Genomic DNA, 57,671 nt, shown 5'->3' with positions numbered 1-57,671 from the left:
TGAGGATTCAACACCTCTAGTCATTACCCCACCTATATGGAAAGTACGCATCGTTAACTGAGTACCTGGCTCTCCAACAGATTGAGCAGCGATAACACCAACTGCTTCACCTATTGAAACAATTTTACCAGTTGCAAGGTCTCTTCCATAACACAAAGAACACACACCAGGACTTATTTCACAAGTTAAAGGCGATCTAATTTTTATAGCATCAAGACCTGCAATGTTGATTTGCTTTACTTTATCTTCATCAATTAATTCCCCTGCTTTTAATAATAACTCTTTGGTTACTGGGTTATATATATCATTTGCAGCTGTTCTACCCAGTACAACACTCTCTAGAGATGCAACTATAGTACTACCTTCAACTATAGCTCTTACAATAAGGCCATTTTTCGTTTTACAGTCATGTTTTGTAACTATGCAATTTTGAGATACATCAACCAAGCGACGAGTTAAGTATCCAGAGTTTGCAGTTTTAAGTGCAGTATCAGCTAAACCTTTACGCGCACCGTGAGTAGAATTAAAGTATTCAAATACATTTAATCCTTCGCGAAAATTAGAAATTATAGGTGTTTCTATAATTTCACCAGAAGGTTTGGTCATTAACCCTCGCATTCCTGCTAACTGCTTCATCTGGGAAGTAGAACCTCTTGCACCTGAGCTAACCATCATATATATTGAATTGTACTTACTATTTTCATCATACACAGATATCGCTTTTAACATATCATTCGCTATTATATCTGTGCACTTAGACCACTCATCTATAACTTTATTATACCTCTCACTTTTAGTGATTAGTCCGTCTTGATACTGTGCAGAAAATTTCTTAATTTCACCCCTTGTATAATCAACGTGTGTAGCTTTAGTTTCAGGTATGACCATATCGCAACGACTAAAAGAAGTACCAGAAAATGTAGCATACTCAAAGCCAAGTGTCATAAATTTATCAGAAAATACCACTGTAGCACTTTGACCGCAGCTACGATATACTAAATCAACAATACTAGTTATTTCCTTAACTGTTAATACCTGATTTATTAAATCGAAGCTTAGATTCTCATGTTTAGGAAAAATCTGCCATAATATTAAACGTCCAGGAGTTGTACAAATAGTTTTATACTGAATGTTTCCATCGCTATTGATGTGTTCCATTTTGTACTTTATATGAGAATGAATATGCAGAGTACCGTTGTTTAAGGAATGCTCAACTTCACAAAAAGCACAAAAAAGTGGTAAATCATCCTTCTTAAGTTGCTGTAAAGTTAGGTAGTATATACCAAGCACTATATCTTTACTAGGAACTATAATCGGTCTTCCATTAGAAGGACTTAAAACGTTATTAATTGACATCATCAACACTCTAGCTTCAAGTTGAGCTTCCAATGAAATTGGCACATGTACTGCCATTTGATCACCATCAAAGTCAGCGTTAAATGCTGTACAAACAAGTGGATGAAGCTGTATTGCTTTACCTTCAATAAGGACTGGCTCAAAAGCCTGAATACCAAGCCTGTGTAGCGTAGGCGCTCTATTTAGTAAAACAGGATGCTCTTTTATTACTTCTTCAAGCATATCCCAGACTTCTGGCTTTTCTGCTCTTATTAACTTACTAGCAAATTTAATAGTTGGAGCGATTCCATATATTTTAAGCCTTGAGTAAACAAAAGGCTTGAATAACTCAAGAGCCATTCTTTTCGGTAATCCACACTGATTTAGTTTTAAAGTTGGACCAACAACTATTACAGAACGTCCAGAATAATCTACCCTTTTTCCTAAAAGATTCTGACGGAAACGACCTTGCTTTCCTTTCAGCATATCGCTAATAGACTTTTTATACCCAGTAGCGCCAGCTTTATTTACCAGAGCATTACGACGACTATTATCAAAAAGAGAATCAACTGCCTCTTGTAACATTCTTTTCTCATTACGAATCATAATCTCAGGAGGATTCAAACTTAACAATTTTCTCAATCTATTATTTCTATTAATAATAGTTCTATAATGATGATTTAAATCAGAAACTGCAGGTCGACCACTTTCAAGCGATACCAAGGGACGCAAGTCAGGTGGTAAAATAGGTATAGCTGTAAGTATCATCCACTCAGGTCTGTTTCCAGACTTGATAAAATTTTCAACAATACGTAATCTCTTTATAATTTTCTTTCTTCTCATTTCAGAAGCAACAGACTCTAACTCCTGTCTTAAATTCTTCCTAATTTCATGTAAATCAAGGCGTATTAGCAATTCTCTTATAGCTTCAACACCTTGCATAGCTATAAAGCTATCGACCCCATAGCTATCTTTAGCTTCATTATAAGCTTTCTCACTAATAATTTCACCTTTTTCAAAAGAGGAAACAAGAGGATCTATTACAACATAATTATCACTATACAAAATACTTTCGATATCTCTAAGAGACATATCTAATAATGCTCCAATTCTTGAAGGAAGTGACTTCAAAAACCATATATGAGCAACAGGAGATGCAAGCTCTATATGACCCATTCTTTCTCTTCTTACTTTAGAAGATGTAACTTCTACTCCACATTTTTCGCATATACGGCCCCTATGTCTTCTTTTTTTGTACTTTCCACATAAACATTCATCATCATTGACAGGACCAAAAATTTTAGGACAAAATAATCCACCTTTCTCAACTTTGAATGTACGGTAGTTTGCAGTTGAAACATCTGTTATCTCTCCATAAGACATACGTTTAATACTTTCAGGGCTAGCAATGGAAATGCTAACCTCATTAAAAGATTGCGCGATGTTAGTATGAGATATATCTTCAATTACTATGTCATTTTGCTTCAAATCCACATTAAAACACAAGGAACGCAACTCTTTTATCATGACATTAAAGGATTCAGGAATTCCACATTCAAAGTTACTGTCACCTTTTATTACCGATTCATAAATCTTAACCCTGCCATTAATATCATCAGACTTCACAGTTAACATTTCCTGTAAAGTGTAAGCAGCACCATAGGCTTGCAATGCCCAACATTCCATTTCACCAAAACGCTGACCACCAAAATGAGACTTTCCTCCAAGAGGTTGTTGAGTAACCAAACTATAAGGTCCTACTGAACGCGCATGAATTTTACCATCTACTAAGTGATGCAACTTAAGCATGTACATGTAACCAACTGTAACTTTGCGATCAAACTTCTCACCCGAGCAACCATCATATAATACAACTTGCCCAGAGTTATCCAATCCAGCAAGTTCAAATAGCTTTACTATTTGTTCATCTTTTGGACCTTCAAATACAGGTGCAGTAACAGGAATGCCATCACGCAACTTATACGCAAATTCAATGAGGTGATTATCATTAATATCGCGAATGTTATTACAAATAGATAAATTACTGCCACAACTATAAACCTCAATCAGGAAGTGACGTAAACTACTGTGTGCATCTTTACAAGAGTTGAAATAATTCTCTACTAATGTAGTCAATTCATTATTTAATTCATCCTTATTAGGCGTATCTAAAATAGAAGCCGTTATTTCATCATCATTAATATCCTCAAATTTTTTATTATCAAGATATAATGCTGCAAATTTTTCAAAATCATCATCACTGAGAGATCTAATTGCCTCACAAAAAGCACGTTTGATTTTATTGATCTCATCAAGAATATTGCCTACTTTTTCTCCTAATTTTTTACAAGCCCAACCTACATGCGTTTCCAATATTTGACCTACATTCATTCGCGAAGGAACGCCAAGAGGGTTAAGAATAATATCAATAGGAGTACCATCTTCTAAATAAGGCATATCTTCTACTGGAACAACTCGAGAAATCACACCTTTATTTCCATGTCTACCAGCCATTTTATCCCCTGGCTGCAAACTATGTTTTACAGCAATAAAAACTTTTACTGACATCGACACACCTTGAGGCAGATCATAGCCTTCATGCAATTTTTCTACTTTTCGCTTAAAGTTTGCTATCGCATGTGATACTTTTTCATCAAAATCTTTTTTTAAGCTCTCAACTTGCTTAGAAATAGATTGGTTTTTCAATCCTATATCCCACCATCCCTCACGTTCAATAAAATTAATACTTTCTCGATCTTGAGAGCCAGAATTAATAAGAATTTTTCTTAATTCATCATAGAAATATTGATTAATAACATTGATTATATGGTCTCGTTCTTTCTCAAAGTCGTTTGCCTCTTTTTGTTTAATAAGAAACGCCCTTTCGTTTTCTTCTTCCCCTCTGCGTGTAAAGACCTGCACATCAATCACTATCCCTTCAATATCTGGAGATGTATATAAAGAGGAATCCACACAATCAAATGACTTTTCACCAAAAATTGTCATTAACAATTTTGTCTCAGGAGGCAATGAAAGAGAATGCTTAGGTGTCACTTTCCCCACCAAAATATAACCTGGACCAACTCTTGTACCAACCTTTACTATACCACTATCATCCAAGTGATAAAGATTTTCTTCATTAACACCGGGTATGGCACGAGTTATTTTTTCCGACCCTAAAGGAGTGTCATGTACAACACATTCAAATTCTTCTATATGAATAGAAGTAAATAGATCTTTTTTAACAACTTCACTAGAAATAATGATTGAGTCTTCAAAATTATAACCTTGCCAAGACATAAAAGCGACTAGCAAGTTTTGGCCAAGTGCCAATTCACCGTTATTAATAGCAGGACCATCAGCTATCACATCACCTTCCTTAACACAATCACCTACATGCACCAGTGGTTTCTGGTTAATACAAGTATTATGGTTAGAACGCTGAAATTTTCTTAGATGATAAATATCTACATCCAAGTAGTTAATTCCTCCTTTGTCAAAAGCACGTATAACTATAGAGTTACTATCTGAGCTGTCAACTATGCCACCACGTTTTGCTAAAACTACAGCACCAGAGCCAGAAGCTACGAAAGATTCCATGCCAGTAGCAACCAAAGGAGCAGTAGGCTTCAATAAAGGTACAGCTTGACGCTGCATATTTGAACCCATTAACGCTCTATTAGCATCATCATTTTCTAAAAATGGAATTAAAGAAGCAGCAACCGATATTACCTGCTTAGGAGATAAATCAATGTAACTTACTTGATTACTATTTACCATTACAAAGGTACCAGCATACCTACAGTATAACATATCATCAACAAAGCAGTTGTTCTCATCAAGCTTTGCGCTGGTATCGGCTATATAATATAAACCTTCATCTATAGCAGACAGATACTCAATTTGATCAGTAACAACCTTATTAACTACTTTCCTATAAGGACTTTCAATGAACCCATATTTATTAATACGAGCGTATATAGCTAAGCTGTTAATTAAGCCTATATTCTGCCCCTCAGGAGTTTCAATAGGACAAATTCTTCCGTAATGAGTTGGATGAACATCACGCACTTCAAATCCCGCCCTCTCTCTTGTTAAACCACCAGGACCTAACGCCGACAATCTTCTTTTATGTGTTATTTCAGATAATGGATTAGTCTGATCCATAAATTGAGATAATTGGGAAGAGTTGAAAAAATCTCTTAAGACATTGGTTAACACTTTTGGATTTATAAAATCAGATGGAGAGACTTTATCTAAACTAGAAGTAGACATAGAATCAACTACTGCCCGTCCCAATTTTAATAATCCAGTTCTAAATTGATTTTCTATAAACTCTCCAACTGAACGGACTCTTCTATTTGCTAAATGATCAATATCATCTACAGATCCTTGACCATCACGTAACAATACTATTTTTCTTATAATTTCAATAATGTCTTCATGTGTTAAAGTAGTTAAATTTTCCTCATAATTTAACCCAAGGCAAGAGTTAAGTTTTAATCTACCAATGTTAGACAAATCATAATATTCCGAACTGAAGAAAAGATTACGAAAAAACTCCTCTACTATCTTTAAAACAGGAACTTCACCAGGACGCAAAACCTTATATATTTCATATAGAGCGTTCTCATAAGACATGTTTTCATCTAAGAAAAGTGTGTTTAATATGTAAGGTCCAACAGAAACATTATCTATGTTCAACACTGATATTTTATCTATAGATAATAATTCAAGCTTTTTTATATCCTCTAATCTTATAGATTCACCAGCAGATAAGACTTTTGTAGAACTAGCACTATCTATTAAATCTTCTGCAAGAAATAAACCACATATAGAATCATAAGGAATTAGATACTCTTTCAATCCGTTATCATATAGATTTTTAGCTAATTTTGAAGTAATACGAACATTAGCTTTAAGTAACACATTGCCTTCAACATTCTTTAAATCAAAAGGAAGCCTCACTCCCTTGAATTTATCAGGGGAAAAAGGTACTCTCCAGCCACTTTTATGTTTTATATACTCTATTTTTTCATAAAATTTATTAAGTATGTCATTATTTGGTAAGCCCAAAGCCTTTAATAAAACTGATATTGGCAACTTTCTCTTTCTATCAATACGAAAATACAAATGATCTTTAACATCAAACTCAATATCAAGCCAAGAACCTCTATAAGGAATAACTCTAGCAGAATAGATTAATTTGCCAGAATTGTAAGTTTTTCCCTTATCACTATCAAAAAACACTCCAGGAGATCTATGCATTTGTGAAACGATAACTTTCTCTACGCCATTGATGATGAAAGTACCTTTATCAGTCATCATAGGCAGTTCACAAAAGCGAACCTCCTGCTCTTCAGCAGATTTTATAACAGTTGCAAGCTTAGAATGATCATCATCTTCTTTAATCTCTTGATATTTTTCAAGAGAAACACCATCCTGCATAATAACAAGACGTATAGAAGCAATAACCTGAGCAGAAAAAGTTATACCACGTTTTATACATTCAGATTCACTATACTTAAGATCATCTACCCTACAATTCAAAAATTCGATAGTAGCCCTATGCAAAGGATCAGATATTGGAAAAATTGTATGAAAGATAGCTTCAAGTCTTTCATTACTCTCATTATTAGGAGTAAAGGAATTATATGACCCCTTTTGGACTTTAACCAAATCCAACAAAGAATCTTTTAAATCAATCGACCTGGAATAAGAAACTCTAGGAACAAAAGCACTAGAAGCACACATATAAGAAGAATCAACCATTAAAATACCTTCACTAATTAAAAGAGCTATATCAACATAAAATTAATATACTAACATTTTATTCAAGCTCAACTTTAGTTGCTCCTGCTTCAATAAGTTTTTGCTTTATTTTTTCTGCTTCGTCTTTAGAAACATTAGCAGTCAAATCTTTGGGTAAAGACTCAACTAATTCTTTCGCTTCTTTTAAATTCAATGTAGAATTAACTTCTCTAATAGCTTTAATCACTCCTATTTTTTTGCTTGCATCAATCTCTTTGATTACAACTTTATATTCAGCTTTTTCTTGAGCAACAGGAGCATTAGCATTATCACTAATAGGCACCCCAGCACCAACAGCTCCACCAAGAAAAGAACCACTAGGCAACCCTATTTTTTCTTCTAGAACTTTTACAAGTTCAGAAGCTTCTAATAGATTTAAAGATAATATTTTATCAACCAAATCACTTGTTACATTATTCATACTGACCACCTTATTTAACAACAAATTTATTTTTTAGAACTATAGTAATCCAAAACTCTCATAAGCCTCATAGAAGATGAATTAATAGACAATGCTAACCGAGCAGGAATATCATAAGATATTAAACGCATAATTTTAACACGTAATTCATCCAGAGAGGGAAGCTTAGCCAATTTATTAACATCTTCCACTGTTAATAATTCATTTATATGAGCCGCACAAATCACAGACATTTTTTCTTTGTTAGCATTAATAAAATCAACTATTAACTTTGCAGCTTCTACTATAGCGCTAGAGTATATAATAGCAACAGAACCAGAAAATTTACCTGATAAATAAGAAAATTTACCAGTCCTTTCCAAAGCCAAGCAAGCTAGAGTATTTTTAACTACTAACATCCCACCCATTACAGATTTTAGACTATTCCTAAGAATTAATGAATTGCTAACATTCATAGACTTGAAATTTACCAATATTAAGAAATCATTATTTACAAACACATTCATTATGTTTTGTATAAATTCATCCTTATCTTTACGCTTCACAATTTCGCTCCCTTAAATTATATCTTCTACTTTGTTTATTTTATGAGCTTTACCCATAGTTGAATTTAAAAAAACGCTTTTAAAGTAAACTCCTTTCACAGAAGCAGGTTTATTGTCTCTAATTACTTTAAGAAAGGCTTTTAAATTTTCCAGCAAATCATCAATATCAAATTTAGTACTTCCTAATTTACCATGAATAACCCCATTTTTATCCGTCCTGAATTTTATTTGACCAGACTTAATGGTTTTAGTAGCTTCCGCAATGTTAGAAGTCACAGTACCAAATTTAGGGTTAGGCATCAACCCTTTAGCACCCAATACTTTTGCAATAGGAGTGATTTTTCCCATGAAATCAGGAGTAGTGATGCACCAATCAACATTCAACTTTCTACCTTTTTTTATCTCTTCAACTAAATCTTCTCCTCCTGTAATATCAGCACCAGCTTTTTCAGCTTCTAATAAATGTTTATCTTGAGCAAAAACAGCTACTTTAATATTCTTTCCGATACCTTTAGGCAAAACTACTGTACCACGCACTTGCTCTTCAGATTTACGTGAATCTACACCTAAATTGACTGCGATATCAACTGATTCATTAAATTTTGCTGAAGCAGACTCAACAATCTTCTCCAAACACTGCTTAAAATTATCATTATATGTACTCATTTACCTAACCTTCCACAACTTCTATACCCATAGATTTTGCAGTGCCTATAACCATCTTCACTGCTGAATCTTCATTATCCACTTTCATATCAACCATCTTACACTTTGCCACTTTAATGATAGCAGACATAGATAATTTAGCCACTAATTCTTTACCAGAATTACCAGAACCTTTACTTAATTTAGCTTCCTGCTTAAGCAAATAAGCCACAGGCGGACCGCTGACAGTAAAATCATGAGAGCGATCATCCTTTATGGAAATTCTCACTGTTACTAAATCACCTACTTTATAACTAGCGTTAGCAGCGCTAGTAGCTTTATTAAAAGCTTCACAAAATTTAGGAACAGGTATACCACGCGGGCCAAGTACTGAAGCAATTTTCGGTCCTGGAACTGCTTTTCCAGCTTCCATAAGCAAGTTAATCTTAGCAACTACATTACTCATAATTAATCCTCTATTTTCTCTACTTGAGCCAAATCAAGCTCTATTATTGTTGGCTTACCTAAGATTGATACTTCAACATTAATAATTTTTTTCTCATCATTTACCATATCTACCTTACCAGTAAAATTTTGAAAAAGACCATCATTAATTTTTACTTTTTCACCTTTCTCATAACCATAACTCAACTTTTTCGTTTCTTGAGCATTGTAAAGCGCACTACACATTGAGCGAATCTCATTATCCTCAATCACCTTTGGAACATTACCATTTTTCAAAAATCCATAAACCTTAAGAGATTTTGGTATATTATTAATAAAATTTAATACCTCATCGCATAAATTCATGTATAAAAAGACATAACCAGGAAAGGACTTCCTTCGTTTAGCATTTTTTTTAGATTTTAAATCCATCTCACTTAATTCTTCACAAGGAATAAAAACCCTATTAAAATAATTATTAATATTCAATCTCATAGAATTTTCTAATATATATTGGCGCACTTTCTCTTCATAATTAGAGGCAACTCTTAAAATGTACCACTTATATCTATTAAATTCCTTACGTTTTAAAATTACCTCATCATCTGAAATCATCTCAAAATGACCAGACTCATCACCACAAAACCCAGTCATTTGATTCAAAATATTTTTACTTTCATCACACAGATGCATACATATATATACTTCACATAACTCTTTTATATCAGATTTTACATCACATACTGTCTGATAAGGAATAAACACCTCCTTAAAGTAAACAGTATTGGTTGCCAACTCGCATATATCCTTCTCATACCCGTAATCGACTTTAATGATATACCATTTATACTTATATTCCATAAATAATTCCAAATAAAGTCTTAATTACGTAAAGAGACATAAAATCTACGAAGCAAAAGAAAATCGAAAAGCATAATATAACAGTTATTACAATAAACAAAGATGACAATACCTGCTGTTTTTTTATCCAAGCAATTCTCCTTATTTCTTGCTTTATATCGCAAAAAAAAACATACAGGTTTTTTAACATTTCTACCATAATATTAATGCAGGAGCGATAGGAATTGAACCTACAACCTCTGGTTTTGGAGACCAGCGCTCTACCAATTGAGCTACACTCCTATAATTCAAAGTTTACTCTAAAATTTCCGAAACAACGCCAGAACCAACAGTTCTACCACCTTCTCTTATCGCAAAACGTAATCCTTTATCCATTGCTATTGGTACTTTCAACTCCACTTCTATACTTACATTGTCCCCTGGCATTACCATCTCCTTTCCATCTAGCAATTTTATGCTCCCAGTTACATCCGTTGTCCTTAAATAAAACTGTGGCTGATAATTTCCAAAAAATGGTGTATGCCTTCCTCCTTCTTCTTTCTTCAATATATACACCTCCGCATTAAATTTCTTATGCGGGGTTATTGTCCCTGGTTTTGCCAATACTTGCCCTCTCTCCACTTCTTCTCTCTTTGTTCCTCTTAGTAGTATTCCCACATTGAGTCCTGCACTTCCCTTATCTAGCAACTTCTTAAACATCTCAACACCAGTACATATCGTCTTTTGCGTCGCTTTCAGACCTATTATCTCTATCTCATCCCCTGTCTTTATCTCCCCCTTCTCTATTCTTCCTGTTACTACCGTTCCTCGGCCCGATATTGAAAATACATCTTCTATTGGCAATAAAAACGGCAAATCTATAGGCCTTTCAGGTGCTACCACATACTCATCTAACTTCTCCATCAATTTATCTATTGATTTCTTTCCATACTCACTACTATCATCCTCTAATGCTTTTAACGCAGACCCAACTATCACAGGCACTTCATCACCTGGAAATTTATACTTACTCAGCAACTCTCTCACTTCCATTTCCACCAAATCTATCATATCAGCATCAGCAACATCAGCTTTATTTATATATACCACGATATATCCAACACCCACCTGTTTTGCCAGCAATATATGCTCTCTCGTTTGTGGCATCGGCCCATCAACCCCTGAGACTACCAATATCGCTGCATCCATCTGTGCTGCACCTACTATCATATTCTTTACATAATCAGCATGTCCAGGGCAATCAACGTGTGCATAGTGTCTCTTTTCTGTTTGATATTCAACATGCGCTGTTGCTATTGTTATCCCTCTCTTTCTTTCTTCTGGCGCTTTATCTATTTGATCATATGCTACAAAATTACCATAATGCTTTGTTATCGCCGCTGTTAACGTTGTCTTCCCATGATCCACATGTCCTATCGTTCCCACGTTTACATGCGGCTTTCCAAATGCTTCTACTATCGCTGTCATAATTACTAACCTTTAATTATACTTTAACTTTAACTCATCAACCACATATTGTGGCACTTGTTCATAACAAGAAAAATGCATACTATACTGAGCTCTTCCCTGAGATATAGAACGCAAAACATTTATATAACCAAACATATTTGCAAGAGGAACCGAAGCAGTAATTATTTTGCTATTATTACCTAAATCCAGCATATCAACAACACTGCCTCTTCTACTATTTATATCACCCATAACATCACCCATATATTCTTCAGGAGTAATGATTTCCACTTTCATTATAGGTTCTAGCATTTTTGGACCAGCTTTATTTGCCATTTCCTTAAAAGCACCTTTAGCAGCAAGTTCAAAGGCCAAAGGACTAGAATCAACATCATGAAAAGCACCATCAAGAAGAGTAGCCTTAAAATCAATCAATGGAAAGCCGGAAATTATACCACCTTCTTTTATCAACTCTAAGCCATTTTGCACTCCAGGTATATACTCTTTTGGAATAGCACCGCCTACAATTTTACTTTCAAACTGAAAGCCAAAACCAGGCTCAAGAGGTTCGAATTTTATTTTAACTTTAGCAAACTGACCAGCACCACCTGATTGTTTTTTATGAGTGTAATCAATTTCAACAGATTTAGTGATAGTTTCACGATATGCAACTTGAGGCGCACCAACGTTAGCTTCAACATTAAACTCGCGCTTCATTCTATCAATAATAATCTCAAGATGCAGCTCACCCATACCTTTCAATATAGTCTGCCCACTCTCCGCATTTACTGACATCCTTAAAGAAGGATCTTCTGCAACCAATCTATTCAAAGCAACACCTAATTTTTCCTGATCTGAGGTGGTTTTCGGTTCTATAGCAGTTTCAATAACAGGATCAGGAAATTCCATACGCTCTAATAGTATAGGAAAATCAGATGAACATAAAGTATCACCAGTAATTGTTTTCTTTAATCCAACCAAGGCAACTATATCACCAACTTTAGCTTCGTTTATATCTTCTCTGTTATTTGCATGCATAAGCAACATTCTACCAATTCCTTCAGTCTCATTTTTTCCAGCATTTAACACAGCAGATTTAGATTTTAACTTACCGGAATAAATACGAATAAACGTCAAGCTACCTACAAATTTATCCGTCATCACTTTAAACGCAAGAGCAACGAATTTCTCTTTTTCTGAAGGTTTGATCTCAATTTTCTTTTCTGAATCTTTAGGATCAGTTCCAATAATTACATCAACATCAATAGGAGAGGGTAAAAAATCAACCACACCATCTAAAAGTGATTGCACGCCTTTGTTTTTAAAAGCTGACCCACATAATACAGGGACAAATTTTCCTTTAATGGTCCCGCTTCTCACACACTTTTTCAATAAATCAATTGGCAGATTGTTAGATTCAAAGTAAGTATTTATCGCCTCATCATCCATTTCAGCTGCAGCATCTAATAAAAGATTTCGATACTCTTGAGCCTTATCAAGCAAATCAGAAGGAATATCTTCATAAGAAAATTTAGCGCCTAATGTTTCTTCTTGCCATATAATAGCTTTCATAGAAATAAGATCGATTATGCCTTTAAAATCTTTCTCACTTCCTATTGGCAACTGAATAACTAAAGGTGATGCGCCAAGCTTCGTTTTTATCATATCGACACATCGATAAAAATTTGCCCCGATTCTATCCATTTTATTAACAAAGCAGATACGAGGAACGGTATATTTATCAGCTTGACGCCAAACTGTCTCAGACTGAGGCTCAACTCCAGCAACTCCATCAAATACAGCAACCGCACCATCCAAAACCCTCAAAGATCTCTCAACTTCAATAGTGAAGTCAACATGACCAGGAGTATCTATTATATTAATCCTATGATCATTCCAAAAACATGTTGTTGCAGCAGAGGTAATTGTAATGCCACGCTCCTTCTCTTGCTCCATCCAATCCATAGAAGCTGCACCATCGTGCACTTCACCAATCCTATTTTGTTTACCAGTATAAAATAAAATACGCTCTGTTGTGGTGGTCTTGCCAGCATCTATATGAGCCATTATTCCTATATTTCTATACCTAGATATTAAAACTTCCATACCACAATCAATCAGCTAATATTAAAAACGAAGATGAGAAAATGCCTTATTAGCTTCAGCCATTTTATACTTTTCTTCACACATCTTAAATGCACCACCAGATTTATTATAAGCATCTAATATTTCAGACTGCAAACAATAAGCAGTAGTTCTACCGCTCTTTTTTCGAGCAGAAGAAGTTGCTCTAGCAATCCACCTTAATGCCAAAGAAATTGCTCTATCTTGACGAATTTCAACAGGGACTTGATAAGTTGCACCACCAATACGCCGAGAGCGTACTTCTATAGAAGGGGTAACATTTTCTACTGCTGTTTCAAAAATTGATAAGGCATCTTTGCCTATTTTCTTTTCAGCTAAGGACAAAGCACTATAAGCAATCTTTTCTGCAATAGATTTTTTACCACATTTCATAATTATATTAATAAAACGCATAAGCAAGACACTACCATAACGAGAGTCAGGGCTTGTTCTTTTTTTTGCTTTATTACGACGTGCCATAAATTTTAACCAGATTTCTTTACACCATATTTTGAACGAGCTTTCTTTCGATTTTGCACGCCACGTAGATCAAGAGCACCTCTTATTATGTGATAACGTACACCCGGCAAATCCTTAACTCGCCCACCACGTATTAAAACAGCGGAATGCTCTTGTAAATTATGACCTTCGCCAGGTATATAAGCCGTCACTTCACCGTATCCACTAATCTTTACTCTAGCTACCTTACGTAGTGCTGAATTAGGCTTTCTAGGAGTTGTAGTATATACCTTAGTGCAAACACCCCTTCTTTGAGGATTGCATTTTCCCAAAGCTGGCACCTTCTTCTTGCGCGTTAACCCTGATCTACCTTTACATATTAATTGATTTATCGTAGGCATATACTGTAAACTTAAAACTCTAAAAATAACTAAGTCTTAGTTATAAAATAATAAACCTCAATAGTCAATATAAAAATAAACATTACTACTCTAATAATCTCAGCCTAATTGCTTTGAAAGCTACTGATAATTATATGCTAAAGCGCATATTGGTTTTAATATTAAGAAATTATCACTTGCTGTGGTCGAATTAATATAGATATGGAACAAGTAATATACTATGATGGCTATCAAAGAATATGCAGAAAATAATGCTTATAATAGAGCCAAGAGCTTCTAACATTAATGCAAAAATACCAACCGAACTAACCGAATTACCAGTAAAGCCGGATGATTTTTACAATCCTACTCTTGAACTTAGATTTAATGCAGCTACCCTAAGTTCAAAATTCTATACTCAATTTTGCTGTTCTTGCATACAAGGAACACGTTTTTAGAATAATGAAAACAATCAGCGCTTTAATTAAAGAAGGGTCAAAGCTACTATCATCACATAGAATTGAATCACCACATTTGGATTGTGAAATCATCATGCAGTACGTACTTGGAGTAGAAAGATCATTCACAATCATGAATCACATCAATCAGGTACCAAGAAACAAAGAACTTCTATTCTGGAAATTAACAAAAAAAAGAGCAGAAAGATATCCAATATCGCAAATAATAGGTAATCGTGAATTCTGGAGTAAAAATTTTATAGTTAACCAACATGTTCTAGATCCAAGGCCAGATAGTGAGACAGTAATTTCAACAGTGTTAAAATATTACCAAAATAAGAAGCAAAAAATAAAAATTGCAGATTTTGGCACAGGCACAGGCTGTTTGTTGATCTCCGTACTTAGTGAGTATGAATATGCTATTGGAGTTGGTTTTGAAAAAAGCCTGGAAGCATACAAAATTACCTGCCAGAACACAAAGAAACATAATCTTCTCAACAGAGCTAAAATATTTCCAAATTCGTGGACAGAATGCAGAGATTTATTTGATCTCATAATAAGCAATCCTCCATATATTAAAAGAAGTAAGTTAAAAGATCTGCAAGCTGAAGTGCAAAAAGAGCCAAGAATTGCTCTTGATGGTGGTATCGATGGATTGAGCTGTTACCTGAGTATTTTTCCAATATTGAAAAAGCGCCTTAAAAAAGATGGGTTTGCGATATTGGAAATAGGCGAAGATCAAAGCAATATTGACAAAATAATACCCTTATATGGACTGGTTTTTCAGGAATACGTATACGACTTGGCTGGAATGAAAAGATGCATTGTTGTAAAGCAAGATAAAGAACATGACTAGTAGAACGCTAGCTTTCTAAGAACCCGTTCATAATCTCAAGAAAGGCATAAAGTAAGAAATAGAGTGTATAAATTAGGATATATGAGGAGTGTATACCCAAGTGACATAAGTCGAGAGAAGTTTGAGATTATTTCACCAGATCTGGAGTCTTGTGGAAAAAACAAAACCAAGAAAACTTGATTTGTATGATATATTTGCGGAGTGTTGTAAGCCCTAAAAAGTGGTTATCAGTGGAGGATGCTACCAAAAGAGTTTCCAAAATGGCCAAATTGTTATGATTATTTCAAAAATGGAGTGAAAAAGTAAAAGGAAATAAAAAAAAGTATTTTGGAGTGCATGTTAAAAAAAATAGTTAGTGTGGTCCGACAAAACAATGTTTGGAAAGAAAAAAATCAGCTTTTGCATGATTGACACTCAGAGTGTAAAGAACGCAGACACTGATGAAGAAAAAGGCTATGACGCTGGTAAAAAAATCTCAGGAATAAAACGCCATATCGCACAAGATATAGATGTTTGCTATTTATTCTTAAGCTTGGGAGTGTTAAATAGCATTTTACTTTTTTTAGTATGTAGAGATTTTCTAGGAATTATTCTATTGAATTCTATGATATTATTTTTTGTAACATTGTTATACATACCATAAGAATGAACTGACGAAATTTGTAAAGGAGTTTTATGGCTTAGCTACATGGTACTAACACTCAAGTAAATTTTCATCAATGACGCAATTTGCTATGTCTATATCTCACATAGCTTACAACTTGCTTTACTCCTTTTACTTTTCTTGCAATTGCTATTACAGCTTTTAATTCCGCCTTATTTTGAGCTATACCCATCAAATAAACGACTCTATCAACTGTATTAACGCTATAATTAATTGATTTAATATTTCTTTTTCCCAGAAGCCTCGTGCTTATCTCTGCTGTTATCATACCATCTACAGTAACATCTAGCATAGAAGCCATTTTAATTGGTGTGACTCTTATTTCATTTATCACTTCTTTAATCTCTTTTTGCTGCCAAGCTATTTTCTCTGCTGTGAGTTGCTTTTCATGATTATCAACATTTCCAATGAGTAATACTCTTCCTTCACTCACTTTAACTTTTATAGATGAGAACAGTCCGTGTTTTAAGAGTCCCTTATTGATTCTTATTACTATAGTTGTATCATCAATAATGTTTCCCAAGGATTTATCTTGCATTGTTATTGCTGTAGCCGCTGCAGTTGCTGTTACCACTATACCACTCACAAGAGTCGTACAGCCACTCTGTGTAATCAGAAAAATTGCGAGTAAGAAGCTTGCTATTAATCTCATTATTAATTTCCAGAGTTTAGAGCTTTGATTAAAGAATATTAATAAGCTTTTTTTATTGTGTAAATACTATAAATTGAATAGGCCTTGAATATTTCTAAGACAGTACTTATCTCAATAATGTTAGTTAAAGTAATTCAGGCTTAGATTCATAGTGGAGTTAACCAGTATTATAAGTTCAGTCTGTGGTACTAAAATCTAATCTTTAAATTGCATAAGATGACAGAAGTGGTTATCTATAAGTTAATGAAGGGTTCTTGCGGATATGGCGAAATTGGTAGACGTGCCAGGTTTAGGTCCTGGTGAGCTTGCTCGTGGGGGTTCAAGTCCCTCTATCCGCACTTAAAGTCATGTAACTCAGGTTTTAAGAGAAAATTTATAATCACTAAGTACACTTTTGTTTGTATAAGAACCTGTTCTTAAGGATTGTATTTAACTTAAATTCTGTTAAAATGGCTTTATTAAAACATAAATAAAATATTGATAACAGGTTGTAATGTCTAGTAATATAACTCAAAATGCAGTCGAAGCAGATACATTAAGTAATATATATACCTATAAGGAACTTAGTGTAGATAAACTAAAGTATGAGTATGAAATCATAGTTAGTAGTGATTATATAGAACAAAAGATAAACTCTAGATTACAAGAAATAGCGAAGGATGCAAAATTGCCTGGATTTAGATCCGGAAAGATGCCTTACGATCTTGTTGTTACAAATTATAAAAACGAAGCTTTGGAATATGTGATAAAAGATACGATTGACTATTGCTCAAGTGATTTAATGAAAAAAATCGAAGTTAAGTCTCACATCCATCCTAAGGTTGATATTATGTCATTACCAAACCTGGATAAAAAGGATGAAAAAGGCGACTTTCTGTACAAATTATCTTTTGAATCGATGCCAAAAGTGCCAGTAATAGATCTTGATAAAATAAATTTGAAGAAAGTTAAGGCAAAAATCAAAGAGGGAGACATAAAAGAATTTATTGATTCTATAAAAACAAAATTTCCTAACTTTGTCTCTGTTGATGATGCTTCTTATCAAGCAAAAAACGAGGATAAACTGATAATTGACTTTGAAGGGCGAATTAGAAATAAGCTCTTTCAAGGTGGAAGTGGCAAAAATTTTACTGTTAATTTAGGATCTGGAACATTTATAAATGGTTTTGAAGATCAATTAATTGGCATGAAAAAAGGGGAAACAAAAAGCTTTAAGTTGAGATTTCCTGAAGATTACCAGGTAATTTCCCTTGCGGGGCAGGAGGCTGCTTTTTCTGTTCGAGTTAATGATATTCAGATTGCCGAAGATTTGCAAAGTGATAATGAAATAGCTAGGAGAATTGGTTTTGAAGATCATTCTTCGCTAATAAATCATGTAAAAGAAGTAATTGATAATCAGTGTAAAGAAATGGGAGATCTCTTAATTAAGAAAGAGCTATTTGATTGTTTGGATGCTAGTTATAGTTTTGATTTGCCTATAGAAGTAGTAAAACAGGAACAGCAGAGAGTGGAAAGAGAGTTGAATGCTAAAGATGATTCTTGTAAAGAAGCTGAAAGACGTGTAAAGCTTGCAATGCTATTTATGGAGTTCAGTAAAGAACATGAAATATCATTAACTCAAAGTGATATTATGAATGTTATTGTAAATCAATATGTCAGTAAAGATGTATCATTTGACAGAGTATTTAAACATTTTAAATCAGACGGACAATTTCAGGAATTAGTTAGAGGGCAAGCGCTTGAGTATAAAGTGACAGATTATATGATAGAAAAAGCTAATAAAAAAGAACAGATTGTTTCTGTGAAAGAATTAAAGGAATTATTTGATAATATTTGATAGGAAAAGGTATGACTCTTATACCAATTGTAGTTGAACAAACTAGTCGCGGTGAGCGGGCTTATGACATATATTCAAGGCTAGTAAAAGAAAGAATAATTTTCGTAACTGGCCCTATTGAAGACAACATGGCCAGCGTAATAGTAGCACAGCTTTTATTTTTAGAATCGGAAAATCCTGATAAAGACATTCATATGTATATTAATTCGCCAGGCGGTGTTGTAACTGCTGGTTTATCAATCTACGATACAATGCAGTACATAAAGCCAGACGTTTCAACTTTATGTATAGGTCAAGCTGCATCTATGGGTTCTTTGTTGCTTGCAGCTGGTGCGAAAGGTAAGCGCCACTCTCTACCTCATTCAAGAATTATGATACATCAACCATCTGGTGGTTATCAAGGTCAAGCAACTGATATAGAAATACATGCTAAGGAAATTTTGCGAATTAAGAAAAAGCTAAATCAAATTTATGAAAAACATACTGGGCATTCACTCAAGAAGATTGAAGGAATGATGGAAAGAGATAAATTTTTGGATCCTATAGAAGCAATGGAACTTGGCTTGATTGATAAAGTAATAGCTGAGCGTAAAGATATTAAGATTGAAAACATTAAAGTTAAACAAAAGGTAGTTTAATGGATAACAATAATGATTTACACTACTGTTCTTTTTGTAACAAGGCACAAAACGAAGTAGATAAATTGATTACTAACTCTTCAGATGGTTTAAAGGTGTTCATTTGTAATGAATGCATAGAGTTATCCCATAAAGCAATAAGTCAAAAGAAAGAGAGAGCTTTTAATTCAGATCATATATCTGATATGAAGCTATTACTAAAGAAACCTGAAGATATAAAAATTTTTCTTAGTAAGCATGTTGTAGGTCAGGAACATGCGCAACACGTTTTATCTGTGGCTATGTATAACCATTGTCAATCCATGGTGCAACTTCATTCTATAAGTGATATTGAAATTGAGAAGTCAAATATAATGCTTATTGGCCCTACTGGTTCTGGTAAGACTTTGCTAGCAAAAACACTTGCTAAAGTTTCAGATGTGCCATTTGCTATGGCCGATGCGACAACTTTGACTGAGGCAGGTTATGTAGGTGATGATGTAGAAAGCGTGTTGTCACGTCTATTACAAGCTGCAAATTATGATGTTGCAAAGGCACAGCATGGTATAGTGTTTATCGATGAAATAGACAAGATCACAAGAAAGTCTGAAAGCGCTTCAATAACCCGTGATGTTTCAGGTGAAGGGGTCCAACAAGCTCTACTAAAAATCATGGAAGGTACGGTTGCTTATGTTCCTCCACAAGGAGGGCGAAAACACCCGCAACAAGAGTTTATACAAGTAGACACTAGTAACATACTATTTATTTGTGGAGGAGCTTTTGAAGGCCTAAATAAAATTATTGAGGCAAGAAAAAAGGGAACATCAGTTGGCTTTGGTGCGGACATAAGTCAGTATAAAGAACAAAAGAAAAAAAATGCTTTACATGATGTTCAACCTGAGGACTTAATCAAATTCGGTTTGATACCCGAATTTGTAGGACGGGTTCCAATAACTGCTGTTCTAGATGAGCTGGATCACGAGGATTTAATACATGTGTTGACAGAGCCAAGAAATGCGCTAGTAAAACAATATAAAGCATTGCTTGCATTTAGTAAAGTAAACCTTGAGTTTTCAGATGAAGCAATATCAGCTATTGCTAAAAAAGCTATAAGCTATAAAACAGGTGCAAGGATGTTACGTGCTATCTTAGAGTCACTTTTGCTTGATGTTATGTATACAGCTGGCAATGGAGGTTTTGAAGGTAGCGCTATAACGGTTACTAAGAAAATGGTAGAATTAGGCAAAGCGACGATTAATCATAATAATAAGGGTAGTGTTATAACGGTTAATGATTAATTTGAGGCATATATTATGAGTATTGGACGTGCTGTAAACTTTAATTCTACTGTATTACCAGTATTACCTCTAAGAGATGTAGTAATTTTTCCAAATATAATGTTGCCTTTATTCGTAGGTAGAGAAAAATCTGTTCATGCACTAGAGTATGCAATAAGTAGCAGTAGTCACCAAAACGAGATTTTTCTCATAGCACAAAAAGATGGTTCTATTGATAATCCAGAGCCAGAGAATCTTTATGAAGTAGGCGTGTTAGCAAACATTATACAACCATTAATAAAACTGCCTGACAATGCAGTAAAAGTCATGATTCATGGGGTAAGAAGGGGAAGAGTTATAGAATATATTAGCTCTCACACTTTGTTACAGGCCAGAGTAGCGTTAGATGGTCATTATGAGTATGGAGAAAATGAAGATAATATTGATTTAGAAGCTTTAAGGCGTTCTGTTATAGATGCATTCGACAATTGGTGTAAACTAAGCAAGAAAAGTCGACCCGAGATTATTATTGACCCTATTGATCAAGTTAAAGAGGTTAATCAAATTGTAGATGTGATAGCTTCGCACTTAAATATAAAGGTATCAGATAAGCAAAACATACTTGAAGTTTATAACCCAAAAGAGCGTTTAAAAAAAGTTTTTGCTCTTATTGAGAGAGAAATAAGTATTTTGAGTGCACAAAACCGCTTGTATAAGACAATTAAATCACAGGTTGAAAGTACTCAAAAAGTTTACTACCTTAATGAGCAATTAAAAGCTATACAGAAAGAATTAGGTGAGTTTGAAAATGGAGATGAAGGGAATATACTCAATGAATTTGAAAAAAAGATAAATGAAACAAAGCTTTCTGAGGAAGCAAAAGAGAAAGCCATAACTGACTTAAAGAGATATAAGAAAATGAATCCCATTTCTCCTGAAGCAACAGTTATATCTAGTTACTTGCATTGGTTGCTTGATTTGCCATGGGGAAAGTACAAAGATGCAAAAATTAACTTAAATGCGGCTAAAAAAATCTTAGATGAAAATCATTATGGCATAGAGAAAGTAAAAGATAGAATAATAGAATTTTTAGCAGTATTAAAGAGAGTAAAAGAGATAAAGGGTCCTATACTTTGCTTAGTTGGACCACCTGGTGTTGGTAAAACTTCTTTAGCTAAGTCTATGGCAAAAGCAGTAGGAAGAGATTTTGTTCGCATATCTCTTGGTGGTATACGTGATGAGTCTGAAATACGAGGACACAGAAAAACTTATATTGGCTCAATGCCTGGTAAAGTCATTCAACACATGAAAAAAGCTAATTCATGCAACCCGCTTTTTCTGCTTGATGAAATAGATAAGATGGGTTCTGATTCGCGTGGTGATCCTGCATCTGCATTACTTGAGGTTTTGGATACTGAGCACAATAAACACTTTACGGATCATTACTTGGAAGTTGAATTTGATCTTTCAAGTGTAATGTTTGTAGCTACGGCAAACAGCTTAAATTTGCCACATCCTTTGCGTGATAGGATGGAAATTATACAATTATCTGGATATAGCGAAGATGAGAAGATCAGTATTGCTACGCATCACCTTATTCCAAAATTAAAAAAAGAGCATGGTTTGCATCAGAAGGAGTGGAAAATAACTAATGAAGCATTATACGAGTTGATACGTTTATATACACGTGAGAGCGGCGTGCGAAGCATGGAAAGGGAACTTGCAAAGCTCATGAGAAAAGCAGTTAAAGCAATATTAACTGATAAAAATAAGAAAATATCCGTAGAGGTTGGTAATTTACAAGATTACCTAGGGGTACGTAAGTATACCTTTGGCATTGCAGAAAATGAGAGTTTGGTAGGGGTAGTAACTGGTCTCGCCTATACTGAAACAGGTGGTGATATTTTAATGATAGAGTCAGTCCTAATTCCGGGCAAGGGGGAAATAAAATACACAGGAAAGCTTGGAGAGGTTATGCAAGAGTCTATAAAAGCTGCGTATAGTTATGTGCGATCAAATTGTTTATTTTTCGGTATAAAACCCGAAAAATTTCAAAATAATGATATACATTTGCATGTACCTGAGGGTGCTGTGCCAAAAGATGGTCCCTCTGCTGGCAGTGCAGTATGTACATCTATTGTTTCTCTTATGACAAATATACCAGTTAACAAAAGTGTTGCTATGACAGGTGAAGTAACATTGCGTGGTAGAGTGTTGGCTATTGGGGGTTTGAGAGAAAAATTGCTTGCTGCGCTAAGAGGATCAATCAAAACTGTGATTATACCAAGTGAAAATGAGAAAGATATGCAAGAGATTCCTGCAAATATAAAAGAAGAAATCAATGTAATTTTTGCTGAGAATATTGATGAAGTTATAAAAGTTGCTTTGATGCACCCTATTACTTCAATTGATGATAATAACGAAATTAGTGTGTCTACCTCCATAGAAAATAAGGATAATACCTTCCCTTCATCAGAAACATTAAAGCACTAAATTGAAAAGGTTTATGCAATTTTCGTTTCTTTTTTTTAACCTCAAAGCTCTGATTTGAATATATAAATTACAAGTAACATATATGGAAATTTCATAAGTTCATTTTTTAAGCATATATTGCAATATCTCACTAGCAATTGCAACATCTTGGCGTGGAGTTTTACCATGTTCTATAAACACTGAGATTGCATAGCGCGGATCATGGTAGGGGCCATAAGCGATAAACAATTTATGACTTTCACCTTTAGAGTTTATCTCTGGTGTTCCGGTTTTGCCAGCAATTTGTATACTGCCTAGTCCTTTTCTATAGTTAGAATTCACCACGTCAAACATAGCTTTTCGAACCACACTAAGATGCTCATGATTCACATCAATATCAAGAAAGTCTTGCCCTGATTTACTCATCTCAATGTGGGGAATTACCTCCTTTCCTGTTGCAACCCTCGCTGCAAGAACCGCAAGCTGTAATGGCGTTGTAAGTAAATACCCTTGTCCTATAACTAAGTTAATGGTATCACCTAAATACCACTCTGAATATAGCTTGCGTGCACGCCAATCCACATCAGGCAACAATCCCGGAGCTTCTTCCTTAAACATTCCAATTAATGGTCCACTTCCTATACCAAATTTGCTAGCCATTTCTAGTAGAGAATCTACATTTATTTTTTTTCCTATATTATAAAAGTAAGTGTTGCATGAGAAGGCCATTGCCTCGTTTAAAGATACATATCCATGGACTTTGCTTTTTAGGCAACGAAATTTTCGTTCACCTATTTTCATATAGCCCCTACACGAGAACTTTTCTTCTGGTGTTATTATTCCATCTTTTAAACCCGCAAGCGCATCTATTATTTTAAATATTGAACCAGGTGGAATTTGATATGATAATGCACGGTTTACAAGCGGTAATGAAAGATTGTTTAAATTTTTCCAAGTTTCATTTGATAATCTGCTAGTGAAAAGATTATTATCGTAAGAAGGTGAATTATATAATGCTAAAATTTCTCCGTTATTTACATCAATTACCACTGTGGAACCTTGGTGGTCTTTAAATATCTCTGCAATTTTCTTCTGTAAATCAACATCAATTGTCAGCTGTATATCTTGTCCGTCTTGCTTCGGTATGCTAGATAACTCTCTCATGATACGCTTCTTAGAATTTATTTCCTGCTCAGATTTTCCGGTCTTGCCTTTTAATACATGATCATATGTATATTCAATTCCACTAACCCCTGCTTCATTTATGTCTTGCTGTCTTTTTGTATATCCGATTATATGAGAACATATCGAACCAAACGGGTAATAACGTTTATAAAGAGCAGTTATTTTTGTATCTGATGATTTTGTTGCATCAGGTTTAATTTCTGATAACATCTGAAAATCAACTTCCCTAGTAAAGGTTTTTTGCCCATCAAATAAAACAATATACGAAATTTTGTTTACTGCGAGTTCAACGCTATTCCTATCCAAAATCCTGCCTCGTTTAGGCACAATAGTAACAACTTTTATCCTATTATTATTGGATAGCACTTCATATTTTTGTCTATCTCGTACTTGTAAAGTATACAACCTATAACTAAAAATAGCAGAAATAGTAAGCTGAATACCACCTAATATGAATGCCCTGCGGTTGAAGACCTTGTTTTTTGTCCACATAGAATTCCTTTAGAACGCACTCATCCTCCTTTTATTGGCACATTTCTAGCTTTCACTACATCACAAACCCTTTCTTCCCACTCACTTAAGGTAACAAGTTTGTAACCCGATTTTTTTAGTATTTCAATAATCTGAGGTAAAGCTTCAACTGTATTTGATTTGTTATCGTGATCATGGAACAATATAATCGCTCCATTATGTACATTGCTTAAAACTCTTTCAACCAAAATCTCTGATTTATCACCTTGCCAATCCAGAGAATCAACTGTCCATAGTATGGAACACATATTTAATCGATTAGTATTTTCGATCAAATTATCATTGTGACATCCATATGGTGGACGAAACCATTTTACATTCTGTTCTGTTACATTTTTAATTGCTATATTTGTCTTTTCCAGCTCTTGCAATTGTTCCTCACTTGAAAGTGATGTCAACTTCCTATGCGACCAAGAGTGATTGCCTAACTCATGACCTGCTTCATGGATTTTCTTTACTATCTCATATGTTTTTTTATTTATACGTCCACCAAGCACAAAAAATGTCGCTTTTGTTTTATTGCTCTCCAGAATATTAATAATATCTCCTGCTCTATTATAAGACGGTCCATCATCAAACGTAAGTGCAACAAACTTATCTTTGTTATTCAATAATTTCTTTATATTACTTAAATTTCTATATGATAGATCCAAATCACAACTGAGCCCACGATATGGTAAGTTAAAGTTACAATCACTACAGAAAACTGCGCTTGAATATAGCAAAAGAAAAGCGATTATTCTTATAAACATATATAATCAGCAAAGTGATAGAGTACTACACTTTTTTGCTAAATTAAACCACTTTTAACAGCTACCGTTTACTTCGTTACTTTATCAATATACTATATTAATAACTTTATATAATATAGTATGATTGCAAATATAAATACCGTTGCACTTCAGGGAACCAGCACAGTAAATGTTAATGCACAAATTCACATGGCAAATGGTATTCCAGCTTTTAAAGCAACAAGGACAACATTGCAAATTTAGAGTTCAAAAGGGTTATTCCTCGAGAACTACTGCGTCAGAAAGCTGGCGTTGAATTTGTATATAATGTTGACCTTGGAGGTTTTTATGAATAATAGTGAGAGAAAAGAAAAATTGGAAACTCGCATTTTATCAAGTAGAGGCAGGTCTTTACTTGACCATGAGCTACTGGAACGTACTCTATCTGAATGTGAAGAAGGCAGAGAAGTGGCCAAAAAGCTAATAGAGCTCTTTAGTAGTTTAGGAAGGGTAATTAACGCTGACTTTCATGAGCTAAAAAATGTTACAGGAATGAATGATGGAGCAATAGCAAGTATCTTTTGTCTGAAAGAGATTTTCGATAGGATACTGAAAGGTAAGTTAAAAAAGCTGTCGATTCTTGATAACAGAGAAGAGCTACTAAAATACTTTAAAACAGCAATAGGGCAGTCACGAAAGGAAAGCTTGCGAGTAATATACTTAGATCGAAGTGGTCATTTGATATACGAGTATATTCAAGACTGTGGAACTATAGACAGAGTACCTCTATATGTGAGAGAAATAATCAAACAGGGATTACTGATTGATGCAGCATCTGTTGCAATTTCACATAATCATCCAAGTGGAGATACAGAACCATCAAAGGAGGATGAGGATAACACACTTACATTAGCTGCAACCTGCGAAAATGTAGGAATGAAATTAATAGATCACATAATCGTAACACAGAAGAGCCACTTTAGTTTTTATGATAGTGGTTTATTGTAATCTATAGACCGGAAGGAAAGTTCTCCAACTTTCCTTCTTTTTTTCTACTTCATAAATTAAAAAATTCAATATAAGCTTGAGCAGCTAAAATTAGTAATGAAAGGTGGAATTAGGCAAAAAAATAAAAGAACTTAGATTATACTGTGGTTTAACACAAACTGAGTTGGGAAAGAAAATAGGCGTTTCGTATAGACAAATACAAAGGTACGAAAATAGTTCAAACCAAATTTTGGCCAGTAGGCTATACGACTTAGCAAAAGCACTATCGATTAATGTGGCTGATTTTTTTACTGATGTGCATGTCGACTCACATGAAACTTATGATGAAGAAATACTAAAATTAGTCAAAGGATATAATGAAATTAAAAGCAAAAGGTTACGTAGCGTAGTTTATATATTGGTAAAATCTTTTTCTCAAAGTTACAATGAGAGTTAGTATTGCTTCAATACCTCAGTTAATATATTAATAAATGATTGTACAAGATGAACAACATCCTATTGATAAACAAATAGGTGAAAGAATAAGGAAGAGAAGGTTAATATGCGGTTTTAGCCAAAGAGACTTAGGAAAAAAGCTCGGAATTTCATTTCAGCATATACAAGGATATGAAACTGGAGAGGTAAGGCTTGTAATTGATAGATTGTATAATTTGGCAGAAGCTTTGTCCGTTGATATGTCATATTTTTTTACCAAAGCTTCTGAAGACTTACACGATAAGGCCTTTTGTAGCGATGTGGGTAGTGAAGAAATATCAAGGCTAGTGAGGGAATACAGGAAAATTAAGGATGAAACGTTGCGTGATATTGTGCATTCAGTGATAAAAGCGCTTGCCAATAAATAATATTGCCTGAATATATCTTCAATCCACTTCTACAAGCAATGCTAGTTAAGGTAAATTTTTTATGGTAATTTTGATTAAATTTCAAGAACTACTTTACTTTGCAATAATTATGGCTATGTAAAAACATAGCCACCAATCAAGAACGTCCTACAGATGTCGTTTTGGTATCTTTTAATTTGCTCACCCAAGAAAAGGTCTCACTACTTTTAGAATTTTGGTCGCCCCACCTTCCACATCTAGTAAAGCTGCCTTTTTCCACTACTTCTTTAACAGACATTCCACCAAATAAACAACCCTTTCCTACGATTTCTCCTATTTCTTGCAACTCGTTCCACATTTCTTCATCTTCTACCTCAACTTGTACTTGATGATAGTCTTCTGTGTCATGATATACCATTAAATTTAGCTCTCCTAGGCTAGTGCAAAGTGTTACTGTAAAAGCGCTGTTATCGGATATATCTACGTAATTTCTTTTACCGTCTTTCCCAGTTTTGACCTCAACTTCACCATCACCTATTTTTATGATACTACCGCCAAGGTTTAAGTCTCCTTTACTTAAGCCCAAATTTTTTGCACCTTCTACAACTTTGGCAACATCAACTATGCAGCTATGTGAAAATTCAATATAGAAGGTCTTATTATCGATTTCTACATCTTCAACAGTTCCTTCTATAGTAGCGTCTTCTCCAACTTCCCTAAGTTTCTTGAGCCTACTATATATTTGTGGCTCAATTTCTTTTTGCACTTTTTGATACATTTCAGCTATTTTCTTATCAACTTGTACATTAAAATCTGCTCCATGTAAGGCTAACTTTCTGATTATATCTTCTTGTTTATTTTCTTTGAATTCATCACGATACATCTTAAACATTGTAACGTTAGTGAAGCTAAAGCCATCTTCGTTGCGAGCGTTTACTCTTATTCCTAAATCCAAAGCTTCATCGACGATTTTACTTAATTTGTCTAGATTTTCAGCTGCAATAGCTTTTTCCAAGAATTCATTTAATTTCACATTTTCATATTCACTTAGCCTTATCTTGCATAAAGCTGATCGAAATGGATTGAGCTCCTCAGGATATGTTAAGACAGGTAATTTACTAATCTTTTTATTTGCTGTTGGAGCAGCTTTTATAAAATTAGGTAATAACCCTTCTTTTGCTATTCGCTCTACCGCTTTTAACATTTTACTAGACAATTTTTTACCATTTATTTTTTTCATTGTAACCCTCACTTAATTTCATTACTATTCGATCATATCGTGATAAATATTATTTAATTGTTAATATTATACGACTTATTGATTTACTGTATATTATAATAACAAGTTTTGCGGGCATCTACACTAGAAAAACACATCCTATAAAAATTATTTCAGTTTCAACAAAAATGGGGTATCGTAATCGTAAAATTGAAAAAAATGGATATCCTATCTTACTCTACTGAAAAGCTGAAAAAGCATTGTCAGCTACTTGATGATGAAGAAAAAATAGTTCTATATGAGCAGCTGCTAGACAAGGCTAAAGATATACTTGAAAACTCAAGAGATGATATTGCAAAGTTGAAAGAGGTAAGCAAAGCAGTTGTAGCAATAGAGGAAACTACCGATAAGCAGTTACTAGAAAAGTTTAATGATGATCACCCGCTAAGAGAAGTGGACATTTTAATCTACTCTCCTCAAGGAAATACTGAATATCTATTCAGCATAGATAACTCATCAGAGCTTTATGATTTAAAAGAAGATAAAGAAAAAGCTCTTTATAATGCAGTAAAGTTAAATGATGTTGAGCTTGTAAAAAAGCTGCTAATGATCCTTTCACCTACAGAAGTAAGTAATTTTGACACGAAATACTTGGAAGAATTGAAAATATTGCTGTCAGGAATTCACAAAGAATTGCAATTATCACAAGATATGAAAAATTATCTTGAGAAGACGATAAAGTTCTATAGTTTTTTATGTAGTAATTTTAACTTACTAGTTACAAGTCCTACTGACGTAAAAGCCATAATTGATCTATTTGCTGCTCAACCAAATATTGATTACCAAATAGATAAGCTTCTACTTTCTTTTATTGTAAGAGATGTTGAGGAAAAAAAGCTAAACTCTGAAATTAGTCATATGATAGAACTTCTTGAGCAACACGAAAGATTTGCTGAGCTCGAATACAAGGTTAGAAGATTAAGATCAGAGTTTGCAAGTGGCAAAAGCAGATACTCGGCTGAAGTAATACGAAATAGCATTGCAGAACGAGAAAAAGAGATGAGGGAAATTGAGAAAAAATACGTAAGGCCAAACGATTTAATTAGCGAGAGGCAGAAATTATTAAAGCAATTACTTTGCTAGCTTTTTTTCCACTTCATAAAATTTGTTGTAAATTTGAATAAGAGGTGAAAAGTGCAATTAGGTAAAAAAATAAAACAACTTAGGTTAGATCGTGCTTTGACACAGACCGAATTGGGAAAGAGAATAGGTGTTTCGTATAGACAGATACAAAAGTACGAAAATGGTTCAAATTGTGTTTTGGCCAGTAGATTATATGATTTAGCAAAAGCACTATCGATAGATGTTGCTAACTTTTTTACTGATATGCACACTGACTCACATGAAGCTTATGATGAAGAAATACTAAAGTTAGTCAAAGGATATAACGAAATTAAGAGCAAAAGGTTACGTAGTGCAGTTTATATATTGGTAAAATCTTTTTCTCAAAGTGATAATACATAGTTAATATTACCTGATACGTAAAATGACTATACAACATCCTATCGATAAACAAATAGGTGAAAGAATAAGGAAAAGAAGGCTAATGTGTGGTTTTAGTCAAAGATACTTAGGAAAAAAGCTTGAAATTTCATTTCAGCATGTACAAGGATATGAAAGCGGAGAGATTAGGCTTGTAGTTGATAGGTTATATAAATTAGCAGAAGTACTATCGGTTGATATGTCGTATTTTTTTACCAAAGCCTCTGAAGACTTACATGATAAGGCCTTCCATAGCGATGTAGGCAGCGAAGAAATATCAAGGCTAGTGAGGGAATATAGAAAAATTGAGGATGAAACTCTGCGTGACATTGTTCATTTAGTGATTAAGGCTCTTGCTAATACAGGCTTTAAAGCATAAATTCTCTCCTTGAGTCGTTGAAGAAAACTTAAACTTTCATTTTCTTCATCATTTTGCTTTTCTTTCACTTTGATGCGTGTAGTTATACCCTACACAAAGTATAATGTTTTAAAAATAAAAACCTGCACCATAAAATATTGAGATTTAGAATATTAACTTATAAAGTCTTTTCGGCAGTTTTAGCGAGGGTTTATTAGCAAGGATGTTGGAGGTTAGCAATGACTATATCTGAAGGTGTAATACAGCGTATAAGGCATAATGATAAGAACGCGATAGGGGGATGATTTTTTGGTCAAGGTGGCTGTGCACCATCCAGCTAAGTTTGATAGCTTATACCAATTCCCGCTATAGAAAGAACAGATAGAGAATAATGGGGAAAAAAGTCATACTAGAGTAAGTGAAATAGCGAGGTATAAATGGCATTAAGGTCAAAACTATTAGACGAAAGAGTTGTAAATTTAGCGAAAGAAATGTTAAAAAAGGTAAGAAATAACGCATATGTTTCAAAAAAGTTACAAGCGGTGATAGCGGGAAAAGAAAGTAGTATAAGCGCTGTGGCAAGAATATGTAAAATTTCAAGGACTGCTTTGACTGAATGGATAAAACATCTAAAATTTGGTAGAGTAGAAAAATTATTTGCCCCGTTTCAGCGGAGAAGAAAAAGCAAATTAAACAAAAATCAACGTGAGCAACGCTAACTATGGATTAGAAGAGAATAAGAAAAGAGGGTAAACTCCAGTATTTTAGAGATAATAGGAGGTTACCCAGTGAATAAGAATGTAACAGAATTATTCTGTTTTGTAGATGATTATTGTAAAATAATAGACAAAAATTTTGCAGGTAGATTATTATCCAATGGTAAAAAACCTACAAGAGTGCCAGAAATAACGCATTCCGAAATTATAACAATAATTCTGTTATATCAGCAATCTAGATATGAAAACTTTAAATCATTTTACATATGTTACTTACAGTTGCTGCATAAGTCAGACTTTTCTAGACTACCTTCTTATGATAGATTTATTGCGCTAAAACCTCGAGTTTTATGGTATTTAGCAATGCTGCTACAATGGTTATGTGAGCAGGCAAAAAATACAGGTATTTCCTACATTGATTCAACTCCTATCACGGTCTGTCATGCAAAAAGAATATCTAAAAATAAAGTTTTTACTGGAATTGCAAAATTAAGCAAAAGCACTTATGGCTGGTTTTTTGGTTTTAAATTACATGTAGTAATCAATGAAATAGGCGAAATTCAAGGTGTTACGCTAACCAAAGGTAACGTTGATGATAGAAAGCCAGTTCCGGATCTGACTAAAAAACTAACGGGTTTATTATTTGGAGATAAAGGTTATATCCAAAAAGGTCTGTTTCTACAATTACTTGATAGAAATTTAAAGCTTGTTACCAAGATAAAAAAAGGGATGAAAAACGCATTAATCTCTCTAAATGAGAAGATTTTTCTGAGGAAAAGATCTATTATTGAAACAGTTTTTGGTTACCTAAAAAATAGATTAGAAATTGAACACACTCGCCACCGATCTCCTTTTAACTTTCTGGTTCATATTTTTTCTACACTCATTTCATACTCTTTACAACGTAAAAAACCTTCCATTTCCAATTCTTTCTTTGTCGGCTAATCCATAGTTAGCGTTGAGCAAATTGAAATATGGGTAGAAAGAAATCCAAATATTACTATTAAGGAAGTACAAATAAAAATCTCAGAGGAATTTGCCCTAAACATCAGCAAATCAACAGTGCACCGTGAGATACAAAGGATGAAATTTTCTTACATAACACCGAGGCCAATGCACCATAAACAAGATAAAAACAAGCAAGAAGAGTTTAAAAGATACTTCAATAAAATAGTCAATTTCCACCCTAAAAGGGAGGTGTTTTTTTTGATGAATCACGATTTGGGACTCATTCAAAAATCGGACACGGATGGTTTAAAAAAGGGGTCAGAACGCAGGTTAAAATGAAAATTGGTAGACAAAATTTCTATATCTACAGTGCGGTAAATCCAAGAAGTGGTAAGAAAATTAGCCTACTTGCTCCATATGTAAACACTGATTGTATGAATATATTTCTGGAGCAGATGTCGAAAGATTTAGGCACGAAAGAAGCCTTTCTTGTAATGGATTGTGCATGCTGGCATAGATCAAAAAGTTTGAAAATTCAGAAAAACATTACCATTATATACTTGCCTCCTTATTCACCAGAACTGAATCCTGTTGAGAGGTTGTGGCAATATATCAAACACAATACTTTACGCAACAGAGTCTACGATACCATAGGCTTACTTGAAGATGTTCTGTGTAATTTTATTGTCAGTATTTCCAGTGCTACTATTAAACGAGTTTGTAATGTTTCTTATTTGTTCGATTAGTAATGGAATTTGGTATTAGAAGTAACAAAATTTTTAGTAAATAATAAAGGTGTAAGTTTTAACGCTAAAACTAATGACGAAAACAAGCCTATTCATATTGCAGCTGATTTTTGAAATATCGATATTGTAAAGTTTTCTCTTAATAAGGGAGTAGAAGTTGGTACAAAAGGTAAAAACAATTGGACTCCTTTGCATTATGCTACCAATAAAGGATATCTAGGGATTGTAAAGCTTCTAATATAAAAGCAACAACAAGAATCATTTATTAATTCTAAAACCACAGATCAGTCTACTATGCTGCCAAGGAAGGACATTTATCAGCTGTAGAGTTTCTCATAGAAAAAGGAGCAAGAATTGATATTAAAAATTCCAATAATAGATCACCATTGGAACTTGCAAATGATGGAGGACATGAAGAAGTTGAAAGTTTACTAAGAAATGAATTACTTCTTGATGCTGTCAAGAGAAAAGACTGCAGTGGAGTAGAAGCTCAACTTGATAAAGGGGCTAATGTTAATTATGTACGTCGAGAAGATGGCTGTGCACCATGCTGTCAGTTATAACCATGAAAATCTTGAGTTTGTGAAGTTCTTAATAGGGAAAGAAAAGGTGAAATTATTTAGCACCAAAGATTAAAGAAGATATAGTAAATGGGAGGCAGCCAAGAAATTTGAAATTAGTTGATTTGAGAGAAATACCGGTGTTGTGGAGTGAGCAGATGGAAAAATTGTAAGGAATGGCGTCTTAATTTACAAAAGTAACAGAAAGAGTACGTGCCAGAAGGAGCTGATACGAAGGGCCATTCCAAAAGATGTTGAGGAAGTCAAGATTGATGTAAAAAAGCAAATCAATGTTATAAAAGCTGACACTCAATTATGCAAAAATATCAATATAAATGACGAAGATTTTAGCATGCTAGATACGACAATGGCAGAAAATGTATCGAATTTTAGCTGCACATTTTAATAATAGATCTGGGGAAAAATTCTATAGAAATCGAAAAATGCAACGTACAATACTCTAAATCCCAGCATACAACTCGAGAAAGTAGTACATGTGGACTAATCTACAGCTTCCTTTGAACCTGAAAGCGTACTTGAAAATTCATAAGTGCTAAGTAAATTCTTTTTTAACCATCTAAATAAACTTCCTCCATCATTGCTGTGTAACAAGTCATATACGGAGCTATGATCCACTTACAAGTAGTGACTTATGTTGGTGAGATTCTATCTTTAACTCGTCCATACTACACCTTGGTAAGCTTGAATAGCATTTTGCCAAGATTTTATTACTATTAAACAGTGGTTCAAAATGATCATGTCCCTTATTTACTATATGTAAGACATTATTGTCATCATAATCTATCCTATTATACTCACCTGTACTTCTTGATCCTAAACTATCTATTAGTTGATGCAAGGATGGATCTTGTTGTTCATCAGTAGCATGTAATGGATTACTCTCTACAACATGCAATTTTACACCATACTTTCCGCAAAGTATTCTACCTTCAACCTCAGGATCACCCCATCTATTGTTATTTAGAATATTTTTTGCATAAAAATCTGGAGTTTCCCTACGCACCACGCCATTATTATCATGACTATTAGTAATAGCATTTATGAACCATTCTGGTGGGTTATTTCGTGCAAACTCTTTACAATATTGTCGCAATTGCTCAACAGTAGCTTTTATCCCTAATTGTTGTTCTAGTTCTTGTCTAAACGAATCAAAAAAACAGTTTCCATCTTCAATTGCTTGTCCTAAATAGAAATTATCAGGTATGTTTGATTTTTGTTCTTTATCACCTTGTTTTTCTGCTTTTTCAATAACTCCTTTCTCTAAACCAAAAATCTTACTCCAGTTATATTTACCTTCTAACCCCAATTTTTTACTTTCCTTTTCTGCTGCTTTAGCTAAGTCTGTTTTAGAAATATCCCCTTTTTCTTCACAGAATCTAGATAAAGTTTTAAAGATTTCTACCAGGTGAGTTTTTATGTCAAAATTCTTCTCCTTTTTTACAATATTAGACTCAATATAGCGTAAATCCTGTAATAGTTGTTGCTTTTCATTTACAGTTTGAGCAGCTGAACTAACTGTTTCGGAATATTGACAAAGTTTTCCTGATCTAGTAAAGAAACCTCGTTCTATGGCTTGATCAACTGGTAACCCCCCTAGTAAGCAATTCTTACCTATTTTTTCGTTACAATTTTTTAATTCCTCCAGTAAATCTTGATCGTTCACCTCTACTCTTATTAGATCTTTATTTTGTGTATCAGGATATAACCTGACCTCTAGTTCCCCCTGAATGGTATAGAAAGTTAATACTATATCACCACCTTCTGTAAGATCTGTGTAATTCCTTACACCATCTTTTGTGATAATCTCTACTTCACTATTACCGATCTTTACTATATTTCTTCCACACTTTACATCTCCATGGGTTAGCCCTAAATCCCTTGTTCCATCTGTAATTTGTGCAACATCTATTGTACTGTCCTCTGAATATTCTAAGTAAAAAGTAGCGTTATCCATTTTTGCACGATTTAACTTGCCGTTGGTCGCATTTTTTGCGATTTTCAGGAATTTCTGAGTACAATTAACATACTTTTCATGAGCTTTTATCATATTAGCTTTGTGATCTTTAAATTCTAATTCCAGTTCGCCAATTACATCTATACTGTTTTTAGTATAGCACGCTGCTCCCCACGATACCAACTTACATACTATATCACTTGCAACTTTAGGATTCTTTTCTAATCTACTAATTTCTTTTATTACATAATCTGTAAAGTTGTACTTTTCACCTTGAGAAGATTTTTTAGCGAAATTTAACATTACTCCGAAATCTATAGCTCTATCTACAACTTTTTCCAGTTGATCCATACTTTCAACTTGAGATATGTCATTTAAAAATCCACCTAGCACTATCTGTTGGTTTGGGATACTCCATAAAGTCCTAGGTGGAAGCAAACACTTTTTCTTCTTATTGCACATATTTGCATCTTTTTTAGGATCAGTTGCTCCTGCCTTTAGAAGTAAATCCACTGCTTCTTTGCAAGTAGCTCTAGCATAACTAAGTACTTTTGACATACCTACTCTATCCTGAACAATGAAAATCATTTTGAGATCCTGACTATTCTTATGTTTATCCAGAAACTTGCCTAAATTTTCAATAGCCTGACGATTAAAAACTTCACCTATAACATGAGGTTTTTTATAATCTTCAGGCGAGAGTATACCTAAAAGTATATCATACAGCTCTTTACTCAACTTTTTCTGATTGTCAGTTAAGAAGCATTCTAAAATGTGGCAGTTATTATTATCAATAGCAGTTTGTAATGGGGTTTTTCGTTTATTGTCCCGTATGTTAGGATCAGCTTTTCCCTCCAAGAGTAGATTTATAGTGAGATACCTATAGTTACTATCAGCAGCATAATGTAAAGGTGTTTTCCCTTCATTGCTTTCTATATTAGGATCAGCCCCTGCTTGTAGAAGTAAATTGACTAAAGTAGGACCGCTCTGATCATCATTGAGTCTTGAAGCAGCATGCAATAACGTTAATCCTGACTCTCCCCTTTTAAGGTTAAGAACAACTTTTAAATCTTGATCGTCCTTGTTATTTTTTAAAAAATTTTCAAGTTTTTTAGTATCGTACTCATGAAGATAAGAACCTATACCCTTAAGAGTTTTTAGTAATTCTTTATTTAACTTTTTTTGATTCTCGTTCAAATTTGTTGTATGAGCAAGCCATATACACACCAGCTCCTCAAATGAACATTGACCATCAACTAGAGATCTACCTCCATTTAATTCAGATGGAACCCATAAATATTTTTTAATTAACTCGTACTCTTCATCCAATAGTTTGTCTGTTTCTGACCACTCTTGTCCAGGACTCAATTTCTCTTCTAGCTTTTTGCTCGCTTGTTTACTTTGCCCGTTGATAGCTTCAGCAATAACCATATTTTCCTCCTAGCTTGATATATTATGTACAATATATAATATGAGTCAAGCTGATTTTAATATAATATTTTTATTATTTTGCAATTTTTGAGTTTTTGTAGTAAGTTCAGGTGTTTACATAAACTTTCTTTTAACCTAATAAAGATGCCTGATAGGATAGTAAACTTGCAACCTTGATTCAGAGTGTTAAGCAATCAACATAGCAGAATTTATAGTCTCTTTCCTTCCACATCAACTTCAACTTGACACTTCTATAAAATTCTCCGACATTGATTTTGAACTTACTACACGGATTTTTTTGCCTGCCCATCTGTAATCCACTACTCAATAAAGCCGATCTGGTTACAAAATGAAGTAGTCAATATAACACTATCAACCAATTCTAACTATAAACCTTGTATCTTGAAAAAAGCATCTAATGTTTTAAGCTTAAGCATTAGTTGGAGAAGGGAGGAACTCTGATATAAACCTTAGATATAAAATCTGTTTTGCAGATAAGAGCTCCCTCTCAAAAGTATAGGCTGGACGGCGTCTTAGAAAGACCTAAATGGTTCTAATTCTGTATTAACAAGGTTAGCCTTACTTTTCATTTTTAATGGTAACGTATGGGGTTATATATGATCAACAACTTTCTTGGCATAGATGTATCAAAAGATCGCTTTGATGTTTTTCTCTCATTTATAAGTAAAAAAGGAAAACGTGAAACTAGGAAAAGGAGCTTTAAGAACGATGATCATGGGTTTCAAGGTTTACTGAGCTTTCTACAAAAACATAATGTAGAACAAGTAAAAGCCTGCTATTTATGACAGGCAATTAAACTCTCAATAATCCCTTTATCTATAAGGAAAGTCGTCCACAGTGTCAATTCCTAAGTTATCTTTTATGCGTAGAACATTACTAACTGCTATAAGGGTATTTGGGACATTTTGTGCTGGTGCTGGCGCTTGATCATTAAATACGGCATACGAGAAAACCATTTTATCTCCATCAGTAATGCGATCAAACCCTCTACTCTGCAGATAACCCTCCACCTGTTCATCTGCTTCTTCTTCTCTATTTTGTACGTCTGCTTCAGTGGCAGCAAACTTTAGCTCTGTTCCAATCGGATGAGTACCTCCCATCCTTCCTATAGCTCGTGACAATACTAAGTCTAACTTTCCTCCTCCTCCAACCTGAAATTCACTAACTACTCTAGCAGGATTATCGCAAGTGTAAAATAATCCATGCAATGCAGCATGAAACCCAGCTTCTCTAGCATTATCTCTGTTCACTACCCATGCTAATGATTGGAGTCCTGCATTATTTGGCTGGGGTGGATTTAGCACGTTGGAAATTGCTTGGTAAAACCGTTCATGACTGTCTGGATCTTCATTTTCCCAGCCAGTATTCATCATTACATTTGCAGCGCGATGCACATTACTAACGCCACCTATTCGTAAAAGCTCACCTTGAAAAGGCTGATTACCTCTATCAAGCAGGTAGTCAGCAGGCGAGTCAAATGTTTCTACATTAACAGTTAAACCAAGATTATCATTTACTCCTCTTGTCCTTCTATTTATGGTCAAATTACACACCACTTCATGTACCATAGCATTCGGCCAACGCGATAGATCCAATCCATTGTCCGGAAAAAGTTGATTAGCCAATACGTGGCGAACATGAAATACGATCACCTCCTCCTTCTGGTCTCTACCTCGTGATACATGCAAAACCATAGTCAAAGCACGATCTCCAATATTTACTTGTGTATTGTATCTTTGCTCATCTAACATTTTTGCATTACCGTCATAGTGAAACAAGTGCTTATCTACTATTGCACGATTTCCTTCTATTGGCACAGTTCCTTTTGCAAATGCAATACTTGCGAAAGCAAATCCACTTGTATAGAGAAATATTCTTCTATCTCTAGCGTTAACACCACCCCTATTCCTAATACCTGGTACAGCAGGTACACCAAAGGCTGGATGGAGTAGATAATCCCTAACATTTTCTCCAATCTCCTCATCCTCTACAGGTTCAAATAATCTTTCCATTAAAGAAGAACCTTTTGCTAAAAAAGCCCTCACACCAAGCTGTAAACGTCCTGGGTTACCAAAATCGAAATTCACTCCAGCGCAGACAGCTCTTGGTGATAATGTTGGAATAGATATGGATGAAACGGGACATCCATTAACATAATTTCCAGCCTGCTCTAATGCACGGCCAGCATTCCTATCTGCTCTTCTGCCTGCCTTAAGTTCAGTTACACAGGGAACAGAATTAATTAACCTCTGTGTACCACGTACAATAGAAGTAATATCTGCATATCCACCACCTACAAACAGCTCAAGGTAAATATTGGCTACATTGCGATATCTAAAATGCATCAAAACACCGGAAACAAAACCATGATAGTCAGACTCTCTACCATAGAAGTCCAATGCCTGACTATATCTATCGTAGACACCAATAATATGCTGAAACACTTCCTCAGTAGTGTCGTGTACATCATCTGCATCATCACTTTCTAGCTGATTCATCAAATCCGGTAAATAATTATTTTGCAGCCCAGGTGTTCTGGTAACCTCTTGAAAACTATGTCTACGAGTTAAATAAGATGCATGATTTCCAGTAAACGGCCCTTGTCCTGCCTGAAATATCCTACATCTTACTGCTTCCTCTTCTTCATCTTCACCTTGATTATCCGCCCATATAAATGTTTTATACTCTTGCCATTCAAGCTCTTCATCTCGCAGGATACCTTCCAGCTGCTCCCTTTCCTGCTGGCTAAACCTAGAACCGTAGCTATTCTCTCTGTCAGCAATAGTATAGCACCTTACAACTCTTCTGTTATTTCCATCAGTTGTTAGAATTGCAACCTTTAGATTTCCCCTTCCAGGACTACCTGGATCATTATCAAAACGAAAGAAGATTCTTTCATCATTGTTTGCAACACCAGAATCATGTGCAGTAGCAAACATGCCAAAAAAGAACGCAGGAAAAAAGTGATCTTTGCCAACTGAATGCAGAAAAGATGGACATGAATCCAAGAAATATTCAAACTTTTCCGTGAATTCTCCACAATTTCCATTTATTAAACTTCTAACTAACCCATGCATAAAATACTCCTACTTATTGCGACCAGAAAAACTACTAACTTCAGTGCTTCCTAGTGTAGACTGTGGGTCACCAGCTCCACCAAAATCACCTCTTCCGTTAGGCACGGATACCGTATCTAATTCAGCAAACAACTTTTCTGCTAATTTACCATAGTCTATATTTTTTCTCATACCATCCCTACCAACCATTTTTAGGTTATCAACAACAGATTTTTTAAAATACATAAAACTTTCAACTGCACAAAACTCTTTGGCAAACTGTAGTACCTTTAACACCTCTTCCTTTTTTGTACAACCAAGTTGCCAATCGACAATCAATCCTGCAAGCGCACGCTTAATCGGAACCCTTCCATTAGAAAAAAATACCGCAGCTTTTTCCTCACGCCCCTCATGATTATTGAAATTACCACACTTTATAAGGTTCATTATAGCTTCCCTAGCTTGAATAGTTGACTCAGAATTTTCGAGCATCATGTCCGAAAGTGAGGAGAGAAGAAGAGTATAACTCCTAGGTGAAAGTATCTTATCCTCCAGTATTTTATCTTTAAACATCGGAAGTATAGCTTGCATCGTATCAAAAAAACCTTGATGTATCAACGCGCTAAAGAGAGAGTACACTCCTTTATCTTTTTTTGATAGCTCAGAATCTTTAAACAGCTTGTTTTTTACTTGATCGCTCATTTTACTAAGACAAAAGTCTAAAGTAACAGCACCATTATGGTCACATTGAACAGAGGATAATATAGTAACTGCATCAGTAATTTTCCTTTCTCTTTCTTTTTCATTTAGAAGGCTATAAAAATATTCTACTCCTTCGCTCCACTTAAGTTCTATAGCTTTCTTAAATCCTTCTGTTGCGCTGACATGCTTCTTAAATTCTCCAGATTTTTTATCAACCCAAAAGCTAAATACAGGGTCTTGACTCTTCATATAACCCAACAACTCACTCTTTACATATTTGTTATTGCTAGTTGCAGGCTTACCATCATCATCTATCTCTTCAGAAGAGAAGCTACTTTTGTAAGATTCAAACTGCTTCTGAAAGAGCAAAGGAATTTTATCTATCACGCAGTATCGACATGCCATATCATATATAGGAAGAGGGTTCTTTATTTCGCCTATTTTTTCTTCAGTAAACCTCTGTCCTAAGATTGTATTGTTCAATCTCGTACCTGACCAACAACTTTCATCGCGAAATATGTTGTATAAGAATTGTAGCTTATCATCTTTAAGATATTCTACCTGCCTAATGTAAGTTTTTACCCATCTTTCAATAGCTGAACGCCTTTCAGCCATGACCTTGGAATCTGTATGTTGAATAACACTCTTTAACTTACTAAGCACTGCAGCATGACGCTCCATCTTTTTTGGCATTGTACCTCCTATATAAAAATATTGAGAGTACTATGCAAAAGTTAGAATTAAATAGCAACACTAAAATCACCAAAGATAGAAAAAACTCCATGCAAAATATTTTCTATGTTCAAACAAATACAAAAATTCTATTGGAATTATAAGAACCTGTACGTGATCTCAAAAAAAGGATAGAATGAGAGGATAAAGTATATAAAGTAGGATATGCGAAATTTATATCCAAGTGATATAAGTCGAGAAAAGTTTGAGATTATTGTAGCAGATCTGGAGTCTTGCAGGAAGAGAACAAAGCCAAGAACACTTGATTTATATGATGTATTTTGTGGAGTATTATACGTCTTAAAAAGTGGCTGCCAGTGGAGAATGTTACCAAAAGAGTTTCCAAAATGGCGGAATTGTTACGACTATTTTAAGAAGTGGAGTGAAAAAGCAGATGCAAATAAAGAAAGTGTTCTGGAGCTGGTATTAAAAAAAAATAGTTGGCGTGGTCCGACAAAACAATGGTCGGAAAGAAAAAACCAGCTTCTGCATAATTGATGCACAAAGCGTAAAAAATGCAGATACTGCTGAAGAAAAAGGCTATGATGCAGGCAAAAAGGTTTCAGGAATAAAACGCCATATTGCGGTAGATACGCAAGGTTTACCCCACGCAATTTATATAACAACGGCAGAAATAACTGATCGTAGTAGCGCTGTGAGAATGGTTAAAAATGCTAAAGAAAACCTATCTGAAGTTAAAAATATACTAGTTGATGCTGGCTACACAGGAGAGAATTTTGCAACACAAATAAAAGCAACTATTGGCGCTACCGTTGAAGTAATAAAGCGAAACGAATTACACACCTTTGTCGTATTGCCGAAAAGATGGGTTGTTGAGAGATCTTTTGCTTGGTTGCAAAAATGTAGGCGATTGTGGAAAAATTGCGAGCGGAAACTCAACACTAGCCTGCAAATGGTCGTTCTTGCTTTCGCTGCTTTGCTTCTGAAAAGATTATGAACAGGCTCTAAGAAATACAAAAGAAAACATCCTTTACCGTTCAAGAAGTTAAACAAGAATCACAAGCGATAAAAGATATACTTACGTTATCATCACAGTCTAAAAATCTAGGCTATAACAATCAAAAAATAAGCGCAAAACCAAAAATAGTGGGAGCGGTTCTTAAAAAATCAGTTAAAAGTAAATCGATAGTACCATTAAGAGCTGAGAATCAAGATTATAGACAAGTAGTGCCAAAAGTGGAGGTGCCTGTTATAGTGGTTAATCGCAAGATGAAAAGTAAAGTAAAAGCAACAGTGGAAAATTTTGAGCAAAACCAAGCAAGAGAATGTGTAGGTATGCAACCCGCTAAAAGTAGTGCCATTATAGCAGCACAATCAGATGTTGGTATAAAGAAAAATCCATTAAAAGTTGCTTCCCAAGCTCAGTCATCCTTTATGAGAAATAAAAGATCTCTAGAAAATCCTGCAAAGTAGCAGTTTGATCATGAGCCTTGTGAAAGCTCTCTTAATTACACATGTAAACGTAAAGCAGTTAGTTACACAGTTTGAAAGACACCTAGAAATAGAGTGAATCCAAATAGATTCTCTAAAAATAGAGTTAAATTTGTTACTTGTTATAATTACAACTTCTATAGACCTGTTGCAAAAGGAAAGCTGCTGTTTTTTACGGTAGTTATTTTCAAAAAAAATCTGATTTACTTTACAGCAGGTCTTATATTATTTTGGAACTTGTTTTTCTACTCTAACTGCCTATTCTGTAAAACCTAAAGAGGTATGCATAAAAACTACTTGCATTGCTAATGTTATTCATTAGCATATAATCAAATCTAATATAGGTTTCTATATAAAATAGGCAGTGGAATTTATGCTCAAAGTGGAGCGTTCAATAGATTACTTAGAAAAAGAAAAAAATAATTCAGAAGCTTCCAAAATATTAGAGAAAGTACAACGTATAGGACAAGCTTATAAATCTTCTGAACTTAAACGTTATCGTAGGTTTGATAGTGATGGTGAAAGAGAGAAAAATACAGAGCTATTTTCTGCTATAAGAAATGGCAACCTGCAGAAAGTACAAGATCTTTTAAAAGCAGGAGTAAAGCTTAACATCATTGATAAAAATAATAAAGATAATACACCTTTACACTATGCTGTTGAAAGGGATAAAAAAGAAATAGTTAGAAAATTACTGCAAGAATGGAAGGCAGATGTTAACGCTAAAAACAATAAAGGTGATACACCTTTGCATATTGCTGTTTCCAGAAATAACAAAAAACTTGTATCGCTACTTCTAGATAAACAAGCAAGAAGTGATATCAAAAATAATGAGGGTAAAGAGCCATATGAATTAGCTAAAAATCAAGAGGTAAGCTATATTTTTAAACATAGGAGCTCTCATTCTTCTGACTATAATGATATTATGAGTCAAGCCAATCTTAATGAGGAGTTGATAAAAATTGTTAAGAGTAGCACCTCAGAAAAATAAAAATCAAACGACATTGAAGATCTTTTGAAGAAAGGAGCGAACATTAATTTTCAGGACGCTAATTATGAGTTAAATACACCGTTACATGCGGCTGTTCGCAAACAGGAACCTAAAGTAGTTAAGCTGCTTGTCAAAAATGGAGCAATACAAATCAAGAATAGTAAAGGTAAAATGCCACTAGATATTGCTAAAAGTCTTAATAACGAAGGTATTATTCAAGAATTAGGCAGAGCTTCACTTCTAAAAAGGGCAAATACTGGAGAAAACAAGCCAGAAATTGGTTCTTCTAAAAAGCCAAGAATTTCCGTAATCGCTCACAGAGATAAGGTGATTTACAAAGTAAATATAAAAGTGTAAAGAAATAGGAAGCTAAATATGGAATGGGTAAATGACAAAAGTGCTGCAAGAAAAGATTGTAGCAGAAAACGCTAATCTCAAGGAAGAAATAAAAGCGCTGATCAGAGAAAATGACAGCTTGAAAGCAAAAATAGTTGAATTACAAGACAAATTGGGCTTAAATTCGCAAAATTCATCGCTGCCACCATCACGAGATATATATCGTAAGAAAGCAAAAAAGAAAAGTGATAAAAAACCAGGAGGTCAGCCAGGACATAAGGGGCATAAGCGTGAATTAATGGCTGCAGACGAGGTAGTGAGCTGCACAATTGATACGATTTGTATGTGTGGAGGTAAGGTTACTTTAGAAGATGAAATTATTCATCAGAAGGCAGAATTGCCAGAAATTAAGCCAACTGTAACTGAGTACAGATTGCAAAGAGGACATTGTAGAGTATGTAATAAAAGAATTACAGCAAATTTACCCGAAGGTGTTGCAAGAGATCTTCTAGGATCTAATGCTAAAACAATTATAAGCAGCCTTAGCGGCTTTTTTATTAACTCAAAAAGAGAGGTACAGTAAATTTTAGGCAGTATTTTTAATCTAAATATAAGCCTTGGTTTAGTCTCAAATACTGAACGCAGGGCATCGAAGAAGTGTGCATCTGAATATGAGAAAATGAAGGAAGAGTTACAAGGAAGCGAATATTTGCATATAGACGAAACAGGACACAGAAATCAAGGAAAGAGAGGCTGGAGTTGGGTAATAACGAACAAAGCGTTGACACTTCTGAAGGTAAGCGAGTCTCGTGGTAAGAAGGTGTTGAAGAGTTTACTGCCAGAATATGATGGCATAGTTGTGAGCAATAGATACGCTGTATACAATTACTTCAATCGTGAAAATAGACAGATATGTTGGACACATTTGGCAAGAGATTTTGAGAGATTTGCCCATAGTAAAAATGTTGAAGTGAGCAAAATTGGCCAAGCACTAAAATCGCTCAGCAATAAGGTGTTTGTAGTAGACAAGGCAAAAAAACACAATTCGATAGATAATTTGAGATTTTATCGACTGATGCGAAAAATTCGGAAAAGGGTAAAACATTTTTTGCGTAAAATGACGAGGGTTGTAAATAGCACTCAAGCTTCAAGAATGGCCGCTAAGATGTTACGGTCTGAGGATATGATGTGGAAGTTTTTAAGAAAACCTGAAGTGATAGAAACAACCAACAACCTTGCAGAACGGCAAATTAGACGGTACGTAATTTATCGTAAAAACAGCTTTTTCACCTGGTCAGAACGTGGGGAAAGATTCGTGGAAAGAATGTTGTCAATATTTTTGACATCACGTCTAAATGGCCAAAACCCCTTTCAAAAGCTACAGAATCTACTAGCTGTCACTGCTTAGTTCTTTATTCATTCTCACAATCCGTGAACGGTTACGAATTTCCTTCATGAAAAAAGAAGAGCCTGAAGGAACAAAAATCGAAGAGGATGAATCAAGAACATACCTTGCTTCTGGATTAAATAATACTCTTCATGGCAACATTTACCAGCTAAAATTGTTAATGTTATTTTTAAAGCGTGGACTAGATAAAAGCTACTCTTTTCGTTTGGCTACAGAGTAGAATAATGCTGAAAAATTTGATGATTTGGTTTTTATATGTAATAATTCAAAATCAAAAAAAAAATATCGTTTTTTGCAAGCAAAACACAAGCAAAATAAGGAGGATAATAAAATTGGAATAAGCGATTTACTCACAAAAAATAAAGATGGTGAATTTAATTTGGCAAAGTATTTCATTTCCTACTTAAAGATTAAATACAATCAAGACTTTATCAATGGTGAACTGAAAGATTTTGTTATTTGTACCAACATTGATTTTGATCTAGATCAAAGCAGAACACAAGATGCAGTAAAAAAGTTGAAAGTGCAAAAAAAATAAAGGAAAGGAAATTTTGGTTGAAACAATTAAAGATAATGATGTCTTCTTTAAAGATGGCGGTGAGAGATATAAGCTTTCTTATGAAGTATATAACAATGTTACAAAAAATAATATCATAGAATTCAATAGGATAATTCCTAGAAAACCCCTACATACTAAAAAAAGCAAAATGCTGTTAAAATGAGCTTAAGAATAAATAGCAAACATCTAACATAACAATTCTATTTGTAAATCAGGTGAGACTTATCCTATAGAAAGCTTTCGAACTACGCAAGCGTATCTTTTGCCTTTAGTATTTCTTTAAACCTGCTGCAAAAGAGTGGGAATGGTTATAAAATAGGGAGGTATAGCAAGAGAATAGAGAGGGAAGATGAGCTTAAACTACCATAATCTAAAAGAACATCCGAGAAATTTTCGAGATGTAACAGGTTTGAAAATAGAAGAATTCGAAAAGATTGTAGAAAAAGTGCGCCCAGAGTGGGAAAAAGTTCAAGAACAGAAGAAATGCCATGGAAGAACGTCAAGATTGCCTGTATTGGAAGATAAAATACTCTGTATAATTCTATAGACCTGCTACAAAAGAGGAGATATTTAAAGAGAGATGTAGCAAGAGGGAATGAGCTTAAATTATCAAATCAACGTTATTCTACTTTACCTCACTAGCATTTTCCTTACCTTGAGCCTTACTATTACTCACAAATATAAACGTTCGTTACATAGCTCTTAATATGTCTAAAGAGACGAAATTTCCCGAATTATTTATAATGAACCCTTACGATCACATTCTGGGGACGTACATCAGAAAACTTTTATATTATTAGTTTTGTAGTAAAATTATATGAGTACATCGTATCTATTAAATCAGAAGCTTTATGGATTACAGATTGAGAGCTTATTTGTTTGGGGTTATCTGGTTTATACTTAGCTTACTTAGTAGTGTAGCTAATGATACTATATCAAAATATCTAAGTTTACATCTTCAGAGTTTTGAAATAATTTTTTTCCGCTTTCTGTTTACCACTATTACCCTTGTACCTTTTATGTTTTACTATGGAATAGAAACTTTTAAAACAAGTCAAATATCTACTCAAATAACCAGGGGTGGGTTGTTGTTTTGTGGAATGACCTTATGGACTTACGGGTTGACTGTTTTCCCCATAGTAACTGCAACGATTATAAGTTTTTCTATACCATTATTTGTTATACTTCTTGCAATCCCTTTGCTAAACGAAAATATAATTTGGCAAAGATGGATAGTAACTGTTATTGGCTTTGTTGGTATTGCTATTACTACCAAAGCTCATAGTGAAGATTTTAATCCTAAAATTCTTATTTTTATTGTATCTGCATTAATCTTTGCTATATTAGACATGCTTAATAAGAAACTTGTAATAAAAGAGTCAGTAATAAGTATGTTATTTTATTCAGCTCTAACGACAACTATTTTTTCTACTCCACCTTTGTTATTTTATTGGCATATGCCTTCCTTGTTGGAGTTAGTATTACTGCTGATTTTAGGAATAAGTTCAAACCTAATTCTGTTCTTCATGTTAAAAGCTTTTGCTCTTACTGATGCTACTGCACTTGCACCGTATAGATACATAGAGCTAATAATTTCTGCAATAGTAACATACGTTATATTTAATGAATTACCTGATAAAAGTGCTTTATATGGTACTTTGATATTAATACCATCAACCTTATTTATAGCTTATTCGGAAGGTAAGGCAATTAAGAAAAATAATGTAACAACAAAAGTTTATAATTGTTAATGGTATTTATTTTAGATGCTAAGCTATATTTTTAAGGTGATAATAAAATGCACATAACTATTATAGGAGTAGGGTATGTAGGCTTAGTATCTGGTACAATGTTATCGGAGCAGGGCCATAAAGTTGATTGCATTGACATAAATACTGAGAAGATTGAACTTTTGAAATCAGGGAAAATTCCTCTATATGAACCTGGATTAGCAGATTATTTAGAGAATAATATAAAGTCACAAAGAATAAGATTTTTCGATTCGTATTTTCAAATAAATCCCAATACAGAAGTAGTATTTATAACTGTAGATACTCCATCAGACTCCCTAGGAAATGCAAATTTAAAGAATGTATATAATGCAGTAAGTGAAGTTTCTGACAGAGTTAATCAAGATTGCTTAATAGTGATAAAGTCAACTGTTCCTCCTGGTACTGCAGAAAATATATATAATTATTTATCTAATAAGGGTTATAACTTTGATTTGGGGGTTAATCCAGAGTTTCTCAAGCAAGGCTCTGCAGTATCAGATTTTTTATACCCAGATAGGATAATAATAGGAGTAAAAACTAAGCTAGCTAGGGCAAAACTAGAAGTTATATATAAATCATTTATAGATAAGAATATTCCGTTAATAGTCACTGATACAGTTACTGCTGAAATGATTAAATATGCTTCTAATGCTTTTCTAGCAACAAAGGTTGCTTTTATCAATGAGATGGCAGGTTTATGTGAGCTATTAGGAGCAGACATTGACCTTTTAGCTAACAGTATGGGAATGGACCATAGAATAGGTAAGGAATTTCTCAAAGCTGGTCCAGGATTTGGAGGATCATGTTTTCCTAAGGATTTGTCAGCTTTATTAAGGCTTGCTGAAGACCACAATGTTAAGCTACAAATTTTAAATTCAGTTAAAGAATCTAACTATAATCATATAACAAACATTGCTAAAAAGGTAGAATATGTATTAAATGGAGTCCAAAATAAAAAAATAGCAATATGGGGGCTAACTTTTAAGTCTGGTACTGATGATGTAAGAAATAGCCCAGCTATAGATATTGCACAATTGTTAGTGAATAACAAGGCTAAAGTTACTGCATATGATCCAATGGGGATGGATAATGCTAGGCAAGTTCTAAAGGATATAGAGTACGCAGACAATGCTATAGGGGCTGCAAGGGACGCGGAAGCCTTGTTATTGTTAACGGAGTGGAAAGAATTTAAAAATCAAGATTTTGCAAGTTTAAAGAGTATTATGGCTGCACCTAATGTTTTTGATTTCCGTAATTTATTAGATAGCGAGCTATTACTAAGATATGGTTACCATGTTTATTCCTTGGGTAAAAAGTCTATCTACAAAGTTTAACTGTTGAGAAATTTTTTTTACACCGCTTTACTTAGTTTTTTTAGATCTTTGCTTGATAGTATGGAAAAGCAAACGAGTGCAACAACAGAGCAAATGGAAAAAAATGAAAACATAATACTGTTACCACAGTGCTTAACAAGTACTCCTAAGAGCACGCATGAAAATATTGAACTTGCAATATACCCAAATAATCCTGTTAAGCTTACAATTGCACATACATTATTTTGTGGAGCAATTTCTACAGCTATAACACCTGTCAGTACTTGCACTCCAAATATAAAGAATCCTGATAAGATTGCACCAAGGTTCATAAGAATTATGTTTTGACCAAAGTTCATTGCAATAAAAGTGAGTGCTATACCCAACATATAAAGTGATGCCAGCAAGCTTCTATTTTGAAAGAAGTACATATCACTAATTCTTCCTGTGATTAAAGTTCCAAGGATTCCACCTAAATCATATACGCCTGTTATTAGTGAGGATTGTACAAGAGAAATTTGTAATTTATTCTTTAAAATTATAGGAAACCAAAAGAAGATTCCCATTTTTATAATATAAGCACAAAAAGTAGCACAACATAGAAACCATATGGAACTTGTTACCTTGATACCTATTTGAGATTTCTGCACCTTATAATAGGTAGTAAAGTTGGCACTTTCTTTGTAATATGCCTTTAATATTATATAAATTCCAAAAAGTAAGCATAAGAAACCAGAGTACAAAAATGCACTTTTTGCATCATATATTTTAATTATACTTGGTAATACAATTAAAGTAATACAAGAACCAAGTTGCTGAGATGCGCTCATAACTCCCCATGATGATGCAATTGAAGAGATGCTAGAGTTTGTAACCATAAACTTGGTAATAGCTGGCCAACCTAACCCTTGTGTCCAAGCTAATAATATTAATGTTAACAGTAATAAAGTTAGATTATTATATGATAAAGTTATACCAATGGTTAATAATCCAGTTGCAATATTGCATAGCCCAAACATAAATAATGGATTATTTTTGGAGTCCATGATTATTCCATTAACAAATTTTGATACTCCATAAAAAAAAGAAAAGCAGGCAAAAAAATAGCTTAATTTTACATGGTCAGTATCTATTAACAGTGGTAGAGCAATTGGTATACTTTGTCTTGATAAATAAAGCAGCATATATCCACAGAAGAATAGTAAATATTGAAAGAAGACAAAGTTCACACCTATTCCCAAATAGCTCTATGCAGATGCTAGCATAATACTATATTGGTATAATATTGTTTGACAAGAAGTTTGCAAACAATTAGTGCAGAAAATTACTTAGTATCTTTCTTATAGCAGATACAGTAGTATTAATATCTTCATAGCTTATATCTCTATGTGTTATAGCTCTGATTTTACCTTTGATGTTAGCCATTCTAATTCCATAATTTGTCATTAGTACGTTTATTAATTCTTGAGTAGATATACAATTAGTACGTAATGAAAAATACGCTATATTAGTTTTATACAGGTCGATATCAATTATAACTTGATCTATGGAGTCTAGGCCTTCTATAAGGTGCTGCATTTTTTTATGATCTTCTTCTAAAGAATTTACATTATTACGTAGAGCATATAAACATGCAGCTGAAATAATGCCAGCTTGGTGCATACCTCCGCCAATTTGAAACTTATAGTACCAAGCTTTTTCAATAAACTCTTCACTTCCAAGCAATATTGCGCCCATTGGAGCACCTAATCCTTTACTAAAATCAATGAATACCGAATCAAAATAACTTGCATACTCCTTTGGAGATATTTTAGTATGAGCACAAGCGTTGAACAGTCTTGCTCCATCTAAATGAGTGAATACGTCATTCTCTTTGCAGAGACTTGAGATCTCTTGAATATATTCTAAAGGCCACACAGCTCCACCACCAAAATTTGTCGTTTGTTCGATAGAAACAAGCCCAACTCTCGGAATATTTCTTAAACTAGGACGAGTAATAAACTCAACAATTTGTTCTCCAGTAAATATTCCTCTCGTACCTTTGATGGGCAAAGGAGTGGCATGTGCTTGGGCTGCGATCAAGCCAGATTGTACTATGAGCGGATGTGAAGTTTCATCAAGCAGCAAGTAATCACCAGGTCTTTGAATGTGTACTTTATAAGCAATTACATTGGACATCGTTCCTGAAATCAAAAAGATTCCTGCAGGTTTACCTAATATTTTACATGCGGTTGCCACTAATTCGTTCACAGTTGGATCTTCACATGCAGCTTCGTTTCCAACTTTTGCTTTAGCCATCGCTTCCCTCATTTTAGCTGAAGGGTCAGTGTTTGAATCGCTAAAGAAATCTATTTTTACTCTCATATTAAATTTAACACAACCTCCTTTATAATTTCAGCAGCTTTCATGATGTCTGTTTCCTTTGTGCCAAGATGGGTAACTGCTCTTATATGAGACTCGAGCCAAGGAAAAAGCAATAAACCATAAGCTTGGCACTTACTCAAGAAAACCTCATTAGTTACATTTAGTGCTTTTATACTAAAGCTTACTATATTAGTTTCTGGATAAGGTAGTACCAGTTTTATGTGTGGAATTTCCTTAATCTTGTCTGCAAACAGTTTGGCGAGTTTATTGTCTTCTTTAAGCCTAGAAATATTGTTCTGTAGTACATACTTTGCTGCATTAGCACAATACCCTATCTGATGATAACCACTACCTAGCCAAACCTGTAGCTTTTTAGCCCTTTCAATTATCTCTCTTTTACCCATAAGCATTGAACCAAAAGGAGCTCCAAGTCCTTTGGTAAAAGAAAAGCTCATTGTATCCACATATTTAGCATAATCTGCTAAAGCAATATTTGTTTCGACATGAGCATTAAATATTCTTGCACCGTCTAAATGAAGATTTACATTGTGAGCTTTTAAAAAGTGATATAACTCGACTTGTTTTTCAAAAGGATAAATTTTACCATTAAACCCGTTTATACTATTTTCTATAGAAACAAGACTCACCTGAGCAAAAATTTTGTACCTTGGCTTAGAATTAATAGCATATTCTACTTCAGCAACATCTAAGATTCCGCTATTATTTCTAATACAATTAAATACGATATTATTTACTTTTGCATTGCCTGCGCTATCGAAAAAATTAACGTGATAATTATAATGAGTTATTAGTTCATCACCAGGACTTGTTTGACTGGCAATGGCTAATCTATTTGCAAGCATACCGCTGGTTGCAAATAATGCTTCTTCTACTTTGAATAATTGTTTGCAATATTCTGATAAGTCATTACAGCTTTTGTCTTCACCATAAGCAAAATCTCCAACAGTTGCATTACTTATTGCATGTATAACGTTGGAGCTCTGCAGAGTTGTAGTGTCACTTCTCAGATCAATAATTTTTTCCATCTTATTTTTTGCCATTCAAACAACCAATTTGAGCATTCCAAAGTTCCTTGTAAAGACCTTGCTTAGAAACTAATTCAGCGTGTTTACCATCTTGGACAATTTTCCCTTTGTTAAATACTAGAATTCGGTCCATGTGTAAAAGTGTAGAAATACGGTGTGCTATAGTAATCGTAGTTTTATTTTTCATCAATTTGAATAAACTCATTTGAATTGTTTTTTCTGTTATAGAATCTAACTGACTAGTTGGTTCATCGAGAAATAATATTGGAGCGTTTTTTAAAAATGCCCTTGCTATTATTATTCTTTGTCTTTCTCCTCCAGATAGCTTGATGCCTTTTTCTCCGACTGTAGTTCCATATTGATCTGGTAGAGTCATAATGAAATCGTGAATACCAGCCAGCTTTGCAGCTCTCATTATTTCTTCGATAGTAGATTGAAGTCTACCATATATGATGTTTGCTAAAATAGTATCATGAAATAACAATGGGTCTTGAGGTATTACAGATATTTGTTGCCTCAAAGAACTCTGTGTAACTTCTGATACTATTTGATTATCAATCTGTATATTACCTTTTTTAACATCAAATAGCCTTAGGATTAAGTTTATAAAAGTAGATTTACCACCTCCAGAATAACCAACTAGACCTACCTTTTCGCAAGGATTAATGGTAACTGAAAAATCTTGAAATAATGGCTCCTGGCCTTCATAAGAAAAAGAAACATTATTAAACGTTATTCTTCCACTTAATAAATTTAATTCTTTAGCATTTTCCTTATCTTGAATTTCTGGTACAGTAGTCAAGATTGGCAATGCATCTGAAACTTTGCCGAAATGAGTAGAAAATTGGGTAAGATTCCTAGTTAGATGGTTAAGAAACTCTATAATCGATATATTAATTCCAAGTACAAGAGCAATATCTCCTATTGCGATCTTGTTCAATTGATAATCATGAATTAAAAAATACAAGTTTACTGCTTGGAGTATATCGAATGAATAGCCATATATAAACCAAAGACAAAAGTATGCCCATTGTAATTTTCTCTCTGCAATAGTTCTTTTCTTGCATATTTGAAAAAATTTGTGTCTCTCATGTGCTTGCTGAGAAAATAACCTTACTGATATAACATTTAAAATACTATCTGCTATACTAGCTATTACTTTTGAATTTTGTTTAGAGTAATTATCAGCTAGTTCAGTAAGTACACGAAAGCTGAAAATCGAGACTAAAATAAAAATGCTTACCCAAGTGAATGTAGCGATTGCAAACTTTATGTTTACTAATGATAAGGTATAAATAGCTAAGACTAATGCTATACTGTAACCGAAAAAACAATCTATAAGCAATCTTATTAACTCTATCACACTATCCATTAAGCTACTGACCTTATGTACTAAGCTTCCAGATAAATTGTTCTGATAATAGGAATGGTCTTGTTGGAGTAGCCTACAAAAAGATATATCAGCTATTTTTTGACGCATTAAGGTAAACATTCGAATGTCAACAAAATAGCCATAGAATCTAAAAGCAGTAGTGATAAGTAATGCCATGCCAAGATAAGCGCTTACAGGTAATAAAAGATTTTCAATTACATTACCTTCCTGATATTTTACAGCTGTATCTAGAATATTTTTTACTAAATACTTTCTAAAAGACAAATCAACAGCTACCACCAGGGCAACTAAAGACATTATAAGTACATTAAGTTTGAATTTAGATACTATATTCAAGATGAACATCAATACACATTTGAAGCTATCAACTCTACTTCTGTTCATTTATAATGCTAGCTCCACTACGTTGACTTTTTTATTGAGAAATACAAGTAGTGAAAACCATAAATTTTTGTATATTTTTCCTGAGATGTCTCCAGCATCATGTAGTGCTGATGCTCGATTCAGAATAAGTAGCTTATATAAATCTCGCTTAGCCTCAGTAGTGTCGATCTCAGAAATATTTGTAGTTGTGTCTGTAATAAAGGCTAACCAGCTCTTGATAAGTTCTTCCATGTTTTTTGCTTTTACACTTTCCTGGTAGCCAAACAATGACAAGCATTCTCTCAGTACAGATTCTGTTAACTCACCACAATTGAGTATACCAAAAACTGAAGGCTGAGGTTTTGGCACATAGGGAAGATCTTGATCTTTTATAATCCACCTTGTTACATAAGCAAATCTATCTTTAGCATCTGTATTCTTATCACTACCATGCCATAACCGTGAATCAAAAACTATTGCATCTCCTGCTGAAATAGGTAATGACTTAATTTTGTAATTTTCCCGATTATTTGAGTACTGATCAAAAAAATATGGGTACCAAAAATCAACTAAAGGCTGTATTTCCCATTTATGACTGTTTTCTATAATTTGCAGTGCACCTGAAGTTTCACTTACATTATTCAAAGCTAACCAAACAGAAAAGTGGTAAGGATCATTGAAACTATAGGAGATGTCTTGATGGAAGGGAACTGCATCTATTAAATCAGCAGTTTTACATATAACATTTGATTTTTTCTGCAGTATCTGACACTGAAGTGACTTTTCAAGGTAATTTTTAATAATTTTATCTAATGCTTGAGAGATAATTCTAGTTACTCGAGATGACGTGCCCCATCTACCGGTACAGTTTAAGTAGTCAGAAGTTGAAACACTTAGTTCTTGGGATAGCTCTGATATCTTATTTGTTATATCACTTAAAGACTGAGTTATTAGCTTTAAAGGAACCAGATTTTTGATAATAAAAAAACCATTTTTTTGTAGTATTTCCATATGATTAACACCTGACATCAATGACTGATAAGTAATCTGTTAAAGGTACAACAGAAGAAATTTTGAATCCTTTTACTTGTTTGAGTATTTTTTCCCAATCGCTTAATGTTCTTAGTTTACCTCCTGTTTCAACCATTACATTAATATCTACAGAGCCTCCAGTTGGAGAGCGGTAATCTAAAATAGTTTCTATCAATAAAATACGAGATATTCCTTTGACCAATTTTAAATAAGATAATACTTTATCATCATCATAGTGCTGTAAAAAGCGGCAAAAGACACCTAATTCATAATTTGTAACTGATAGTTCTTCCTGAGTTATAAGTTTGACTTTTAAATTTTCTACTAACTGTCTTGGTACTTTATGTTCGTTATATAGGCCTATAGAACCTTTATTGTGTATATCAGAATAAGCAAGAAATAAAGAGTGTACACCAAATAGCAATATATTCTTAGCACCATCTATATTAATCCTAGAATTAAACTCTTTAGTATCAAATCTAGAATATCCTAGCAATGCTTGGTAAAACGCTATTTTCTTATCTTCTGATGCTTCTCTTTCCTTAAAAGATTCAAATGAAGAGATTGACTTCTGTTTTAGTATATCGGCAATCTTTAACCAATTCTTTTCAGCGGCAACTCTTGCCCACATCGTTGCTGCTTTTGGCAAAAATGGTATTTCCTTAAAACACTTACCTTTTGATGATAGTTGCCATAAGTCCTTGTCCTTATCGTAATCAATAAACCCTATTTCCCACAACGCCCTTAACAGCCTTTCTAGATTTGGTACGATAATGTTTAACTTTTTAGATAAAACTGGCATAGTTGCAGGTAAAATATTTAACAAATCAAGTTCAATAGCAACGCTTGTTAGGTAAGTTTTCCAAAAGGCTGAAAGTTCTGCAGAAATCCTATGCACTTGAGATTCTTTACCTAAATCAAAAATACTAAACTTTACATTTCCGGTAATATTGATTTGTCCTAACACACCTTCAAAAGTTTCAACCTTTGCCATGCCATTATAGAATGCTTCTACCATTTTAAATCTCTGCTGGTAAACAGGATCACCATTAATATCTATATGAAACCAACCATGTTGATCTTCTGCAATAGAATACCCTTTATGAAAAACATTAAGTTTTTTATACCATTTATTATGTACTAACTTTCCATGATGATTAATATGTGTAGCTTTGCCATCCTTATAGACTACAGCGATACCATCCTTAAAATCTCCAACATAATCATATTCCTCCTGATAAATCCTGTTGCCATTTAAATTAATATGAAAACATTTATCATGTCTTCTAACTACACAAGCATCTTCCTGATAATTTCCAATCCATTGATACGACTGTTTGTATACTCTACATCCAGATGAATCAATATGGTAACACCCTGTATCATCTTCTACGGCTGCTCTATTGAAGTAGAATCCAAAAGTTTTTAGAAATCTATGATGATAAACTGCTTCTCCTCTCACATTGATATGATAAGCACCTGTCTGATCATGAACCGGTGCAAGACCGGGCTCATGAAATTTACCAACCTTTATAAACCTATTTTCATACAAAGGATTTCCTAGTAATTCGTGAAAACTCTCACACGGTGAAATTTTAATAGATTTAAGATTATCTTTGATTAATTGATCAAAGGTTTTCTCATGTTGCATGTTTTGCATAATTTGTAATTTAAATAATTCTTTTGTAAGCTTAGGTACTCACTACTCTGCCATATTTCCTCGAGTTTAACCTCATTAACATTACCAAAATTTCCTAATGTCTTACGGAGTTCATCTGGAGCACAGCAAGGACTAAACTTTCCTTCATTGTTTATCCATGCTTCTTTACCTAAAAATGGGCATTGACCACCTGGAGCCAAATCCTTAATACCTTCTTGAGAAAGGATTGTGAAATTTTCTAATTTTATCTTTTTACCATTTGGCAATAGAATATTATCTCTAAGTTCGTATAACCTTCTCACCTCCGTGTTCCATCTACTAATTGCTAACTCATCTCTTCTCATAGATAGATCCTTAATTTCCTCAAAATGTGCCCAAAGATGATGTCCTTTA

Annotated in this window: 51 protein-coding genes, 2 tRNA genes and 5 pseudogenes (1 of these 58 running past the window's edge); 32 read left to right on the top strand and 26 right to left on the bottom strand. The window is 34.0% G+C overall.

Annotation, left to right across the window (positions count from 1 at the left end):
- The 12 genes from ONG78_RS00285 to rpsL form a co-directional block, all read right to left on the bottom strand.
- Positions 1-7,107, bottom strand: partial view of a DNA-directed RNA polymerase subunit beta/beta' gene (locus ONG78_RS00285; RefSeq protein WP_264377407.1) — the 5' portion only. Its footprint begins 1,413 nt before the window's first position; 7,107 of the gene's 8,520 nt are visible here — the first part of the coding sequence; the start codon lies at positions 7,105-7,107; the stop codon falls past the left edge of the window.
- Positions 7,108-7,165: 58 nt separating this feature from the next.
- Positions 7,166-7,567, bottom strand: a complete 402-nt coding sequence (gene rplL / locus ONG78_RS00280; RefSeq protein ID WP_007301986.1) for a 50S ribosomal protein L7/L12 — start codon at positions 7,565-7,567, stop codon at positions 7,166-7,168.
- Between the two features lie 26 nt (positions 7,568-7,593).
- Positions 7,594-8,112 (bottom strand): 50S ribosomal protein L10, encoded by a 519-nt coding sequence (rplJ, locus tag ONG78_RS00275; protein ID WP_007301987.1) that lies wholly within the window; start codon positions 8,110-8,112, stop codon positions 7,594-7,596.
- 12 nt (positions 8,113-8,124) lie between these two features.
- Positions 8,125-8,778 (bottom strand): 50S ribosomal protein L1, encoded by a 654-nt coding sequence (rplA, locus tag ONG78_RS00270; RefSeq protein WP_264377406.1) that lies wholly within the window; start codon positions 8,776-8,778, stop codon positions 8,125-8,127.
- 4 nt (positions 8,779-8,782) lie between these two features.
- Positions 8,783-9,223: a 50S ribosomal protein L11 gene (locus ONG78_RS00265; protein WP_010406829.1), complete on the bottom strand. Its 441-nt coding sequence runs from the start codon at positions 9,221-9,223 to the stop codon at positions 8,783-8,785.
- A 2-nt stretch (positions 9,224-9,225) separates the two neighbouring features.
- Complete coding sequence (gene nusG / locus ONG78_RS00260) at positions 9,226-10,062, bottom strand: transcription termination/antitermination protein NusG (RefSeq protein WP_052264680.1); 837 nt, start codon at positions 10,060-10,062, stop codon at positions 9,226-9,228.
- On the bottom strand, positions 10,052-10,252 hold the full coding sequence (secE, locus tag ONG78_RS00255) for a preprotein translocase subunit SecE (RefSeq protein WP_007301991.1): 201 nt from the start codon (positions 10,250-10,252) through the stop codon (positions 10,052-10,054). The genes nusG and secE overlap by 11 nt, the downstream gene beginning before the upstream one ends.
- Positions 10,253-10,271: 19 nt before the next feature.
- A tRNA-Trp gene (locus tag ONG78_RS00250) sits at positions 10,272-10,344 on the bottom strand.
- Positions 10,345-10,356: 12 nt separating this feature from the next.
- Entirely contained in the window at positions 10,357-11,529 is a 1,173-nt protein-coding gene (gene tuf / locus ONG78_RS00245) for an elongation factor Tu (RefSeq protein WP_264374619.1), read from the bottom strand.
- A 12-nt stretch (positions 11,530-11,541) separates the two neighbouring features.
- Complete coding sequence (gene fusA / locus ONG78_RS00240) at positions 11,542-13,617, bottom strand: elongation factor G (RefSeq protein ID WP_264374992.1); 2,076 nt, start codon at positions 13,615-13,617, stop codon at positions 11,542-11,544.
- Between the two features lie 21 nt (positions 13,618-13,638).
- Positions 13,639-14,115 (bottom strand): 30S ribosomal protein S7, encoded by a 477-nt coding sequence (gene rpsG, locus ONG78_RS00235; RefSeq protein WP_264374993.1) that lies wholly within the window; start codon positions 14,113-14,115, stop codon positions 13,639-13,641.
- A gap of 5 nt (positions 14,116-14,120) precedes the next feature.
- Positions 14,121-14,495: a 30S ribosomal protein S12 gene (gene rpsL / locus ONG78_RS00230; RefSeq protein ID WP_264374994.1), complete on the bottom strand. Its 375-nt coding sequence runs from the start codon at positions 14,493-14,495 to the stop codon at positions 14,121-14,123.
- A gap of 441 nt (positions 14,496-14,936) precedes the next feature.
- On the opposite strand from rpsL, the gene prmC reads away from it, so the two are divergent.
- Both prmC and ONG78_RS00220 read left to right on the top strand, forming a co-directional pair.
- Positions 14,937-15,788 (top strand): peptide chain release factor N(5)-glutamine methyltransferase, encoded by an 852-nt coding sequence (gene prmC, locus ONG78_RS00225; RefSeq protein WP_264377405.1) that lies wholly within the window; start codon positions 14,937-14,939, stop codon positions 15,786-15,788.
- A gap of 403 nt (positions 15,789-16,191) precedes the next feature.
- Complete coding sequence (locus ONG78_RS00220; RefSeq protein WP_264377404.1) at positions 16,192-16,431, top strand: hypothetical protein; 240 nt, start codon at positions 16,192-16,194, stop codon at positions 16,429-16,431.
- 73 nt (positions 16,432-16,504) lie between these two features.
- Here ONG78_RS00220 and ONG78_RS00215 read toward each other — a convergent pair whose 3' ends face one another.
- Positions 16,505-17,104, bottom strand: coding sequence for a BON domain-containing protein (locus ONG78_RS00215; RefSeq protein ID WP_010406846.1), 600 nt, complete (start codon positions 17,102-17,104; stop codon positions 16,505-16,507).
- Between the two features lie 256 nt (positions 17,105-17,360).
- Between ONG78_RS00215 and ONG78_RS00210 the strand changes: the two genes are divergently transcribed.
- The 5 genes from ONG78_RS00210 to lon all read left to right on the top strand — a co-directional run bounded on the left by ONG78_RS00210 (position 17,361) and on the right by lon (position 23,328).
- Positions 17,361-17,442, top strand: a tRNA-Leu gene (locus ONG78_RS00210).
- 155 nt (positions 17,443-17,597) lie between these two features.
- Positions 17,598-18,941, top strand: a complete 1,344-nt coding sequence (tig, locus tag ONG78_RS00205; protein WP_264377403.1) for a trigger factor — start codon at positions 17,598-17,600, stop codon at positions 18,939-18,941.
- Positions 18,942-18,952: 11 nt separating this feature from the next.
- Complete coding sequence (gene clpP, locus ONG78_RS00200) at positions 18,953-19,579, top strand: ATP-dependent Clp endopeptidase proteolytic subunit ClpP (protein ID WP_264374998.1); 627 nt, start codon at positions 18,953-18,955, stop codon at positions 19,577-19,579.
- A complete protein-coding gene (gene clpX / locus ONG78_RS00195) occupies positions 19,579-20,856 on the top strand; it encodes an ATP-dependent Clp protease ATP-binding subunit ClpX (protein WP_264374999.1) in 1,278 nt (425 codons plus the stop codon). The genes clpP and clpX overlap by 1 nt, the downstream gene beginning before the upstream one ends.
- A gap of 15 nt (positions 20,857-20,871) precedes the next feature.
- Positions 20,872-23,328, top strand: a complete 2,457-nt coding sequence (lon, locus tag ONG78_RS00190; RefSeq protein ID WP_264377402.1) for an endopeptidase La — start codon at positions 20,872-20,874, stop codon at positions 23,326-23,328.
- A gap of 99 nt (positions 23,329-23,427) precedes the next feature.
- Here lon and ONG78_RS00185 read toward each other — a convergent pair whose 3' ends face one another.
- Positions 23,428-24,984 carry a penicillin-binding transpeptidase domain-containing protein gene (locus ONG78_RS00185; protein WP_264377401.1) on the bottom strand — a complete coding sequence of 519 codons (1,557 nt, stop codon included), beginning with the start codon at positions 24,982-24,984 and terminating at the stop codon, positions 23,428-23,430.
- A 20-nt stretch (positions 24,985-25,004) separates the two neighbouring features.
- A complete protein-coding gene (locus ONG78_RS00180; protein WP_264377400.1) occupies positions 25,005-25,775 on the bottom strand; it encodes a polysaccharide deacetylase family protein in 771 nt (256 codons plus the stop codon).
- Positions 25,776-26,102: 327 nt separating this feature from the next.
- On the opposite strand from ONG78_RS00180, the gene ONG78_RS00175 reads away from it, so the two are divergent.
- The 3 genes from ONG78_RS00175 to ONG78_RS00165 all read left to right on the top strand — a co-directional run bounded on the left by ONG78_RS00175 (position 26,103) and on the right by ONG78_RS00165 (position 27,604).
- Positions 26,103-26,762: a JAB domain-containing protein gene (locus ONG78_RS00175; protein ID WP_264377399.1), complete on the top strand. Its 660-nt coding sequence runs from the start codon at positions 26,103-26,105 to the stop codon at positions 26,760-26,762.
- Positions 26,763-26,865: 103 nt separating this feature from the next.
- Positions 26,866-27,198, top strand: a complete 333-nt coding sequence (locus ONG78_RS00170; protein WP_041582615.1) for a helix-turn-helix domain-containing protein — start codon at positions 26,866-26,868, stop codon at positions 27,196-27,198.
- A gap of 34 nt (positions 27,199-27,232) precedes the next feature.
- Positions 27,233-27,604 carry a helix-turn-helix domain-containing protein gene (locus ONG78_RS00165; RefSeq protein ID WP_041582616.1) on the top strand — a complete coding sequence of 124 codons (372 nt, stop codon included), beginning with the start codon at positions 27,233-27,235 and terminating at the stop codon, positions 27,602-27,604.
- 136 nt (positions 27,605-27,740) lie between these two features.
- On the opposite strand, the gene ONG78_RS00160 is transcribed toward ONG78_RS00165, so the two are convergent.
- Positions 27,741-28,823, bottom strand: coding sequence for a hypothetical protein (locus ONG78_RS00160; RefSeq protein ID WP_012673224.1), 1,083 nt, complete (start codon positions 28,821-28,823; stop codon positions 27,741-27,743).
- 198 nt (positions 28,824-29,021) lie between these two features.
- Between ONG78_RS00160 and ONG78_RS00155 the strand changes: the two genes are divergently transcribed.
- From ONG78_RS00155 to ONG78_RS00120, 9 genes and pseudogenes are all read left to right on the top strand, one after another.
- Positions 29,022-29,945, top strand: a complete 924-nt coding sequence (locus ONG78_RS00155) for a hypothetical protein (RefSeq protein ID WP_264377547.1) — start codon at positions 29,022-29,024, stop codon at positions 29,943-29,945.
- A 51-nt stretch (positions 29,946-29,996) separates the two neighbouring features.
- On the top strand, positions 29,997-30,326 hold the full coding sequence (locus tag ONG78_RS00150; RefSeq protein WP_007549995.1) for a helix-turn-helix domain-containing protein: 330 nt from the start codon (positions 29,997-29,999) through the stop codon (positions 30,324-30,326).
- Positions 30,327-30,348: 22 nt separating this feature from the next.
- On the top strand, positions 30,349-30,723 hold the full coding sequence (locus ONG78_RS00145) for a helix-turn-helix domain-containing protein (protein ID WP_264377398.1): 375 nt from the start codon (positions 30,349-30,351) through the stop codon (positions 30,721-30,723).
- Between the two features lie 416 nt (positions 30,724-31,139).
- Positions 31,140-31,415 (top strand): annotated as a pseudogene (locus ONG78_RS00140) (IS630-like element ISWpi10 family transposase); the annotation flags it as partial.
- A 75-nt stretch (positions 31,416-31,490) separates the two neighbouring features.
- A complete protein-coding gene (locus ONG78_RS00135) occupies positions 31,491-32,363 on the top strand; it encodes an IS982 family transposase (protein WP_019236992.1) in 873 nt (290 codons plus the stop codon).
- Positions 32,364-32,378: 15 nt separating this feature from the next.
- Positions 32,379-33,112: pseudogene (locus tag ONG78_RS00130) on the top strand (IS630 family transposase); the annotation flags it as partial.
- A gap of 117 nt (positions 33,113-33,229) precedes the next feature.
- On the top strand, positions 33,230-33,355 hold the full coding sequence (locus ONG78_RS07980; protein WP_084741744.1) for an ankyrin repeat domain-containing protein: 126 nt from the start codon (positions 33,230-33,232) through the stop codon (positions 33,353-33,355).
- Between the two features lie 59 nt (positions 33,356-33,414).
- Positions 33,415-33,675, top strand: a pseudogene (locus ONG78_RS00125) (hypothetical protein); the annotation flags it as partial.
- 50 nt (positions 33,676-33,725) lie between these two features.
- Positions 33,726-33,845: pseudogene (locus ONG78_RS00120) on the top strand (zinc ribbon domain-containing protein); the annotation flags it as partial.
- 452 nt (positions 33,846-34,297) lie between these two features.
- Here the strand turns inward: ONG78_RS00120 and ONG78_RS00115 are convergent.
- Complete coding sequence (locus ONG78_RS00115; RefSeq protein WP_264377396.1) at positions 34,298-37,078, bottom strand: ankyrin repeat domain-containing protein; 2,781 nt, start codon at positions 37,076-37,078, stop codon at positions 34,298-34,300.
- Between the two features lie 617 nt (positions 37,079-37,695).
- On the opposite strand from ONG78_RS00115, the pseudogene ONG78_RS00110 reads away from it, so the two are divergent.
- Positions 37,696-37,875: pseudogene (locus ONG78_RS00110) on the top strand (IS110 family transposase); the annotation flags it as partial.
- A gap of 36 nt (positions 37,876-37,911) precedes the next feature.
- On the opposite strand, the gene ONG78_RS00105 reads toward ONG78_RS00110, so the two are convergent.
- Both ONG78_RS00105 and ONG78_RS00100 read right to left on the bottom strand, forming a co-directional pair.
- Positions 37,912-40,176 (bottom strand): hypothetical protein, encoded by a 2,265-nt coding sequence (locus tag ONG78_RS00105; RefSeq protein WP_264377395.1) that lies wholly within the window; start codon positions 40,174-40,176, stop codon positions 37,912-37,914.
- 9 nt (positions 40,177-40,185) lie between these two features.
- Positions 40,186-41,550: a hypothetical protein gene (locus ONG78_RS00100; protein WP_264377394.1), complete on the bottom strand. Its 1,365-nt coding sequence runs from the start codon at positions 41,548-41,550 to the stop codon at positions 40,186-40,188.
- A gap of 204 nt (positions 41,551-41,754) precedes the next feature.
- Between ONG78_RS00100 and ONG78_RS00095 the strand changes: the two genes are divergently transcribed.
- The 12 genes from ONG78_RS00095 (at position 41,755) to ONG78_RS00040 (ending at position 49,441) form a co-directional block, all read left to right on the top strand.
- Positions 41,755-42,547 (top strand): IS5 family transposase gene (locus tag ONG78_RS00095; RefSeq protein ID WP_226079615.1). Its coding sequence is split into 2 segments (ribosomal slippage): positions 41,755-42,018 and positions 42,020-42,547, totalling 792 coding nucleotides; the frame shifts between segments, so codons are not numbered across the junction.
- 149 nt (positions 42,548-42,696) lie between these two features.
- The gene (locus tag ONG78_RS00090) at positions 42,697-43,023 is read left to right on the top strand and encodes a hypothetical protein (RefSeq protein ID WP_007549972.1); all 327 of its coding nucleotides are present in this window, start codon (positions 42,697-42,699) and stop codon (positions 43,021-43,023) included.
- 391 nt (positions 43,024-43,414) lie between these two features.
- On the top strand, positions 43,415-44,032 hold the full coding sequence (locus ONG78_RS00085; protein WP_007549519.1) for an ankyrin repeat domain-containing protein: 618 nt from the start codon (positions 43,415-43,417) through the stop codon (positions 44,030-44,032).
- A gap of 24 nt (positions 44,033-44,056) precedes the next feature.
- On the top strand, positions 44,057-44,389 hold the full coding sequence (locus ONG78_RS00080; protein WP_007549517.1) for an ankyrin repeat domain-containing protein: 333 nt from the start codon (positions 44,057-44,059) through the stop codon (positions 44,387-44,389).
- 31 nt (positions 44,390-44,420) lie between these two features.
- A complete protein-coding gene (locus ONG78_RS00075) occupies positions 44,421-44,951 on the top strand; it encodes a DUF6444 domain-containing protein (RefSeq protein WP_264377393.1) in 531 nt (176 codons plus the stop codon).
- Positions 44,952-45,776, top strand: a complete 825-nt coding sequence (gene tnpC / locus ONG78_RS00070; protein ID WP_319606840.1) for an IS66 family transposase — start codon at positions 44,952-44,954, stop codon at positions 45,774-45,776. It begins immediately after the preceding gene.
- Between the two features lie 46 nt (positions 45,777-45,822).
- Complete coding sequence (locus tag ONG78_RS00065) at positions 45,823-45,996, top strand: hypothetical protein (RefSeq protein ID WP_007549098.1); 174 nt, start codon at positions 45,823-45,825, stop codon at positions 45,994-45,996.
- 72 nt (positions 45,997-46,068) lie between these two features.
- Positions 46,069-46,314, top strand: coding sequence for a hypothetical protein (locus tag ONG78_RS00060; RefSeq protein WP_146038228.1), 246 nt, complete (start codon positions 46,069-46,071; stop codon positions 46,312-46,314).
- 13 nt (positions 46,315-46,327) lie between these two features.
- Positions 46,328-46,498, top strand: coding sequence for a hypothetical protein (locus tag ONG78_RS00055; RefSeq protein WP_264377392.1), 171 nt, complete (start codon positions 46,328-46,330; stop codon positions 46,496-46,498).
- A gap of 186 nt (positions 46,499-46,684) precedes the next feature.
- A complete protein-coding gene (locus ONG78_RS00050) occupies positions 46,685-46,882 on the top strand; it encodes a hypothetical protein (RefSeq protein WP_063630617.1) in 198 nt (65 codons plus the stop codon).
- 304 nt (positions 46,883-47,186) lie between these two features.
- On the top strand, positions 47,187-48,086 hold the full coding sequence (locus ONG78_RS00045) for a DMT family transporter (protein ID WP_264377391.1): 900 nt from the start codon (positions 47,187-47,189) through the stop codon (positions 48,084-48,086).
- A 47-nt stretch (positions 48,087-48,133) separates the two neighbouring features.
- Positions 48,134-49,441: a UDP-glucose dehydrogenase family protein gene (locus tag ONG78_RS00040; RefSeq protein ID WP_264377390.1), complete on the top strand. Its 1,308-nt coding sequence runs from the start codon at positions 48,134-48,136 to the stop codon at positions 49,439-49,441.
- A 17-nt stretch (positions 49,442-49,458) separates the two neighbouring features.
- Here the strand turns inward: ONG78_RS00040 and ONG78_RS00035 are convergent, their stop codons facing one another.
- The 7 genes from ONG78_RS00035 to ONG78_RS00005 form a co-directional block, all read right to left on the bottom strand.
- Entirely contained in the window at positions 49,459-50,604 is a 1,146-nt protein-coding gene (locus ONG78_RS00035; RefSeq protein WP_010405355.1) for an MFS transporter, read from the bottom strand.
- 127 nt (positions 50,605-50,731) lie between these two features.
- A complete protein-coding gene (locus ONG78_RS00030; protein WP_264377389.1) occupies positions 50,732-51,784 on the bottom strand; it encodes a threonine aldolase family protein in 1,053 nt (350 codons plus the stop codon).
- Positions 51,781-52,830, bottom strand: coding sequence for a threonine aldolase family protein (locus ONG78_RS00025; protein WP_006280069.1), 1,050 nt, complete (start codon positions 52,828-52,830; stop codon positions 51,781-51,783). Before ONG78_RS00025 ends, ONG78_RS00030 begins: the two co-directional genes overlap by 4 nt.
- A gap of 1 nt (position 52,831) precedes the next feature.
- Entirely contained in the window at positions 52,832-54,607 is a 1,776-nt protein-coding gene (locus ONG78_RS00020; RefSeq protein ID WP_108784045.1) for an ABC transporter ATP-binding protein, read from the bottom strand.
- Positions 54,608-55,597, bottom strand: coding sequence for a phytanoyl-CoA dioxygenase family protein (locus tag ONG78_RS00015; protein WP_214303434.1), 990 nt, complete (start codon positions 55,595-55,597; stop codon positions 54,608-54,610). It abuts the gene before it with no gap.
- Between the two features lie 4 nt (positions 55,598-55,601).
- Positions 55,602-57,278 (bottom strand): WG repeat-containing protein, encoded by a 1,677-nt coding sequence (locus ONG78_RS00010; RefSeq protein ID WP_264377387.1) that lies wholly within the window; start codon positions 57,276-57,278, stop codon positions 55,602-55,604.
- On the bottom strand, positions 57,239-57,671 hold a 433-nt coding region (locus tag ONG78_RS00005; protein ID WP_264377386.1), incomplete at its 5' end, for an SPASM domain-containing protein. The genes ONG78_RS00005 and ONG78_RS00010, both read right to left, overlap by 40 nt.

The sequence above is a fragment of the Wolbachia endosymbiont (group B) of Philonthus cognatus genome (genome assembly GCF_947179345.1).
GTDB lineage: Bacteria > Pseudomonadota > Alphaproteobacteria > Rickettsiales > Anaplasmataceae > Wolbachia.
This window is presented reverse-complemented; position numbering and strand designations above follow the sequence as displayed.

Bases quoted from the DNA above. Each gene is read 5' to 3' on its own strand.
- tig (WP_264377403.1), top strand. From the start codon at position 17,598: ATGTCTAGTAATATAACTCAAAATGCAGTCGAAGCAGATACATTAAGT.
- ONG78_RS00010 (WP_264377387.1), bottom strand. From the start codon at position 57,278: ATGCAAAACATGCAACATGAGAAAACCTTTGATCAATTAATCAAAGAT.
- ONG78_RS00115 (WP_264377396.1), bottom strand. From the start codon at position 37,078: ATGGTTATTGCTGAAGCTATCAACGGGCAAAGTAAACAAGCGAGCAAA.
- clpP (WP_264374998.1), top strand. From the start codon at position 18,953: ATGACTCTTATACCAATTGTAGTTGAACAAACTAGTCGCGGTGAGCGG.
- ONG78_RS00155 (WP_264377547.1), top strand. From the start codon at position 29,022: ATGGATATCCTATCTTACTCTACTGAAAAGCTGAAAAAGCATTGTCAG.
- ONG78_RS00185 (WP_264377401.1), bottom strand. From the start codon at position 24,984: ATGTGGACAAAAAACAAGGTCTTCAACCGCAGGGCATTCATATTAGGT.
- rpsG (WP_264374993.1), bottom strand. From the start codon at position 14,115: ATGGCACGTCGTAATAAAGCAAAAAAAAGAACAAGCCCTGACTCTCGT.
- lon (WP_264377402.1), top strand. From the start codon at position 20,872: ATGAGTATTGGACGTGCTGTAAACTTTAATTCTACTGTATTACCAGTA.
- ONG78_RS00265 (WP_010406829.1), bottom strand. From the start codon at position 9,223: ATGAGTAATGTAGTTGCTAAGATTAACTTGCTTATGGAAGCTGGAAAA.
- tuf (WP_264374619.1), bottom strand. From the start codon at position 11,529: ATGACAGCGATAGTAGAAGCATTTGGAAAGCCGCATGTAAACGTGGGA.
- ONG78_RS00035 (WP_010405355.1), bottom strand. From the start codon at position 50,604: ATGCTGCTTTATTTATCAAGACAAAGTATACCAATTGCTCTACCACTG.
- ONG78_RS00165 (WP_041582616.1), top strand. From the start codon at position 27,233: ATGATTGTACAAGATGAACAACATCCTATTGATAAACAAATAGGTGAA.
- ONG78_RS00065 (WP_007549098.1), top strand. From the start codon at position 45,823: ATGAAAAAAGAAGAGCCTGAAGGAACAAAAATCGAAGAGGATGAATCA.
- ONG78_RS00040 (WP_264377390.1), top strand. From the start codon at position 48,134: ATGCACATAACTATTATAGGAGTAGGGTATGTAGGCTTAGTATCTGGT.
- ONG78_RS00180 (WP_264377400.1), bottom strand. From the start codon at position 25,775: ATGTTTATAAGAATAATCGCTTTTCTTTTGCTATATTCAAGCGCAGTT.
- prmC (WP_264377405.1), top strand. From the start codon at position 14,937: ATGAAAACAATCAGCGCTTTAATTAAAGAAGGGTCAAAGCTACTATCA.
- ONG78_RS00075 (WP_264377393.1), top strand. From the start codon at position 44,421: ATGACAAAAGTGCTGCAAGAAAAGATTGTAGCAGAAAACGCTAATCTC.
- rpsL (WP_264374994.1), bottom strand. From the start codon at position 14,495: ATGCCTACGATAAATCAATTAATATGTAAAGGTAGATCAGGGTTAACG.
- ONG78_RS00020 (WP_108784045.1), bottom strand. From the start codon at position 54,607: ATGAACAGAAGTAGAGTTGATAGCTTCAAATGTGTATTGATGTTCATC.
- secE (WP_007301991.1), bottom strand. From the start codon at position 10,252: ATGTTAAAAAACCTGTATGTTTTTTTTTGCGATATAAAGCAAGAAATA.
- ONG78_RS00030 (WP_264377389.1), bottom strand. From the start codon at position 51,784: ATGAGAGTAAAAATAGATTTCTTTAGCGATTCAAACACTGACCCTTCA.
- ONG78_RS00175 (WP_264377399.1), top strand. From the start codon at position 26,103: ATGAATAATAGTGAGAGAAAAGAAAAATTGGAAACTCGCATTTTATCA.
- ONG78_RS00085 (WP_007549519.1), top strand. From the start codon at position 43,415: ATGCTCAAAGTGGAGCGTTCAATAGATTACTTAGAAAAAGAAAAAAAT.
- nusG (WP_052264680.1), bottom strand. From the start codon at position 10,062: ATGGAATATAAGTATAAATGGTATATCATTAAAGTCGATTACGGGTAT.
- ONG78_RS00215 (WP_010406846.1), bottom strand. From the start codon at position 17,104: ATGAGATTAATAGCAAGCTTCTTACTCGCAATTTTTCTGATTACACAG.
- clpX (WP_264374999.1), top strand. From the start codon at position 19,579: ATGGATAACAATAATGATTTACACTACTGTTCTTTTTGTAACAAGGCA.
- ONG78_RS00145 (WP_264377398.1), top strand. From the start codon at position 30,349: ATGACTATACAACATCCTATCGATAAACAAATAGGTGAAAGAATAAGG.
- fusA (WP_264374992.1), bottom strand. From the start codon at position 13,617: ATGGAAGTTTTAATATCTAGGTATAGAAATATAGGAATAATGGCTCAT.
- ONG78_RS00105 (WP_264377395.1), bottom strand. From the start codon at position 40,176: ATGCATGGGTTAGTTAGAAGTTTAATAAATGGAAATTGTGGAGAATTC.
- rplL (WP_007301986.1), bottom strand. From the start codon at position 7,567: ATGAATAATGTAACAAGTGATTTGGTTGATAAAATATTATCTTTAAAT.
- ONG78_RS00050 (WP_063630617.1), top strand. From the start codon at position 46,685: ATGAGCTTAAACTACCATAATCTAAAAGAACATCCGAGAAATTTTCGA.
- ONG78_RS00220 (WP_264377404.1), top strand. From the start codon at position 16,192: ATGATTGACACTCAGAGTGTAAAGAACGCAGACACTGATGAAGAAAAA.
- ONG78_RS00015 (WP_214303434.1), bottom strand. From the start codon at position 55,597: ATGGAAATACTACAAAAAAATGGTTTTTTTATTATCAAAAATCTGGTT.
- ONG78_RS00160 (WP_012673224.1), bottom strand. From the start codon at position 28,823: ATGAAAAAAATAAATGGTAAAAAATTGTCTAGTAAAATGTTAAAAGCG.
- ONG78_RS00025 (WP_006280069.1), bottom strand. From the start codon at position 52,830: ATGGAAAAAATTATTGATCTGAGAAGTGACACTACAACTCTGCAGAGC.
- ONG78_RS00045 (WP_264377391.1), top strand. From the start codon at position 47,187: ATGGATTACAGATTGAGAGCTTATTTGTTTGGGGTTATCTGGTTTATA.
- rplA (WP_264377406.1), bottom strand. From the start codon at position 8,778: ATGAGTACATATAATGATAATTTTAAGCAGTGTTTGGAGAAGATTGTT.
- ONG78_RS00100 (WP_264377394.1), bottom strand. From the start codon at position 41,550: ATGCCAAAAAAGATGGAGCGTCATGCTGCAGTGCTTAGTAAGTTAAAG.